The 57,671-nt window shown below is 33.9% G+C and carries 57 protein-coding genes (1 of these 57 running past the window's edge); 14 read left to right on the plus strand and 43 right to left on the minus strand.

What is annotated here, in order from left to right; genetic code table 11:
* The coding region (locus A3I1_RS07960) for a discoidin domain-containing protein (RefSeq protein WP_018370262.1) at nucleotides 1-5,372 on the minus strand (5,372 nt) is incomplete at its 3' end.
* A 311-nt stretch (nucleotides 5,373-5,683) separates the two neighbouring features.
* Between A3I1_RS07960 and A3I1_RS0105405 the strand changes: the two genes are divergently transcribed.
* Entirely contained in the window at nucleotides 5,684-6,175 is a 492-nt protein-coding gene (locus tag A3I1_RS0105405) for a hypothetical protein (protein ID WP_018370263.1), read from the plus strand.
* A gap of 91 nt (nucleotides 6,176-6,266) precedes the next feature.
* On the opposite strand, the gene dinB is transcribed toward A3I1_RS0105405, so the two are convergent.
* Nucleotides 6,267-7,361 carry a DNA polymerase IV gene (gene dinB / locus A3I1_RS0105410; RefSeq protein WP_018370264.1) on the minus strand — a complete coding sequence of 365 codons (1,095 nt, stop codon included), beginning with the start codon at nucleotides 7,359-7,361 and terminating at the stop codon, nucleotides 6,267-6,269.
* Nucleotides 7,362-7,565: 204 nt separating this feature from the next.
* Between dinB and pflB the strand changes: the two genes are divergently transcribed.
* Nucleotides 7,566-9,878, plus strand: a complete 2,313-nt coding sequence (gene pflB, locus A3I1_RS0105415) for a formate C-acetyltransferase (RefSeq protein WP_018370265.1) — start codon at nucleotides 7,566-7,568, stop codon at nucleotides 9,876-9,878.
* A 63-nt stretch (nucleotides 9,879-9,941) separates the two neighbouring features.
* Nucleotides 9,942-10,382, plus strand: coding sequence for a GNAT family N-acetyltransferase (locus tag A3I1_RS0105420; protein ID WP_018370266.1), 441 nt, complete (start codon nucleotides 9,942-9,944; stop codon nucleotides 10,380-10,382).
* Nucleotides 10,383-10,574: 192 nt separating this feature from the next.
* On the opposite strand, the gene A3I1_RS0105425 is transcribed toward A3I1_RS0105420, so the two are convergent.
* The 3 genes from A3I1_RS0105425 to gla form a co-directional block, all read right to left on the minus strand.
* Nucleotides 10,575-11,513 carry a serine hydrolase domain-containing protein gene (locus tag A3I1_RS0105425; protein ID WP_018370267.1) on the minus strand — a complete coding sequence of 313 codons (939 nt, stop codon included), beginning with the start codon at nucleotides 11,511-11,513 and terminating at the stop codon, nucleotides 10,575-10,577.
* The gene (locus A3I1_RS0105430) at nucleotides 11,510-12,265 is read right to left on the minus strand and encodes a CppA family protein (RefSeq protein WP_018370268.1); all 756 of its coding nucleotides are present in this window, start codon (nucleotides 12,263-12,265) and stop codon (nucleotides 11,510-11,512) included. Before A3I1_RS0105430 ends, A3I1_RS0105425 begins: the two co-directional genes overlap by 4 nt.
* Nucleotides 12,266-12,442: 177 nt before the next feature.
* The gene (gene gla, locus A3I1_RS0105435; RefSeq protein WP_018370269.1) at nucleotides 12,443-13,300 is read right to left on the minus strand and encodes an aquaglyceroporin Gla; all 858 of its coding nucleotides are present in this window, start codon (nucleotides 13,298-13,300) and stop codon (nucleotides 12,443-12,445) included.
* A 124-nt stretch (nucleotides 13,301-13,424) separates the two neighbouring features.
* On the opposite strand from gla, the gene A3I1_RS0105440 reads away from it, so the two are divergent.
* Entirely contained in the window at nucleotides 13,425-15,701 is a 2,277-nt protein-coding gene (locus A3I1_RS0105440) for a Xaa-Pro dipeptidyl-peptidase (RefSeq protein ID WP_018370270.1), read from the plus strand.
* Between the two features lie 82 nt (nucleotides 15,702-15,783).
* Here the strand turns inward: A3I1_RS0105440 and A3I1_RS0105445 are convergent, their stop codons facing one another.
* The 9 genes from A3I1_RS0105445 to A3I1_RS0105485 form a co-directional block, all read right to left on the minus strand.
* The gene (locus A3I1_RS0105445) at nucleotides 15,784-16,359 is read right to left on the minus strand and encodes a hypothetical protein (RefSeq protein WP_018370271.1); all 576 of its coding nucleotides are present in this window, start codon (nucleotides 16,357-16,359) and stop codon (nucleotides 15,784-15,786) included.
* A gap of 283 nt (nucleotides 16,360-16,642) precedes the next feature.
* Nucleotides 16,643-17,173, minus strand: coding sequence for a GNAT family N-acetyltransferase (locus A3I1_RS0105450; protein WP_018370272.1), 531 nt, complete (start codon nucleotides 17,171-17,173; stop codon nucleotides 16,643-16,645).
* Between the two features lie 256 nt (nucleotides 17,174-17,429).
* Entirely contained in the window at nucleotides 17,430-19,094 is a 1,665-nt protein-coding gene (locus A3I1_RS0105455; protein ID WP_018370273.1) for a sensor histidine kinase, read from the minus strand.
* On the minus strand, nucleotides 19,087-19,764 hold the full coding sequence (locus A3I1_RS0105460) for a winged helix-turn-helix domain-containing protein (protein ID WP_018370274.1): 678 nt from the start codon (nucleotides 19,762-19,764) through the stop codon (nucleotides 19,087-19,089). Before A3I1_RS0105460 ends, A3I1_RS0105455 begins: the two co-directional genes overlap by 8 nt.
* 11 nt (nucleotides 19,765-19,775) lie before the next feature.
* Nucleotides 19,776-20,411 carry a phosphate signaling complex protein PhoU gene (gene phoU / locus A3I1_RS0105465; RefSeq protein WP_018370275.1) on the minus strand — a complete coding sequence of 212 codons (636 nt, stop codon included), beginning with the start codon at nucleotides 20,409-20,411 and terminating at the stop codon, nucleotides 19,776-19,778.
* A complete protein-coding gene (pstB, locus tag A3I1_RS0105470; protein ID WP_018370276.1) occupies nucleotides 20,411-21,160 on the minus strand; it encodes a phosphate ABC transporter ATP-binding protein PstB in 750 nt (249 codons plus the stop codon). The genes phoU and pstB overlap by 1 nt, the downstream gene beginning before the upstream one ends.
* Nucleotides 21,157-22,032, minus strand: coding sequence for a phosphate ABC transporter permease PstA (pstA, locus tag A3I1_RS0105475; protein ID WP_018370277.1), 876 nt, complete (start codon nucleotides 22,030-22,032; stop codon nucleotides 21,157-21,159). Before pstA ends, pstB begins: the two co-directional genes overlap by 4 nt.
* Nucleotides 22,033-22,878 carry a phosphate ABC transporter permease subunit PstC gene (gene pstC, locus A3I1_RS0105480; protein ID WP_018370278.1) on the minus strand — a complete coding sequence of 282 codons (846 nt, stop codon included), beginning with the start codon at nucleotides 22,876-22,878 and terminating at the stop codon, nucleotides 22,033-22,035.
* Nucleotides 22,879-22,887: 9 nt separating this feature from the next.
* The gene (locus A3I1_RS0105485) at nucleotides 22,888-23,757 is read right to left on the minus strand and encodes a substrate-binding domain-containing protein (protein ID WP_018370279.1); all 870 of its coding nucleotides are present in this window, start codon (nucleotides 23,755-23,757) and stop codon (nucleotides 22,888-22,890) included.
* A gap of 613 nt (nucleotides 23,758-24,370) precedes the next feature.
* Here A3I1_RS0105485 and A3I1_RS0105490 point away from each other — a divergent pair.
* The 6 genes from A3I1_RS0105490 (at nucleotide 24,371) to A3I1_RS0105520 (ending at nucleotide 28,314) form a co-directional block, all read left to right on the plus strand.
* Nucleotides 24,371-25,072 (plus strand): S24 family peptidase, encoded by a 702-nt coding sequence (locus tag A3I1_RS0105490; RefSeq protein WP_018370280.1) that lies wholly within the window; start codon nucleotides 24,371-24,373, stop codon nucleotides 25,070-25,072.
* A gap of 66 nt (nucleotides 25,073-25,138) precedes the next feature.
* Nucleotides 25,139-26,554, plus strand: coding sequence for a Y-family DNA polymerase (locus A3I1_RS0105495; RefSeq protein WP_018370281.1), 1,416 nt, complete (start codon nucleotides 25,139-25,141; stop codon nucleotides 26,552-26,554).
* Complete coding sequence (locus tag A3I1_RS0105500; RefSeq protein WP_018370282.1) at nucleotides 26,551-26,919, plus strand: hypothetical protein; 369 nt, start codon at nucleotides 26,551-26,553, stop codon at nucleotides 26,917-26,919. Before A3I1_RS0105495 ends, A3I1_RS0105500 begins: the two co-directional genes overlap by 4 nt.
* The gene (locus A3I1_RS0105505; protein WP_018370283.1) at nucleotides 26,906-27,199 is read left to right on the plus strand and encodes a DUF5960 family protein; all 294 of its coding nucleotides are present in this window, start codon (nucleotides 26,906-26,908) and stop codon (nucleotides 27,197-27,199) included. The genes A3I1_RS0105500 and A3I1_RS0105505 overlap by 14 nt, the downstream gene beginning before the upstream one ends.
* Before the next feature lie 104 nt (nucleotides 27,200-27,303).
* Nucleotides 27,304-27,753 carry a hypothetical protein gene (locus tag A3I1_RS0105510; RefSeq protein WP_018370284.1) on the plus strand — a complete coding sequence of 150 codons (450 nt, stop codon included), beginning with the start codon at nucleotides 27,304-27,306 and terminating at the stop codon, nucleotides 27,751-27,753.
* A 300-nt stretch (nucleotides 27,754-28,053) separates the two neighbouring features.
* A complete protein-coding gene (locus tag A3I1_RS0105520; RefSeq protein ID WP_018370286.1) occupies nucleotides 28,054-28,314 on the plus strand; it encodes a hypothetical protein in 261 nt (86 codons plus the stop codon).
* A 115-nt stretch (nucleotides 28,315-28,429) separates the two neighbouring features.
* On the opposite strand, the gene A3I1_RS07965 is transcribed toward A3I1_RS0105520, so the two are convergent.
* The 7 genes from A3I1_RS07965 to A3I1_RS0105570 form a co-directional block, all read right to left on the minus strand.
* Nucleotides 28,430-29,044, minus strand: a complete 615-nt coding sequence (locus A3I1_RS07965; protein WP_083899799.1) for a serine hydrolase domain-containing protein — start codon at nucleotides 29,042-29,044, stop codon at nucleotides 28,430-28,432.
* A gap of 258 nt (nucleotides 29,045-29,302) precedes the next feature.
* Nucleotides 29,303-29,455 (minus strand): hypothetical protein, encoded by a 153-nt coding sequence (locus A3I1_RS08530; RefSeq protein WP_018370289.1) that lies wholly within the window; start codon nucleotides 29,453-29,455, stop codon nucleotides 29,303-29,305.
* Between the two features lie 30 nt (nucleotides 29,456-29,485).
* Nucleotides 29,486-29,671 (minus strand): hypothetical protein, encoded by a 186-nt coding sequence (locus A3I1_RS0105540; protein ID WP_018370290.1) that lies wholly within the window; start codon nucleotides 29,669-29,671, stop codon nucleotides 29,486-29,488.
* Between the two features lie 227 nt (nucleotides 29,672-29,898).
* The gene (locus A3I1_RS0105545) at nucleotides 29,899-31,170 is read right to left on the minus strand and encodes a 5-methylcytosine restriction system specificity protein McrC (protein ID WP_018370291.1); all 1,272 of its coding nucleotides are present in this window, start codon (nucleotides 31,168-31,170) and stop codon (nucleotides 29,899-29,901) included.
* Nucleotides 31,171-31,461: 291 nt separating this feature from the next.
* Nucleotides 31,462-31,701 carry a hypothetical protein gene (locus tag A3I1_RS08700; protein WP_233275098.1) on the minus strand — a complete coding sequence of 80 codons (240 nt, stop codon included), beginning with the start codon at nucleotides 31,699-31,701 and terminating at the stop codon, nucleotides 31,462-31,464.
* A gap of 555 nt (nucleotides 31,702-32,256) precedes the next feature.
* A complete protein-coding gene (locus A3I1_RS0105560) occupies nucleotides 32,257-32,946 on the minus strand; it encodes a L,D-transpeptidase (protein WP_018370294.1) in 690 nt (229 codons plus the stop codon).
* A 611-nt stretch (nucleotides 32,947-33,557) separates the two neighbouring features.
* On the minus strand, nucleotides 33,558-34,361 hold the full coding sequence (locus A3I1_RS0105570) for a hypothetical protein (RefSeq protein ID WP_169332636.1): 804 nt from the start codon (nucleotides 34,359-34,361) through the stop codon (nucleotides 33,558-33,560).
* A gap of 344 nt (nucleotides 34,362-34,705) precedes the next feature.
* Here A3I1_RS0105570 and A3I1_RS0105575 point away from each other — a divergent pair, with 344 nt between their 5' ends.
* Complete coding sequence (locus A3I1_RS0105575; protein WP_018370297.1) at nucleotides 34,706-35,005, plus strand: YbaB/EbfC family nucleoid-associated protein; 300 nt, start codon at nucleotides 34,706-34,708, stop codon at nucleotides 35,003-35,005.
* Between the two features lie 32 nt (nucleotides 35,006-35,037).
* Here the strand turns inward: A3I1_RS0105575 and A3I1_RS0105580 are convergent, their stop codons facing one another.
* Together A3I1_RS0105580 and A3I1_RS0105585 are read right to left on the minus strand one after the other, a co-directional pair.
* Entirely contained in the window at nucleotides 35,038-35,631 is a 594-nt protein-coding gene (locus A3I1_RS0105580) for a 3'-5' exonuclease (RefSeq protein WP_018370298.1), read from the minus strand.
* Between the two features lie 42 nt (nucleotides 35,632-35,673).
* Nucleotides 35,674-36,207, minus strand: a complete 534-nt coding sequence (locus A3I1_RS0105585; RefSeq protein ID WP_018370299.1) for a DUF536 domain-containing protein — start codon at nucleotides 36,205-36,207, stop codon at nucleotides 35,674-35,676.
* Between the two features lie 202 nt (nucleotides 36,208-36,409).
* Here A3I1_RS0105585 and aao point away from each other — a divergent pair, with 202 nt between their 5' ends.
* Nucleotides 36,410-37,585, plus strand: a complete 1,176-nt coding sequence (gene aao / locus A3I1_RS0105590) for an aminoacetone oxidase (protein ID WP_018370300.1) — start codon at nucleotides 36,410-36,412, stop codon at nucleotides 37,583-37,585.
* A 44-nt stretch (nucleotides 37,586-37,629) separates the two neighbouring features.
* Here aao and A3I1_RS0105595 read toward each other — a convergent pair whose 3' ends face one another.
* Genes A3I1_RS0105595 through tsaB form a run of 4 tightly spaced genes read right to left on the minus strand, consistent with a single transcriptional unit; the run spans nucleotide 37,630 to nucleotide 40,214 of the window.
* Entirely contained in the window at nucleotides 37,630-38,067 is a 438-nt protein-coding gene (locus tag A3I1_RS0105595; RefSeq protein ID WP_018370301.1) for a GNAT family N-acetyltransferase, read from the minus strand.
* A 30-nt stretch (nucleotides 38,068-38,097) separates the two neighbouring features.
* Nucleotides 38,098-39,108, minus strand: a complete 1,011-nt coding sequence (tsaD, locus tag A3I1_RS0105600) for a tRNA (adenosine(37)-N6)-threonylcarbamoyltransferase complex transferase subunit TsaD (RefSeq protein WP_018370302.1) — start codon at nucleotides 39,106-39,108, stop codon at nucleotides 38,098-38,100.
* A complete protein-coding gene (gene rimI, locus A3I1_RS0105605) occupies nucleotides 39,098-39,520 on the minus strand; it encodes a ribosomal protein S18-alanine N-acetyltransferase (RefSeq protein ID WP_419756769.1) in 423 nt (140 codons plus the stop codon). Before rimI ends, tsaD begins: the two co-directional genes overlap by 11 nt.
* A 4-nt stretch (nucleotides 39,521-39,524) precedes the next feature.
* A complete protein-coding gene (gene tsaB / locus A3I1_RS0105610; protein ID WP_018370304.1) occupies nucleotides 39,525-40,214 on the minus strand; it encodes a tRNA (adenosine(37)-N6)-threonylcarbamoyltransferase complex dimerization subunit type 1 TsaB in 690 nt (229 codons plus the stop codon).
* Nucleotides 40,215-40,400: 186 nt separating this feature from the next.
* On the opposite strand from tsaB, the gene A3I1_RS0105615 reads away from it, so the two are divergent.
* On the plus strand, nucleotides 40,401-40,631 hold the full coding sequence (locus tag A3I1_RS0105615) for a DNA-directed RNA polymerase subunit epsilon (protein ID WP_018370305.1): 231 nt from the start codon (nucleotides 40,401-40,403) through the stop codon (nucleotides 40,629-40,631).
* A gap of 3 nt (nucleotides 40,632-40,634) precedes the next feature.
* On the plus strand, nucleotides 40,635-42,314 hold the full coding sequence (gene rnjA, locus A3I1_RS0105620) for a ribonuclease J1 (protein ID WP_018370306.1): 1,680 nt from the start codon (nucleotides 40,635-40,637) through the stop codon (nucleotides 42,312-42,314).
* Between the two features lie 106 nt (nucleotides 42,315-42,420).
* Here rnjA and A3I1_RS0105625 read toward each other — a convergent pair whose 3' ends face one another.
* The 16 genes from A3I1_RS0105625 to rsmA form a co-directional block, all read right to left on the minus strand.
* A complete protein-coding gene (locus tag A3I1_RS0105625; RefSeq protein WP_018370307.1) occupies nucleotides 42,421-43,032 on the minus strand; it encodes a CHAP domain-containing protein in 612 nt (203 codons plus the stop codon).
* A 137-nt stretch (nucleotides 43,033-43,169) separates the two neighbouring features.
* On the minus strand, nucleotides 43,170-44,513 hold the full coding sequence (glnA, locus tag A3I1_RS0105630; protein WP_018370308.1) for a type I glutamate--ammonia ligase: 1,344 nt from the start codon (nucleotides 44,511-44,513) through the stop codon (nucleotides 43,170-43,172).
* A gap of 16 nt (nucleotides 44,514-44,529) precedes the next feature.
* The gene (locus A3I1_RS0105635) at nucleotides 44,530-44,904 is read right to left on the minus strand and encodes a MerR family transcriptional regulator (RefSeq protein ID WP_018370309.1); all 375 of its coding nucleotides are present in this window, start codon (nucleotides 44,902-44,904) and stop codon (nucleotides 44,530-44,532) included.
* Between the two features lie 92 nt (nucleotides 44,905-44,996).
* Nucleotides 44,997-45,506: an FUSC family protein gene (locus A3I1_RS0105640; RefSeq protein ID WP_018370310.1), complete on the minus strand. Its 510-nt coding sequence runs from the start codon at nucleotides 45,504-45,506 to the stop codon at nucleotides 44,997-44,999.
* A gap of 133 nt (nucleotides 45,507-45,639) precedes the next feature.
* Complete coding sequence (locus A3I1_RS0105645; RefSeq protein ID WP_018370311.1) at nucleotides 45,640-46,836, minus strand: phosphoglycerate kinase; 1,197 nt, start codon at nucleotides 46,834-46,836, stop codon at nucleotides 45,640-45,642.
* Between the two features lie 139 nt (nucleotides 46,837-46,975).
* A complete protein-coding gene (gene gap, locus A3I1_RS0105650; protein WP_018370312.1) occupies nucleotides 46,976-47,989 on the minus strand; it encodes a type I glyceraldehyde-3-phosphate dehydrogenase in 1,014 nt (337 codons plus the stop codon).
* Nucleotides 47,990-48,548: 559 nt separating this feature from the next.
* A complete protein-coding gene (gene fusA / locus A3I1_RS0105655; protein WP_018370313.1) occupies nucleotides 48,549-50,630 on the minus strand; it encodes an elongation factor G in 2,082 nt (693 codons plus the stop codon).
* Between the two features lie 121 nt (nucleotides 50,631-50,751).
* Nucleotides 50,752-51,222 carry a 30S ribosomal protein S7 gene (gene rpsG / locus A3I1_RS0105660; RefSeq protein ID WP_018370314.1) on the minus strand — a complete coding sequence of 157 codons (471 nt, stop codon included), beginning with the start codon at nucleotides 51,220-51,222 and terminating at the stop codon, nucleotides 50,752-50,754.
* A gap of 16 nt (nucleotides 51,223-51,238) precedes the next feature.
* Nucleotides 51,239-51,652, minus strand: coding sequence for a 30S ribosomal protein S12 (gene rpsL / locus A3I1_RS0105665; RefSeq protein ID WP_018370315.1), 414 nt, complete (start codon nucleotides 51,650-51,652; stop codon nucleotides 51,239-51,241).
* A 211-nt stretch (nucleotides 51,653-51,863) separates the two neighbouring features.
* Entirely contained in the window at nucleotides 51,864-52,679 is an 816-nt protein-coding gene (gene purR, locus A3I1_RS0105670) for a pur operon repressor (protein ID WP_018370316.1), read from the minus strand.
* 93 nt (nucleotides 52,680-52,772) lie between these two features.
* Nucleotides 52,773-53,717: a 3'-5' exoribonuclease YhaM family protein gene (locus A3I1_RS0105675; RefSeq protein WP_018370317.1), complete on the minus strand. Its 945-nt coding sequence runs from the start codon at nucleotides 53,715-53,717 to the stop codon at nucleotides 52,773-52,775.
* On the minus strand, nucleotides 53,707-54,981 hold the full coding sequence (locus tag A3I1_RS0105680; protein WP_018370318.1) for a DNA recombination protein RmuC: 1,275 nt from the start codon (nucleotides 54,979-54,981) through the stop codon (nucleotides 53,707-53,709). The genes A3I1_RS0105675 and A3I1_RS0105680 overlap by 11 nt, the downstream gene beginning before the upstream one ends.
* 1 nt (nucleotide 54,982) lies before the next feature.
* On the minus strand, nucleotides 54,983-55,615 hold the full coding sequence (locus A3I1_RS0105685) for a thiamine diphosphokinase (protein ID WP_018370319.1): 633 nt from the start codon (nucleotides 55,613-55,615) through the stop codon (nucleotides 54,983-54,985).
* Nucleotides 55,608-56,264 carry a ribulose-phosphate 3-epimerase gene (gene rpe / locus A3I1_RS0105690; protein WP_018370320.1) on the minus strand — a complete coding sequence of 219 codons (657 nt, stop codon included), beginning with the start codon at nucleotides 56,262-56,264 and terminating at the stop codon, nucleotides 55,608-55,610. The genes A3I1_RS0105685 and rpe overlap by 8 nt, the downstream gene beginning before the upstream one ends.
* 8 nt (nucleotides 56,265-56,272) lie before the next feature.
* Entirely contained in the window at nucleotides 56,273-57,145 is an 873-nt protein-coding gene (rsgA, locus tag A3I1_RS0105695) for a ribosome small subunit-dependent GTPase A (protein WP_018370321.1), read from the minus strand.
* A gap of 186 nt (nucleotides 57,146-57,331) precedes the next feature.
* Nucleotides 57,332-57,671 carry the end of a 16S rRNA (adenine(1518)-N(6)/adenine(1519)-N(6))-dimethyltransferase RsmA gene (rsmA, locus tag A3I1_RS0105700; RefSeq protein WP_018370322.1) on the minus strand. 533 nt of this gene lie beyond the right edge of the window, so 340 of the gene's 873 nt are visible here — the last part of the coding sequence; its start codon lies off the right edge, out of view; its stop codon occupies nucleotides 57,332-57,334.

Raw genomic sequence — 57,671 nt, forward strand, 5'->3', positions numbered from 1 at the left:
TCACCTTTAGCATCTACTAGTGAGATATCAAAGAGGTCATAATCTTGATCTTTAAGGACATTTGGTGTATTTGGATCTTGGGTTTCTTTGTGTCCAACACTNATATCAGAAATATCTGTTCTCTCACCAGCTTCTAGTTGAATCATAATGCCTGACACTTCATCTTTTAGTTCACGTTTTTGGCTTGAAAGAGAGAGTTCTGGTAGATCATTTACCACACCACTACCATTGCTAAACTCGATAGATGGTTTATCTTCATTAACAGCACCACTGCCATTTGTAAATACAATGGATGGTTTATCTTCATTAACAGCACCACTGCCATTTGTAAACACAATGGATGGTTTATCTTCAGCTGTTGGTGCAGTGTCTGGTACGGCTTTATGCCCATCATTACTTGAACCAGAAATGACATAAAGTTCTTGCCCTGAAATAAAGCCGCCAATACTTTCTTTGAAATTCAATCTAATAAATCGAGCTTTATGATTTTGAGGTAAGTAAGCTACCTTATCATCACTACTTCTTACCCAACCAATGACTTCTCCAGTACTAGACCAATTTTCGCCATCAAGACTAGTGTCAATAGTTAGATAAGTTAAGGTACCATTTCCAACATCTCTTCGTGGCACATAGATGATATGATCAACAATTCGTTTGCTACCTAAATCTAACACCATCGATGATGGTACAGCTTTATCATTAAACCATTGACTATGGTATTGGGTAGATTCATCCCCATCAAAGAGTAAAGTTAATGGTTGATTTGGCTGATCCGGTGCTTCAGCAATGGCTGAAATACCATCAATTTTATTAGAAACATCCTTTGTTACAGTTTGTATTGAAATAATTTCGGATGGATCAGAATCTCCAAGTGGATTATTTCCAATCACTCTAAAGCTATAATTTGTTTCTGGAGAAAGATTATACACATTAAAAAGATTATTTTCCGTTCTACCTACTTCGATAAAATAGCTTTGACCATCTTGTGAGATTTCTTGTTCGACAATATACCACATTGTTTGAGGATCTTTATGCCAAGATAATGTTACACTTCCATGAGTTGTACGGCTAGCCTCAATCTTTGTTGGAACAACAGCTTTTTCTTCATAATTTACCATTTGACGAACAGGCATATCGACTACTGGTTGAGCACTTAAATTATTTGCTACTAAAATAGTATCAACTGTACTTTCATCCAAAAGAACATCTCTCAAGGCCTCTAATGTAATAAAAGCAATTTCTCCAGAACCTGACATGGCTTCTTTTTGACCAAAATTCACAAAACTAAATATAACATCAGTTTTTTCATCACGAGCACGAACACGAGAAAAGTTTTCTGCTTGTTTAGTAAAATCAGTTGAAGTTACAGAATTAGTCACTAAACGATATTTTGTATTATCGAATTGGAAAACAGAAGTAAGAGCATTTGTATTTAGTAGATTATCAGCAATTAATCTCACCTTAACTTGTTCACCAGCTGACAACTCTAACTTATCTGCTGCTAAAAATACTCGTCCACTAGGTGTTTGAGGGGACGGTGTTTGAACACCATCTTCTAACTGAACCGCAATCACACTAATATCTTGTGCATCTATAAGACCATTACCATTTATGTCCACATGCTTAATATAATCAAAATCACTGTCTTGTTTTCTAAGACCAGTATAGTTCAAAAATGAAGTCTTATCATCTTCTGAAATTTTACCATCTCGGTTAATATCACCAACAATTTCCATTCTGGTACCAGGCTTTTTGAAAACTAAAATTTCTTCACCAGAGACAAAATTATTGTATCCCGCAGCAATATTAGCTCTTACAAAACGTGCTTTAGGAGTTGTAAAACGGTATGTCTTAACTTGTTTATCACTGCTCCAGTTAGTATAGAATTCATCTCTAGTCCAGTTCTTACCATCTTCACTTGTTTCAAAGAAAATTTTTGTGATGATTCCATTTAATCCACCATCAGCTCTTGGATGATATTCTAAATAATCAATATGATAGACACCACCTAAATCCATAGTAATAGTTGCAGGGAATGATACAGCCTCATTCCATCTACTATGAAATTGATCTCCGAGTTGTTTATTAAATAATTTTTCCAAGCCTTGTTCAGGTTGTGCTGTTATACTTGATGTTGCTTGGATGCCATCAATAGCATTCATTAATGGATCTTCACTCGTTTTTGCAACAATCACAGCTGACCAATCAGAAACACCTTTCGCATTAACCGCTCTCACTGCAAACTCGTGTGAGCTACCATAGGATAAATCATCAAACGAAAATGTATTCCCTTTAATACCTGTATAGAGAACATCATCTTTCATAATATCATATGAATCAGCATCCTCTACAGGTTGCCAAGCAACAGTTATTGAGGTAGCAGAAACAAGTTCTTCTGGTACTTCAACTTGAGTCGGAACCGTTGGTGTTGCTAAATTTTCTGGAATTTCTTTATCTGCTGGTTTATTGACAAAACCATTAAGTGTTACATCAATTTTTGAAGCTGTGACGTCAGTCATAGCCAATTTAATTTTAACAAGACTGTTTTCAGTCACACGTAACCCTTGGATATCTTCGCTCTTAGGATTATAGGTGGCCATGATTGGATTTTCATGGTAGAAGAAGACGTTGTTGCCATTTTGGTATTCTTCTAAACTCTTCACACGAGTTAGTCTAACAGTTTCACCGTTTATAGTTGCTAATACACTTTCAACATCTTCAGAAACATTGACATGAAGTTCAGTTGTTTTATTTTTATTAAATCCTTCAAAACTTCCTTCAGTAGCATTGATGGTTAAAACAGCTGTACCTTTGATATTAGAGTCTCCTGCATGACTCTCAATCAATGTTTTTGCAACTTTACCTGATTTGTAATCAACTGTTAAACCATCATCTTCAACTAAGGTGAAATGAGAATCCTTATGAGGATAGAAAGTGATGAGGCGGTTAGTACGGTCGATCTCGGTTGGATTATTATTAGGATTTGTCATCGGAATAATTGCACCATTTTTAACAAATACAGGAATTTTCCAAAGAGGTGCTTCAAAGCCATTTAAGACTTGTCCACCTTGATATTTTTCACCTGTATGAAAATCAATCCATTCAATTGAAGCATCTGGTAAAACGATATTATTACGAATATCATCACCATTTTCTTTCATATTAGTATCTTGATAGATTGGAGCTACTAATAAATTATCACCGTACATATATTGGTATTGAACAGATTTAGTATAATTGATGGTCTCGTTAGGAAAATCAATTAACATTGCTCTAACAATTGGCTTACCTTCAGTACTTGCTTGATGAGCAGTTGAATAGGCATAAGGTACTAAAGTTGATTTACGTTTTAATGATATTCTGTTTAAATCAGTTGTTTTATCATCAAATGAGAATGGTGTTTTAGGTTTTGCTCCCCAACCATCCATATTCATCAAAATTGAAGTAAAAGTCTTCCATTGATAATCTCTCGCATTAATAATTGGATTAGCTCCACCAAATATCCCATCCATATCTGAACCCATATTAGGATTTCCAGATAGTCCTAAACCTATATAAGTCGGAATATGGAAGCGAATGTATTCCCATTCTCCCCCTGTTTGATCTCCACTCCAGATAGCTGCACTGCGCTGAGTACCACCCCAACCATCAAGGGAAATAATAAATGGTCTTGCTTGTTCTTCACTCTTTTCAGTGATAAGCTCAGCTCCTTTATCAACACCATTTAAACCAAAGGAATAACCAGGACCAACCCAGGCCACATCAGTTTTAATAACACGAATACCGGCTTCTCCAACTTCTTTGTCAATATCTCTATGAAGAACAACTTCTTTATTAGGATCTGTATCATACAAGTCAGACTGTGTCCACAATCCCACCTTGACACCCTTATTTTTAGCATATTCAACAAATGATTTTAAGTTTTGAATATTGCCATCTAGACTGTCTGTTTGCCCATAACCTGCACCATAACCATCATTTGGTAAAAACCATGATAATGGCATATCCATTGCTTTATAGCGATCAATCACTGCTCGAGCTGAAAATCTATAACTGTCCCCTTCACCATTTAAAGTTTCTTTAATAGCATTAGGACGATCATTTTCTGGCAATTGGTTGGGTTGATATTCTTTATAATACTTACCATCTAATAAAATCGCTCCTCTAGTATCACTAGGTACTTCTACCCAATAATCTCTGTTATAGGCATTGAGATGGCCTAAATAAAGAGCATATTCAGGTAAAACAACTGGTGAGCCAGTTAATTCATAGTAATCTTTTAAAATATTAGCAGGTGTATTATTTACAAAGAAATAGGCATCAAAACGCCCTTCATCATGCGTTGTTGTCGTGGTTGATGGCTCTTCTGTCCCAAAATCATACTGCCCTCGTCTAAAAGTATTTCTAAGAACACCATATCCTTTAGTTGACCAGTAAAAAGGACTCGGAGAAGCTACACCACCGTCTACCCAGTTATTTTCATTAACAATATTAACCTTATTACCTTTATGAGTGAAACGTCCATTTTGCATTCCTCCACCAAAGAAGTACTCATTATCGGCTTGAGACAAGGTTTGAGTTGTCTTATTTGTAGTAATTTGAACTGGTAAAACCTCTTTTGTGATAAGGTTGTTGGAAACCTTATCAAAAACAGATAATCTTGCTGTTTGTTTGTCAAAAACTAATTGGACTTTATCCGTTGTAATTTTGTAGCTAGTCTCATCTTCAGACATACTACCTAATGCGCTGTTAGTATCACGGTAATCCTCTAATGTCTTGATAGCAATTTTAGCTGGTCTATCTTCTCTACTTGGTGCTGGGTCTTCTACGAATTCACCAGTCTTATCAATATAATATCTAAAGACATGGTCATTATATAAGCTAACTTTAGCTTTTTCACCAGTATTATAGACAATATTAGCAATACCATTTTCAAAAGTAAGTGAGTTAATTGCCCCTACAGCATTTCGAGGTTTTTCAAATGTTTCAGAAACCTCATTTGCAGCCTCAGCATTATCTTCAAGTGCTGTTTCAATCAAAGGAGCAATTTCCACTTGATCTGCCACAGTCTCTGCTGAGCTATCTGTCACCTCTTCTGGTATTTCAGTTGTTTTTTTAGAGATTTCAGAGAGTTTAACAGTTTCATTTGTAGTTTCTGTTAATTCACTACTATCATCTACAGTATTAGATTCATCTTGTTCTAATGATGAGACCTCATTAACAGTTGCTTCTGTGGGCACTGTTGTTTCTATTTGATCAGCCAACACAGGACTAACACCAAAAAGTGATGCTCCTATAGCAACAGAAGCAACACCTACAGACAAACGTCTGATTGAAAATTTTAATCTTTTATAATAAGAAAAATTTTTCATATCATATCTCCTTTTATTTTTGTAAACGATTACAAGGATTATTTTAGCATTTCATTTTCTATTTGTAAATGAGAAAAAAATGACCTACAGATTATTTGATTTCATATTTTAAAGTTTTATACAAGAATATCAATTCCGTCATTTGACCATTTCTTTCAGAAGGAATTTTTATTTGATAAAATGATAATCCTCTCATACTATAATTTTCATGACAAATCAGTTATATCAATGAAGTAAGAGGTGATAAACATTTTGTTTTTGAATAATTATGGTATAATAAAAATGTTTAATTTAATTTTAAGGAGAAACAAATGAAATCAATGACAAAAATCCGTCAGTCCATCAGAACTGGAACAATTACCATTATGGTAATTAATATCTTTTTAATTATTATTTCTATTTTTTCTATTTGGGGAACTTATTTCGCTTTAAGCAATATCGACCAGATTGCTACAAATGATCCTATTCTAGCTGATGCCATAAGAGAAAGTGCCACACCTCTATCTTTTGTTCAAATGATTATTGGGATTATTATCTTAATAGTTATTTCTTTTCTTTGTTTCCAAAATCTAAAACACCTGAAGAATGAAAAAATGGTGAAAAAGTTACCCTACTATATTGGAATTGCCTATACTCTTTTTAACATTATTTTAACCATCATCACTGCTATGGCGTCAGGTGCACCTTTATCTTTATATATCTTTATTGTCCCAATTATTATCACTACCATCTATGCTTTTATACTATATAAAGCTAGTGAATTAGAAGAAAATAGTTCACAAGATGATGCAATAAATATTTAATCATTCAAAAAACAGTCTAGTTTTTAACTAAACTGTTTTTTCATTTTTTAACAAAACTTGTAAAAGTGGCAATTACTATCTTAATATCCTTTCATAAATCAAGTAGAATATCCTGACTAGTGTCTTCAAAGCCACTAACTGTCACACCCAATAAACGAACACCCGTTTTATTTTCAGGTAAACTTTCAAATAATTGATAAACTTCTTGTTCAATAATAGCATTATCCTGCGTAGCTTTCTCTAGGCTGCGCCTTTTTGTTTTAGTTTCAAAATCAGAGTAACGAATTTTTAGAATGATCGTTTTCCCATTTCTGTTCATTTCTTCCAAAATTTTAACTACTTGCACAACCAATTTTGTTAATTCTGCTTGAATATCCTCTTCTGTGAATAATCGTTTGGCATAAGTTTTTTCCTTACCTATAGATTTTCTAACTCTGTCAGTTTGTACTGGGCTATTGCTAATACCTCTTGCCTTACGAAACAAGTCATAACCAAAACGACCAAAAGTATCAATAAGCTCTTGTTCTGAGTAGGCTAAGAGATCTGAACCTTTTTTGATGCCCATTTTTTGTAATTGTTCAACGGATTTTACACCAACACCATGGAATTTTCCAATTGGTAAATCTGCCAAAAAAGCTTGTGCATCCTTTGGTAAAATCACTGTTAATCCTTTAGGTTTTTGATAATCACTCGCTAGTTTGGCTAAAAACTTATTGTAAGAAACACCTGCCGAGCAGGTGAGTTGTAGTTCTTTCCAAATATCATATTGAATAAGCTTAGCAATTTTTATTGCAGAAGAGATGCCTATTTTATTTTTGGTCACATCAAGATAGGCTTCATCAATACTAACGGGTTCAAAAATGTCTGTGTAACGTTTGAAGATGCCTCTAATCTGTTTTGCAACAGCACGATATTTTTCATGATTTCCTGAAATAAAAATAGCCGTTGGACATAACTCATAAGCTTCTTTTGAGCTCATTGCTGAGTGGATACCATATTTTCTTGCTTCATAGTTTGCTGTTGCCACAACACCCCTACCACCTGTTTGTCTAGGATTACTACCTATCACAACTGGTTTTCCTTTTAATTTTGGATTGTCTCGTTCTTCGACAGATGCAAAAAAAGCATCCATATCAATATGGATAATTTTTCGTGATAAATCATTAATCAGTGGATAAATTAACATAGAAAACCTCCAATATCATTATACTCCTTATTTCGTTTTCTGAAAACAATCAAACTTATAATACAGTTTATCTGTTATAGTCTTCTGTATTATAAAAGAATTTCCTTTAAAAGCCTGTTTTATTATGGAAAACAATTATTCTATGATAAAATAAAGTTATAAATTGTAACAGTTTCGTTACTAGAATAAATGAGGAAAATACATATGGCAACTGTTAAAACAAATACTGATGTTTTTGAAAAGGCCTGGGATGGCTTTAAAGGTACAGATTGGAAAGAAAAAGCAAGTGTGTCTCGTTTCGTCCAAGCTAACTACACCCCTTATGATGGAGATGAAAGCTTTTTAGCTGGTCCGACAGAACGTTCTCTTCATATCAAAAAAATTGTTGAAGAAACAAAAGCACACTATGAAGCAACTCGTTTCCCATACGATAACCGTCCAACTTCTATTGCTGAAATCCCAGCTGGATTTATCGACAAAGAAAATGAACTCATTTTTGGTATTCAAAATGATGAATTATTCAAATTAAACTTCATGCCAAAAGGTGGAATTCGCATGGCTGAAACCACTCTTAAAGAAAATGGTTTTGAGCCTGATCCAGCGGTTCATGAAATTTTTACTAAACATGTAACAACCGTTAACGATGGTATTTTCCGTGCTTACACTTCAAATATTCGTCGTGCACGCCACGCGCATACGGTTACTGGTCTTCCTGATGCTTATTCTCGTGGACGCATTATTGGAGTTTACGCACGTCTTGCACTTTATGGTGCTGACTTCTTAATGCAAGAAAAAGTAAATGACTGGAATGCTATCACTGAAATCGACGAAGAAACTATCCGTCTTCGTGAAGAAATCAATTTACAATATCAAGCACTTGGTGATGTTGTAAAACTTGGTGATCTTTATGGTGTGGATGTGCGTCGTCCAGCAATGAACGTTAAAGAAGCAATCCAATGGGTAAATATTGCTTTTATGGCAGTTTGTCGTGTTATCAATGGTGCAGCAACTTCTCTTGGACGTGTGCCAATCGTTCTTGATGTCTTTGCAGAGCGTGACCTTGCTCGTGGTACTTTTACAGAATCTGAAATCCAAGAGTTTGTTGATGATTTCGTTATAAAACTTCGTACTGTTAAATTTGCTCGTACTAAAGCTTATGACCAATTATATTCTGGAGACCCAACTTTCATTACAACATCAATGGCTGGTATGGGCAACGATGGTCGTCACCGTGTTACTAAGATGGACTACCGTTTCTTAAACACTCTTGATAATATCGGAAATTCTCCAGAACCAAACTTAACCGTTCTTTGGACTGATAAATTACCATACTCATTCCGTCGCTATTGTATGAGCATGAGTCACAAACACTCTTCTATCCAATACGAAGGTGTAACAACAATGGCTAAAGATGGTTATGGTGAAATGTCATGTATCTCTTGTTGTGTGTCACCACTTGATCCTGAAAATGAAGAAAAACGTCACAATATCCAATACTTTGGTGCTCGTGTAAATGTGCTTAAAGCTCTTCTTACTGGTCTTAATGGTGGTTATGATGATGTTCATAAAGACTATAAAGTATTTGAAATCGATCCAGTCACATCAGACGTCCTTAACTTTGATGAAGTAAAAGCTAACTTTGAAAAATCACTTGACTGGTTGACAGATACTTACGTAGATGCTCTTAACATCATCCATTATATGACAGATAAATATAACTATGAAGCTGTTCAAATGGCCTTTTTACCATCACATCAACGTGCTAACATGGGATTTGGTATCTGTGGTTTTGCAAACACTGTTGATACTCTATCAGCAATTAAATATGCTACTGTTAAACCAATTCGTGATGAAGATGGCTACATTTACGACTATGAAACAATCGGTGAGTTTCCTCGTTGGGGTGAAGATGACCCTCGTTCAAATGAACTTGCTGAATGGTTGATTGAAGCTTATACAACTCGTTTAAGAAGCCATAAATTATACAAAGATGCTGAAGCAACGGTTTCACTTCTTACCATCACTTCAAATGTGGCTTACTCTAAACAAACTGGTAACTCTCCAGTTCACAAAGGAGTTTACTTAAACGAAGATGGTTCAGTAAACCTTTCTAAACTTGAATTCTTCTCACCAGGTGCTAACCCATCTAACAAAGCTAAAGGTGGTTGGTTACAAAACTTGAATTCACTTGCAAGCCTTGACTTTAGTTATGCTGCTGATGGTATTTCTCTAACAACTCAAGTATCGCCACGTGCTCTTGGTAAAACTTTTGATGAACAAGTTGAAAATCTTGTTACAGTACTTGATGGTTACTTTGAAAATGGTGGTCAACACGTTAACTTGAATGTTATGGACTTAAATGATGTTTATGAAAAAATTATGGCTGGTGAAGATGTTATTGTTCGTATCTCAGGATACTGTGTTAACACTAAATACCTTACACCAGAACAAAAAACAGAATTAACACAACGTGTCTTCCATGAAGTGCTTTCAATGGATGATGCCTTGCAAGGTTAATCTTTACTTTAAAAACAACTTTGTCAGTCTTGACAAAGTTGTTTTTTTCGTTACAATAACACCATGGAAATAAAATACACCTCTCAAATAAACAATACTATTTATCAAGATGCCCTAAGGATTAGAAGAGAAGTTTTTGTCAAAGAACAAGGTGTCTCAGAAAGCATTGAAATAGATGATAAAGAAGATAAATGTCTCCACTTTGTCCTTTATAATGATGAACATAAAGCGGTCGCAACCGCTCGGTTGTTTCCTGCCAATGAGCAACAAGTCGTTTTACAAAGAATGTCTGTTCTAAAAACAGTTAGAAAACAGCAATATGGACAAATTCTTCTTACAAAAATACTCGATGTTGCCAGTAAAGAACACTATCAAGAGGTGATTTTGCATGCCCAGTTAACTGCTAGAAAGTTTTATCAAAAATTAGATTTTATAGCTTTTGGTGGTATTTTTGAAGAAGCGGGTATTAAGCATATTTCAATGAAAAAGAGCCTAACTCTTTAAAAAACAACAAATGGCATTAAACATTAATGTTCATCTACATAATAACTTAATATCTTTAATTTCTTAAAACAAGTGCCTTGTAATCAACTGCCTTATTTTTAAAATCCTTTTTAATACCATCACTAAAAATACCAGTAGTTTTTCTACTGGTATTGATTATTTCTATAACTTTTAGTACTTAAGCATTTTATCTCATGACTCATTTTGACGTAATTGCGATATCATAACATCTCTTAATTCTCTTCGTTTAGCAATCCACAAAGGTCTATCGTCATAAAGATAGGTTCTATTAGTTAAAAAGATAACCGCTTGTTGCGTTTCACGGTTAAACATCATAAATGGCCCTGTATAGCCAGTGTGATCTAGCCAATTGCCATCCAAATTCCAAGCAAGTGAGCGCTGTTTGTTAGACAAAGCATAGTCTTTTGTTAATTGACTAGCAAAATCATTCGTGAGGTAATGCATTATAAAAATTTCCAAATCTTTAAGGGTTGAAAATAATCCAGCAGACCCTGAATGAACTCCTAAAACACGTGCTTTGGGGTCATGAACAAGTCCTTTTGGAGCAGTTTGTGACGTTGGCACACTTTCAGTTTTAGGAGAAAACCCCGTATTAGTCATTCCAAGGGGTTGAAACAATTTCTTAGAAAAGAGTTTATCTAAAGATTCTTGGTAATAATACTCAAGCAAAAAACCTAGAAGAAGAAAATTAATATCAGTGTATAAAAAATGGTTATCATTTGTTACTCTTATCTGATGAATCGCTTCTTTTAATCCTTCTGCTCCCAGCTTATCACGATTAGCGATAAAAGGATTAATGCCAGAGGTATGCGTTAATAATTGTCTGATGGTTACTTGATCATTGTTGAAAAAAGGGTAATAAGTTGTAAAAGGGTCATCAAGCTTAAAGGTGCCATCATTGATAAGATAAATCATTAATGTCCCGACACCAATAACCTTTGAAACACTTGCTAAATCATAGGAAAGATTCTCCTTGGTGGGAACATTAGGACTCGTTTCTCCTATGTAGTATTCCTTCCACCCCTTATCGTAGATGGCTAAACTAGCTCCTAGATAGAGATTATCACTTATTTGTTCCTTTATTTTTTCAATGATATTTTGATGACTCATTTTTTTACAAACCAGATTTCAATATTACTATAATCAGAAACTACTAAAAGATTTTGCTGTTTATCAATAAACGTTGATAAGCCATTTTGTCTCAAATGATTGTTTAAAAACAACAAATCATAATCTTTTGATACACTAAATTCCAAAATTTCTATATCCCAGGTGATATGAGGTTCAATTGCTAAATCTTTACCCTCATTTTCAACAAAGCTAATATTAATAGGCAATTGGTTTCCTAGAATTTCTTGATAAAAGGTTTTTGCTTTCTCAATATCAGACACATTTAAAATTATTTCTTCAATAGTATAATCAGTTAGCCCTTTAAAAGATAAATTTAAGTCTAATTCTGGTCGCTCCACTAATTTTAAACTAGAAACATCATCTTCAGCATGAATTAAAAAAAGATCATTTTCTGGTGATACAGTTTCAAATGCGTAACCATTATCTCCTTTAAATACTCGTTTGATATCAGCACCATTAGCAATGAGAGACTCGATATCGTCTTTCTTTTTAGCTTTGATGATTATTTTGTGTAATTTTTTGGGGCCATTAACAGCTCTTGTTCGAGTTGTTGGTGATTCTTCAATCATAAAAATGGCTTTTTTTCGTTCTAAACTTCCAAAATAAACAAGAGAGCCCTCTTCTGATAATAATTTTAATCCTAATTTTTTTTGATAAAATTGGATATTTTCATCACGGCTATTAATTCTTAAAACTGGGATTTTAAATTCAATATGATCAAATATTGGCATGTCTCTCTCTTTCTATTCAATTCTTTTATTCTATTCAATTCTTTTATTCTATTCAATTCTTTTATTCTTTGTTAATGATATACTCTTACATTATCGTTATTTCACTAAAATTGCAATCATTATGCCCTTTGGATTCTAAACACAATATAGAAAAAGAGGTAAATACCTCTTTTCTTGTTATTTCATGTACAAATATTTAAAAGCCATGACTGCTATAATTCCTGCTAATATTGGGATAATAACTGGTACCCACGCATACCACCATTTTGAATCAGGTTTTGCATCTCCTAAAACAGATTTAGGTAAAAAATGATGGAGAATTCTTGGACCAAGGTCCCTTGCAGGATTTAGTGCTGGACCAGTTGGCCCACCAAGACTAATCACAAGTACTAAAACAAGAAAACCAACACCAACATGGGCAACAGACAAACTACCACTTAGTACATGAGAAACAGAATCAAATACTTCTTTAGTAGAAACCGTACCACCAGATTGATTAATAATTTTGGAAATTATTTCTACTCCAAAATAGTTTTTAGTCAGAGCCAGAGCACCAAAGAATAAAACGAATGAACCGACAAATTCATTTACCACACCATTAAATAGGGAGGCTTTTTGACTTTCTTTAGTCCCATCATCCAAGGCTGATATGGTTGAAAATGACCCCAAAATATGATTAGGATTCTCTGTCTTTTTGAAATAAGGTTGATACACCCCAACAACAACCAACTGACCAAACATGGCACCTAATAATTGGGCAATGATATAAGGAAGAACGTGTCCCCATGGAAATAATCCTGAAACTGCTAAACCAATAGTAAAAGCAGGATTAATATGGTTACCAGAAACATTACCAAACATCAAAGCAGGCATCATAACCCCTAAACCATATCCAAAAGCAATAACAAGCCAACCACTATTATTTCCTTTTGTTCCTTTTAAATCAACGTTTGCAACAGCACCATTCCCCAATATTATTAAAAGAGCAGTTGCGATAAACTCCGTAAGGTATTTCACAGTCCATGTGACATCCATTATATTTTTATTCCTTTCGCCATTTAACTTTTTTTAGACAAGTAACATTCTATCAAGTATAATAGAGAATGTAAAGATATTATAATGATTTAAAACGCTTACATGAAAAGGAGTTTAAAAATTTATGAAATATAATCAATATAGTTATATTGACACGGAAAAAGAACAACAACTTGCTGAATTACAAGTATTAGGATTTGATTTTTCAACACAACAATCCAATAAAAAACAATTTGAAAATTTTATCAAAAAAACTTTTTTACATCATTCTGACAAGGATTTTGCCTTAAGTCGCCTTATTGCTAATAAAGAAACAGATTTATTAAATTTTTTTAAGTCAGATACCCCTATGACTGATGAAATTTTTTATACTATTTCTTTGCAATTGTTAGGTTTTATCCCAAATGTTGATTTTGATAATACGATGACTTTTATCAAAACAATCGACTTCCCTATCACCTATAATGAAGAAAATGTGGTCGACAACCTCTATCACCTCTTAAACACACGTGGTAAAAATGGGATGATACTTATTGATCACTTGATTAGTCAAGGATTAATCAAACCAACCAATGACTATCTCTTTTTCAATGGCAAAAGTTTGCCAACTTTTGATACCAATCAATTAATTCGTGAGATTGTTTATGTAGAAGCACCAGTTGATACCGACCAAGACGGGCAACTAGATTTGATTAAAACAACAATTATTCGCCCAAAAACCACCCATCTCATACCAACAATGATGATGCAAAGCCCTTATCATCAAGGCATTAACGATCCTGCATCTAATAAAAAGTTATACAAGATGGAAGGTGACTTAAGTGTTAAAGACCCTCATAGCATTTCAGTAACCAATGAAGAAATTACTCTCAAAGAAACAACTCCTTCTTCCCTTGAGGAGGGGAATGCAGAGGAAAGCTTTAGTTTTACAAAAACGTACAGCCTTAATGATTACTTGCTTGCAAGAGGTTTTGCGAATATCTATGTTTCTGGTGTGGGTACGCTAGACTCAACTGGACTAATGACAAGTGGTGATTATCAGCAAATTGCATCTTTTAAAGCTGTTGTTGACTGGCTTAATGGCCGTGCTAATGCCTATACTAGTCATAGACGTGATAAACAAGTAAAAGCCACTTGGGCAAATGGACTTGTCGCAACAACAGGAATTTCTTATCTAGGAACCCTCTCTACAGGTCTTGCCACAACAGGTGTTGAAGGCTTAAAAGTTATCATTGCTGAGGCTGGTATCTCATCATGGTATGATTATTACCGTGAAAATGGTTTGGTATGTAGCCCTGGTGGCTATCCTGGTGAAGACTTGGATGTCTTAACAGAGTTAACTTATTCACGTAATCTAGCTGCCGGTGACTACCTTAGAAATAATGAAGTCTATCAAAAATTCCTCAAGGAACAATCACAAGCACTAGATAGAGAAAGTGGCGATTACAATCAATTCTGGCATAATCGTAATTATGTCACCCATGCTGATAAAGTCACTGCTGAAGTCGTTTACACTCATGGACTCCAAGACTGGAATGTGAAACCACGCCACGTTTATAATATCCTAAACGCCTTACCTGAACAGGTCAAAAAACATGTCTTTCTTCATCACGGTGCCCATGTTTATATGAATAACTGGCAGTCCATTGACTTTAGAGAAAGCATGAATGCTCTTTTAAGCCAAAAATTATTAGGTCATGATAATGGCTATACGCTACCAAGTGTTATCTGGCAAAATAACCAAGAAGCACAAAGCTGGGAAACCCTTGCAACTTTTGGCTCAGAGAAAAAAGACAATATGCCATTAGGTGACAATGAAAAAACCATCCAAAACCACTATGATGAGGACACTTTTAATGGTTACAGTAAACAGTTTAAAAACTTTAAATCTGATTTGTTTGACAATAAAGCCAATGAAATTGTTGCTGACATCAAGTTAGAGAAAGATCTTCACATCAATGGAGAAATCATTCTTAATTTAAAAGTGAAATCAAGTGCTAACAAAGGGATCCTCTCTGCTCAAGTACTGGACTTTGGCAAAGCTAAAAGACTTGGTGATAACCCAAAAATTATTGAGGGTAAAAGTATTGATAATGGGATTGATTTTGCAAGAGAACACTTGATGGAACTACCTTTTACAGAGAGCCCATATCGTGTCATTACTAAAGGTGTCCTTAACCTGCAAAACCGTACTAACCTTCTAACCGTTGAAAACGTGACACCAAAGGAGTGGATGACCTTTAGCTTTAAGTTACAACCAACCATCTATCGCCTTAAAAAAGGAGATAGTATCCGTGTCATTCTCTATACGACAGATTTTGAACATACCATTAGAGATAATAGCGACTACAGCTTAACGGTAGATTTGTCAGAATCTACAATAACAGTACCGATTGTTTAAAAAATATTATCAAAAATAGTAACAATTACTTTGCCACATGCCAAAAAGAGACACCAAACGGTGTCTCTTTTTTACACTCCCCCTATAAATTTTTCTTTAGTATGCGACCTAACCAAAGATAAAAAACTATCATACCAATCACCAATAAAGCTAAAGGAATCCATCTTTGCCATAGTTCTCCTTGTAGTATTCCTAAAAGATAATATCTTTTAATCACACCACTACAAAATAAGGCTACGGCAAGCACAAAAACTGGTCTAAACAAAGATATTCTAAACGAAGAAAATAATAACACAGAAAGAAAACCTAACAGTAATAATAAATTGTAAGGCCAAGATATAGTGATAATATAGGAAAATTGATTTAAAGTTTTTAAAATAAGAGCTAATACTATGAAAATAATAAAAATACTACCGGAAACTAAGTAAACCAGATATTTTTGAAATTGACTATAAATACTTTTTTTCAATAAATAAAACAAGAAAAAGATATAAAGAAATCCCAATAACCCAAAGATAAAGAAAGATAAAATATTAATATCTAGCGAAGCGGAATTAGAAAATTGATATAAGGAAAAAGAACCAAAGCCATAGAATGCTATAATCACTATTAAACCTAAAATGTTCCATAATGATTCAGGCTTTGCTTGTTTTAACAAATCATCTGCTAACTCTTTAGGATTTCTTCCAAATCTCCAGATAAATCAATCCAAGCTAGGTCATTCTTTTTTTTATGATAGTAAAACACTTCATAGAAAGAATCTAAGGATGATTGGAACAAGTAGCAAGTAGATAAGAAATAAACCAGAACTTAAAAAAGTTAGTGTTTCAAATGGGGTCAATTCTTTATTCTTTTTCATTCTTCCTCGCTTTCTATCTTTATGATAATGTTGAGATAAATTTATTATAAATGAAACTATCACCTCTACCAATGAAACTAAGTTAGTTTCTCAAATCAATCCAATATCTTTTTATATTTTCATCATCACTAGCATCATATCTCGTATCCTCATAGACACCACCATTAGCTAGAATTGTTTTATCAGAACCAATATTATCTTCTGCACACGTGAGTAGGACTTTTTCAAGTCCCATTTTTTTAGCTTTCAACAAAGCTAAATGAAGTTGCTTTGTAGCATAACCTTTTAAGCGTTCGCTTGGTTTAATCGAATAACCAATATGTCCACCAATGTTAAGTAGAAACTCTGTTTTAATATGATGTCTAATATTACACATGCCAACAATGACATTATCCGATTGTCTGACACACAAAAAAGTCGTTGAGGGGACTCTATCTGGTGGACAAGTTGACTCATCAGACATCTTTTCAAGATAAGAAAGCCAATCAGAAATCTTTTCATACTTATCTAATTTACTACTTCCATAAATATGTTCCTCACCAAAAGATTTACGATAAGCGATTAATTCTGTTTCATAAGCAAGACTAGGTTGAATTAATGATAAGTTATCCATGAGACACCTCCAAACTTTTTCTATTATTATAACATAGCTAATTAATAAATAATAAAGACAATTGAAAATGGATTGAAACATCTATATAAGTAAAAATACTCACCATTTCTAAGGATAAGTATTTCTACAATTATTTTTAGTTATGAGTATTTTAAAAGTGTCATTAAACTGGTGTTTTTAGAAAACCAAAATTACACCATCCATAATGATAGCCTATCAGCCTATTTCTCTAATAACATCATACGATAGGGTAAGGTTAGATACAATTGCTCTTATTAAAAATAACACTGATTTCTGTCCCTTCATTGATATGGCTTAATACCTTTATCTTTGCTTTATGTAGTAAAGCAGCATGCTTAACAATTGATAACCCAAGACCTGTCCCACCATCTTTTTGTGTTCTACTTTTATCAATACGGTAAAAACGCTCAAAGATACGGTCTTGTTCTGATTGTGGTATACCAATACCTGTATCTTTTACTGTTAATACAATTTCTTTAGCTTTTTCACTGATATCAATTAAAACCGTTCCACCTTGACGGTTATACTTAATCGCATTTTCAGATAAATTATAAATAATAGAATGAAGTAGTAAGGAATTACCAAATAATTCAGTTTTTTCTCCTGTTAATTTGAGTTGCACTTCTTTTTCCATCGCAAGAGATAATAGACTGTCTAAAACATTTTGAGCTAATTGATATAAATTGACAGGTTGCATTGTAATCGAACTATCCTCATCGAGATGAGAAAGACGGATAATATCCTCAATCAAATGAATTAAACGCTGAGATTCCATAAAAATTTTTTCAGAGAATTGAGGAATATCTTCTGTAGCCACTAATTTATTTTTTAGTATTTCAGAATAACCAGAAATTGTTTGCAGTGGTGTTTTTAGCTCATGAGAAACATTGGCGGTAAACTCTCTTCTCATTTGTTCTATTTGTTCTTGTTCAGTAATATCAAACATTAAAATAACTAAGCCAGTTAGCTGACCATCTGAAAAAACTGGTCTAAACATTACTTGATAATGGAAATCTCCTTTTTCAATTTTAACCTCTTTTTTCTTGCCTAAAAGAGCCTCTTTAAGATTATCAATTAAAGAGATATTTCTAGCAAACTGAAGAAAATCCTTTCCTTGATAAGATGTACCAATGTCAAAAAATGTTTGAGCTGTCTGATTGATACTAATAATTCGTCCTGCTTTATCTAATAAAAGGAATCCTTCTTTTATTTTTGAAACAATTGTATTAAACTCTTCTTTTTGTTGCTCTAACAACTGCTTTTGTTTTCTCAATTCTTCTTGATGATAATTAATCCTTCTTAAAAAAGGGGTTATTTCTTCATAAGTAATATTTGTTAAGGGTTTATCAAGATCCATTGTATTTAAAGGAGCAATAATTTTTTTGGAGATATGTCTAGCGATAACCAATGATAACCCAATAGCAATTAAAAAAATAAAGGCAATAGGTTGTAACATTCCTAAGAAAATAAGAAAAATACTTCGTTGAGAGACTGATAATCTAACAATGGTACCATTATCTAAGCGCTTGGCTGAGTAAAGAGAGTTTTGCGTCAAAGTAGGAGAATAACGACTACTTTCACCATAACCAGACAATAATGCTTCTTTTATTTCTGCTCTTTGACTATGATTTTCCATTTCTAAAGCATTTGAGTGAGAATCATATAAAACATTTCCTAGATTATCTACCCAAGTAATGCGAACATTTGAAGTATTGAGATTTTCAAAATATTCTTTTCCTTCAAGAGAAATACCTTGAGCAGCCAAGGTTGTTTGTGTACGTAATTGTTCTAACTGTAGTGTTGAGAAGTAACGATATAAAACACCCATAATTAAAAATAGACAAGCAACAAAAACACCTATTGTAGCGATAAAAATCGCTTTAAATATTTTTTTAATCATTAACTTTCTCCATCAAATAACCCACTCCTCTAACCGTTTTGATATAGTAAGCATATTGACCAAGTTTAGTTCTAAGAGTTCCAATATGAACATCAACAGTTCTCGTTTCTCCCAAAAAACTCTCCCCCCAAATGTGGTTTAGCAATTCTTGACGAGTAAAAACACGATTAGGATTTTCCATAAATAAATGTAGCAATTCAAACTCTTTTAATGTCAAATCAAGTTTTTCTTGTGCTAATGTGACTGCATGGCTTTTTTTATCAATTTTCAACTCTCCCCAAATAAGCTCGTTCTTATCATTTGGAATGTGACTTCTTCTTAAAACTGCTCTAATCCTTGAAATCATTTCCATCATACCAAATGGTTTGACAAGATAATCGTCTGCTCCCATGTCTAAACCTTTTATCTTATCATATTCTGTTCCTTTAGCTGTTGCCATAATAACAGGAATTTGCTGCGTTGAATGATTTTGTCTTAATTGAGATAAAATAGAAATACCATCTTCCTCAGGTAACATAATATCTAAAATGATAAGAATTGGAGGATGTTCTTTGAGGGCTTGCCAAAATGATTGACTGCTTGAAAATCCCTCAGCGTCAAATCCTACTGATTTCAAAGTATAAAGCATTAACTCACGAATATTATCGTCATCCTCAACACAATAAATCATCTTTTCCCCCATTACAACTGACCAGTCATTGAAAACAATACCCACTTGGCAATATTTACAGCATGATCTCCAATACGTTCTATATATTTAGCGACCATTAATAAATCAATAGCATGCTCACCGTCAGATGCTTCTTTAGCAAAATAATCCATTAATTTTATTTTAATTGTATCAAATTCTTTGTCCACTTGACTATCTTTTTCTATAATATTATGTGCTAACTTTTGATCCTGATAAATAAAAGCATCTATACTTTGTGAGACCATTTCAATAACATCGGTTGACATTTTTTCAAGGGATAATAACTCTTCATCAGTATTGATATGTTTTTGGAGTACTATCTCAGCAATTTCTGAGGATTGTGCGCCTATTCGTTTCATGTCATAAACCATTTTAAGAGCTGCTGAAATGTCTCGTAAATCCTTAGCAACTGGTTGTTGTTGTAACAATAGCTTTAAACATTTTGATTCTATGTCTCTTTCTAAATGTTCCATCTTCTGGTAGATTTTTGTAATGTCAGTTGCTAAAACATAGTCTTGTTCTAATAAACAATGTAAAGATTTTGAGATAATATCCTCACAAAAAGTTCCCATAACAATTAAATCATTAGTTAGATTGTGTAATTGATTTTCAAATTTTGAACGCATTAACCAAATCTCCCTGTAATATATTCTTCAGTTCTTTTATCTTTTGGCATTGAAAATAAAGTGCTCGTTTTATCATATTCAACAACTTCACCCATCAAAAAAAATGCTGAATGATCTGATATTCTCACCGCTTGTTGCATGTTATGAGTGACGATCACAATGGTGTATTTTTGTTTCAAACTAATGATTAAATCTTCAATTTTTAGTGTCGAAACAGGATCTAGAGCACTTGTTGGTTCATCCATCAATAAGATTTCTGGCTCAATAGCAAGAGCTCTAGCAATACACAACCTTTGTTGTTGACCACCAGATAAGCCCAAAGCAGACTTTTGTAAGCGATCTTTTACCTCATCCCACAATGCTGCATTTTTTAAAGATTGCTCAACAATTTCATCTAACTGTACTTTAGATTTAACACCATGTGTTCTTGGACCAAAAGCAATATTATCATAAATACTCATCGGAAAAGGATTGGGTTTTTGAAAGACAATACCAATTTTTTTTCTTAACAGATTAATATCAATTTCTTTATAAATATCTTTATTGTCCAATAAAACAGTACCTGTAATGCGACAATTTTTAATAAGGTCATTCATTCGATTAAGACTTTTTAATAAGGTTGATTTACCACAACCTGATGGGCCAATAAATGCAGTAATGTTTTTTTCTTTTATAGTGAGATTAATATTCTTTAAAGCCTGAAAATCACCATAAAATAAATCTAATTGATTGATTGTTAATTGACTCATTGTTTTTTTCCTCTCCCTAGATAGTTAACAATTACTTCTGAACATAAATTAATGGTAATAACTAATAACAAAAGGATAACCGCAGTAGCATAGGTTTGATTCAAATACAAACCCTCACCTGATATTGCAAACATATGAACAGCCAAAGTTCTTGAAGAATCCCAAATACTTGATGCTATTTCTGCTACTGTACCAGCTGTAAAAATTAAGGCTGCCGATTCTCCTACAATTCTACCAATAGCTAAAATAATCCCTGAAAAGATACCTGATGTCGCACTAGGTAAAACAATTTTAAAAATAGTTCTGACTTTTCCAGCACCCAAAGCAAAACTTCCTTCTCGATAACTATCAGGGACTGATAACAAAGCTTCTTCTGTAGTGCGCATAATTAATGGTAATATAATAATACTCAACGTTAAAGCACCAGACAAAAGAGAAAGACCAAATTGTGCATACTTAACAAAAAACAAAGAACCAAATAAGCCGTAAATAATGGAAGGAATGCCTGAAAGAGTTTCTGTTGCAATCCTAATAATGAAAATAAAAGAATTGTTTCGATTAGCATACTCTGTCAAATAAATAGAAGAACCAATTCCAATAGGAATAGCAAACATTAAAGATAATACTGCCATATATAATGTATTAACAAAGGCAGGTAACAAAGAAACATTTTCGCTTGTATAAGAAAAAGAAAATAAATCTAGATTAATATGAGGAATTCCCTTTATTAGAATATAACTAATAATAAATAAGATGGCTGTCATTGTTAGAAAAGCACCGACATGAACCAAAGCGTTTAACACAAAAGAAAGAGGATCATTTTGTAAAGAATGTAACCGCTGTTTCCAGTGGACATGATTAATATTTTCCACTTAAACCTCCTTGTTGAGTAATGAAAATGAGATATTGATTAATAAAATAAAAACAAATAAAACAACTGCCGTAGCAATTAACGCCTCCCGATGAATACCTGTAGAGTATCCCATTTCCATAACAATATTCGTTGTTAAGGTTCTTACACCTGAAATAATAGAATCTGGAATAATGGCTTGATTTCCGGCAACCATGATCACAGCCATTGTTTCACCAATTGCTCGACCAACACCCAAAATAACACTAGCTAAAATACCTCTTTTAGCTGCCGGTAGTACAGTAAAAAAAACACTACGTTCATGAGAAGCTCCAAGAGCTATGCCCCCTTCATAATAACTTTCAGGGACAGCTCTAATAGCACTTTCTGAAATGTTGATAATTGTTGGTAAAATCATTAACCCCAGTAGAATAGCTGCTGTTAAGATACTCATTCCAAAACCACCAAAATAATTCCTAACAAATGGTACCAGAACCACTAATCCAAAAAAGCCATAAACAACCGAAGGTATCCCTGCCATCAGATTTATTGCTGGCTTTAATAATTTATATAAAGAAGGTGGACAAAATTTTGCCATAAAAATAGCTGTAGTCAATCCTATTGGAACACCAATTAGTAAAGCCAATCCCGTCACAAAAAGAGAGCCAATTATCATTGGAAAAACACCAAACAACTGATTGGCAGGCTTCCAAACGGTTCCAAAAAGAAATTCAGAAACACCGATTCTTAAAATAACTGGAATGCCACTAGAAAATAAGAACAAACAAATAAGACCGACAAATATAATAGAAAGGCAAGATGTGATAAAAAATATCACATGCATGCCCTTTTCTTTCAGTAATTTCATCATAACTCCTTATTCAGAAATGAGATTATCCCAATTGATTTCTTCTCCAGTAAATATCGCCTTAACTTGTTGACTCGTAAGTTTTGTTATCTGATTTTCTTTATTAACAACAATGGCAATCCCATCTCTTGCAATCACGTGAGAAGTAATTCCTTGTTTTAACTCAGAATCTTTCAATTCTCTTGATACCATCCCAATATCTGATATGCTATCAATTGTATCGATAACCCCTGTAGAAGAATCACTTTGCTGAATTTCAATAGTAACTGATGGATTGATCACTAAATAAGCTTCCTTTAATTTTTCCATAACTGGAGTAACAGAACTTGAACCAGAAATAACAAGTTTTCCAGAAGTTACACTTGATTGATAATCATAGCTACTATCAATAGCAATATAGCCAGATTTTTCAACAACCGTTTGACCATCGCGACTCATGATAAAAGCAATAAAATCTTCTGTGACATCACTAATCTTATCCTTCACAGCAATATTAAAAGGACGAGCGATTTTATAACTACCATCTTTGATGTTTTCAACAGTTGGGCTAGCACCATCAATTTTAAGAGTCTTAACACTATCATCTACCGATCCTGTAGAGACATAGCCGATTGCATTTTGATCGCCTGAAACTGTTGTTAACACAATAGCAGTTGAATTTGAAACAATAGCTTTGTCTGAAGTTTGGTCAACTTTTTCACCATCAACTTCTTCTAATACTGAAAATAATTCAATGAAAGCTCCTCGTGTTCCAGATCCCTCCTCGCGTGTGATAACATTAATCATATTAGACGATTTTGTTGTGGTCCCACACGCCGTTAAAATCAATAATAAACCACTAAAAACAGTTAAAAATGCTAAGAAATATCTTTTTTTCATGTCAAACTCCTATAAAATGTATTTATAACTGTTTCTATCTTATCCTTAAAATATAAAATTCATTACCTTGTTTTTGTAAAGAATATGTAAATTTTAAACTTTTACAATAATAAAACTTGATTTTCCATCGAATCTAGCAATTAAAAACACTAAATAAAAACCAATTCTTGCATACAACAAGAATTGGTTATTATTTTTACGTCTATTTTATTAGAGCTAGTTTTTGACTGAATTGGATAGGTTTTGGAACTATTAGAAACAACACAGCTCTAAAACGCATGGCAGTTAAACTCGTACAATCAATATGTTGTTGGAACTATTCGAAACAACACAGCGCGTTAAAATAAGTTTTAAACGTATACATTCTGGCACCGTCTCGGTGCTTTTTTATTATTATATCATTTTTTAAAAAATATAGAAGTAATATACAAAATATTATTGTAATAATAACATTTTCCACTAATAAAAAAATACTATTTTACATTCTAATAAGGTAAAATAGTATTTTTTTTAATTTAGGAATGGGGCTTTGGATTATGAAAAATTTCCAACTTGCAAATTCTCTTTAAAATGATATAATTTTGTTAAGTTATAAATTAACAAGAGGTGCATGATGTTTTCAAAAGAACGTTTAAAACAAAAAAGAATTGAAAAAGGGTATTCTCAAGCTAGTATGGCTAAAAAATTAGAGATTAGTCGGGTGGCTTATCATCATTGGGAGAGTGGTAAAACCATTCCCAATCAAAAACATTTGACAACACTGGCACTTGTTCTGGAAGTGGAGATAAGCTATTTTGAATCACAATATCAGATTATTAGAGACTATCTAAAACTCTCTTCAACCAACCAACAAAATGCTGAGGAGTATGTTTCTGATTTACTAAAAATACAGCAAAAACAAGAACAAAAAGTCAGACCACTGTTTGCTGTCACTGTCCTAGCAGATGTTGCACTCTCAGCTGGTGTTGGAGAATCACTCTTTGATGAATATGAAACAGAAATCGTCTATTCTGATGTCGAACAATATGGCTATGATATCGCCACTTGGATTAAAGGAAACTCGATGGAACCTATTTATCAAAATGGCGAAGTAGCACTCATCAAGGCCAACGGTTTTGATTATGATGGTGCTGTTTATGCCCTGACTTGGAATGATACCCTCTACATCAAAAAACTCTATCGTGGAAAAGAAGGTTTTCGCATGGTTTCTCTTAATAAAGAGTTTCCCGACCAATTTATCCCCTACGAAGATGAACCCAAAATTGTAGGACTGGTCGTCAGTCACTTTATGCCAGTTATTAAAGAAGCCTTATGACAAACAAAAACTCGGGAACACCCCTTCTCACCACTCATCCAAAATTTAATAACATGGAGAAGCACTATGGGTTACATTGATTATACAAGAGAACCTCAATCTGATATTGCTTTTGTCGATATGAAATCCTTTTACGCATCTGTTGAGTGTGTGGCGCGTGGGCTAAACCCACTGACAACATCTCTTTGTGTGATGAGCCGTACCGACAATGCTGATGGGCTCATCTTAGCGGCATCACCTACCTTTAAAAAAATATTTGGCCAACATAATGTTGGTCGCTCCTACGATTTACCCTTTCATCTTAAAACACGACGTTTCAACTATCATCGGGCAAAACAAAAAGGACTTAAGCCGACACCAAAAGAGATTTCTTTTATCGAAAACTGGGCAAAGCGAACACTCATTGTTCCTCCTAGGATGGATAGGTATATCAAGGTTAATAGCCAAATCCAGCAAATCTTTCAAAATTATGCTAGTCCAAAAGATATCTTTCCTTATTCGATTGATGAAGAATTGATTGATCTTACTTCTTCACTTGATTATTTCATCCCTGACAAAACACTCTCAAAAAAGAGAAAACTTGATTTGTTATCTGCTAAAATCCAGCATGATATCTGGCAGAAGACAGGTATCTTTTCAACTGTTGGCATGAGTAATGCCAATCCACTCCTTGCAAAATTAGCACTTGACAATGAAGCTAAAAAAACTAAAACTATGCGCGCCAATTGGTCCTATCAGGATGTCGAAACTAAGGTATGGGCTATCTCTCAGCTCACTGATTTTTGGGGCATTGGCCATCGCATTGCCAAAAGACTACAAAAATTGGGGATTACATCGATCAGAGAGCTTGCCAACACCAATCCCGATTTACTCAAAAAAGAATTTGGCGTTATCGGTGTTCAACTATGGTTTCATGCTAATGGCGTTGATGAAAGTAACGTCCATATTCCTTATCGTGTGAAAGCAAAAGGTTTAGGAAATTCACAAATTCTCCCCAAAGATTATACCAACCAACGAGATATCGAGCTTGTCCTTAGTGAGATGGCAGAACAAGTCGCCATTCGCCTTAGAAGGGCTCATAAAAAAGCAACCACTGTTGCAATTGATGTCTCCTATTCAAAAACAGAAATGAAAAAAGGAATCCACACTCATACCAAAATCGAACCAACCAATAACACACAGGTGCTACAAAGGACAGTTATTCGGATTTTTCGACAAAAGTATACTTCTGGGGCTGTTCGTCAAATTGGTGTTAGGTATACTGGATTAGTGGATGAGCGTTATGCCTTAATCTCTCTCTTTGATGATGTTGCAAGCCTTGAAAAAGAAGAAAAACTACAAAGCACTATCGATACTATCCGTGACCAATTTGGCTTTTTAGCACTACAAAAAGGCACTGTCCTCCTAGACAATTCCCGTAATATCGCACGTAGCCGATTGATAGGAGGCCATTCTGCTGGAGGTTTGGAGGGACTCAAATGATTGACCGCTCCTATCTGCCTTTTCAGTCGGCAAGAAACTATCAAGATAGAAAAATGGCAAAATGGATGGGATTTTTCCTTTCTGAGCACACCACTGCTCTATCAGACGCCTTCACTCCACACATCCTCTTTTCAGAAATGCCACTCAAAGAAAAAGTAAGTCTTCTGGGGCAAGCCTATGCTAACCAAACAAGCATTAAAATTAGTATCAAAAACAAGAAAAAAAGAGATGACTATTACGGTAGTATCTCAAACATTGATAAAAATCACCTTATCCTTAAAACCAACAAAACCTATCTCAGACTAAACTTAGACGACATCATAACAATAAAACAGGCTAAGGAGGACGATGATGAGTCTATTTGATTATGAAAAAAATGCTTTACAAATGGATTATTTCAGTGAAAATTACAGACAATTTGAAAAAGATTTCTACAAGTATTCTGCACTAGACATTCCACTTACCTTTCTCACGGATGATTTAATGCGAAGCATGGCAAATGCTCAAAAATCCTACTTTAAACTCAACAAAGAAAATGCCAAAGACGGACTTGACCACTACTTCTTCTTTAGCATAGAGACCCCACCAGATAATACACTTATTAGAAAATACACCTATCAAAAAACCATGACCAGTCTTAAATAGTAAAGACCGTCATGGTTTTAAAAATGATAAAAATAGGATTTTTTTCTAGCAATATGATATGATAGAAAAGAAAATTCAACCATAAAAATAATTAGGAGATAATAATGGCAGTTTTTGAAGATAAATTTATGGAAGTCCAAGCAGATATGGTTAGCTTGGCACTAGAATATGTTAATGGCAATGCTGAAAAAGTGTTTATCTACGGTGTTTGCACTAGTTTATACTCTTTTAAGGCTCTTTATAAGATTAATGGACAATATGTTGATATCAATTTTGTTAATGACGCTTTGAGTGATGACCAACAAATTAAAGATGATAATCATCGACTACTGTTACAAGTTTCAAAACTTGGCATAAGTGATCTACAGAGATTAAAAAAAGTTTGTGAAGAGTATGGGAAAGAAGCACCTAAAGAATTATGGTTAATCTACAACCATGAAACAAAATCTCTAGAATCCAAATATGAATATGATGATCGTTACCAAGATATTAATGTTAACCCTTATGATGAAGCAGAAAAATGGCTTCAAGAAATAAAAGAGAATCAGCTATAATCTGAGCTAGTGATTAATTCACAAGCAGATAGGGTAATAGTATTTTTAGCACTGATTTTATAAGGAGCGTTAATGTATACAACATAATTTGAATTGATGTCAGAAAACCACTGTATTGTTCAAATTATTAAAGATTTTGATTTTTCTGTCTATGTTCTCATTGAAGATACTTTTAGAAGAGCAGAATGACATAAAGACCATCCATTTTTATTTCCTGAAATCTACAAAACGGAACAAGAATTTCAAAAAGACAACCCCGACTATAATTTAATAAAACTTACTATTTTCCCACTTTTTGATATGAAAACTAGTAATGAAAAAAACCTTGAAGAATTTGAATGGCTTGCTTCAAATCTTATTGAACATAGACCTAAAACAGCTCATACAGTTGTTTGGCCTGATGATGAGATGCTAAAAAAATCATATCATACCATGGATTTAATAACTATTGAGAACAGAGATATTATTTATAATAGAATTCTATCTTTTGCAGATCATCCTATTAAGGTAAAATCAATTCCAGGGCATTTGAAAGCCAATATATTACCAAAAGAAAAATAAGTTTAAAAGCCATTCCAAAAAATAAATAATCCCTTAGAAAATGCCTAAGGGATTACTTTTGCAGGAAACTATTTTAATATAAGAGCTAAATATCTTTTCTTGATAAAATGTGACATTACTTTGAAGCAAACATAGCAAGTTGCATCACGTACTTAATCGGTAAGGCAGGATGCTTCATTTGGTTAAAATCGCCCGCAAAAAATAAATCCTTTTGAGGATAGTAAAATGCAAACGAACCAGTAGAGCCACTATGCCCAATTAACTCACCCTGTCCTTGAAAAAGTGTTGCTAATCCTCCCATCTTTATTCTCATGAAGCCGCCACCATATTGAATAGGAAACATGGACAATTGAAGAGGTTTATACTTTTCAAACGTCTCAAACAAGCTATCATCAAACAGTTTTCCTTGGAAAAAAGCTCTGATAAATAGCATCAAATCTTTTATCGTTGAGACGCAACCACCGCTTGCCTTACTTGAAATGATAAATTGAGGCCTATCAAGAAGTGTCTTGCCATAATAAACCTGAGGGATATGTTCTTTTTTTGAGACAGGTAGATAGGTATCATTCATCCCAAGTTTTGAAAAAATATCGTCTAAAAAGACTTGTTCCAATGGTCGTTTTGTCACTTGCTCAATAATATCACCAAGAATATCATAATTAATATCAGCATAATAAGCTTTGACATCATTTCCAGGTGCAAAATGAGCATCAACCGCTTTGACTTCAATCTGAGCAGATTTTTCTTTGGATGTTTAAAATTTAAAAACATTACTAAAATATATCTGTAAGAAATTGCCAAATTGTATAAATTGAGCTAAGGAGTAGCCAAACTTTAAGCAAAAATATTCTAATTTTAATATTTTTAGTTTGTTTTTTTTGTTTGAAAGATTGCAAAATCCTATAAAAAGCATATATCATAATCAGCATAGGAAGTTGCATCCAAAAAGCTGATAATATTGTTTTAATCATCTAAATACCCCCTACTCTTATTTAAGTTGTGGCAGTGTTTGATTAATTAATCTCAAACCGTTGTCGAGATATTGTCCTATTGCTTCAAAACCGCTACGGATAAACATACCTATTATTATTGATGAAATAATAATGCTTAAACAAATGAGATAAACATCATTTTTTTTCATAATTTCACCTCCTATAAATACTTATTAATATTACAACTTATTTTTTCTTTCATAATACCATAAAGTTAAAAATGCAAAAAAACCTGCAAAGAAAGCTGATGCTCCACTTCTTAAATCCTCATTAAACATTCTGAATATAAGCAGATATAATAGTGTTGCATAAGCAATATAAGTAAATATATAACTAATCATCCAAGTAATAAATTTCTTAGACATAAATTCCACCTCATTCCCAAAATTGCAACCATTTGTTTGATTTTAATTTTAGTAAAAGTTGATTATCCTTTTGAGTTACTAAAACAATAGTGTGTGCCACTCAATTTGTTGCTTATAATCATCAATCTGAACCTTATTACTCTCTAATAAGGTTATTTTATCTTGTTTATATCAAAAGTAATATGTTTAAAATAATCTCTCAAAATAGAATAAGTAAGAGCATATTTTTAAAAAGTTAGTGTTTTCAATTCATCTTCAGAGTTTTGTATTTGTGAAACAAACTCTTGATAATTACTATATTCTTGAGGGATAAAGAACTTGTAAGAAAAGAGTTCTCCTCCCCCATAAAGCTCTCCTAAAGTAGTATACCCTTTATCCTTTTCAATATCAGTCGGTTGAAGAAAACCTCCTTTTTGAGATGTCAAAAGATGAATATAAGTGATCAACTGATTATAGTCATTACGTTTATCAATCTTTCTTTTATATTTTGTATCGATTGGAGCACCCTTAAAGACAAAATCAGGATAACGATGCTGTTGTTTGTCTTTTATCGGATGACTAAATACATTTAAAGTATCTAATTCAACTTTTCGACCATAATGATGCCATTGTGTTATTTTCCAAATATACTCTTCCCATAACCATGCCACATCAATGATAATCCCGTAGATTTGATTTTCATCATTACCAAATCCCGTTTTTTCTTCCGTGAGAATTTTTAAACACAAACGTTGTAACAGTGCATATTCTTCAAAGTAACCTGATTTGACTGGGTTAGAAATATTTTTTTGGATGATATTTTCTCTATCCAAACGATTATAAGAAGTCGTCACCCTCTTAATAGTTCTAACATTTTCTTTAGTCGTTTCATTTTCAACAAGTAGAAACTCTTTTTCCTGTTGAATCTTTTCAACCGTATGACGAATCAACTCTGTCATTTGATTATCATAACTAAATTCCCTGGTATTATAAGCTACTTTACCAACAAATGGCATATTTTTCTTAATATGAGTTGCTATATCTATGGGTCCCTTAACATTAGCATCATTATAGGATTGCTTAACATACTCTTTATAAATACCTTTCATCAATGCTTCGTTTAGATAGTAAGGAAATAAAAATAGTAACAAATCATAATAGGACATTTCGTGAGAAGAAGAGTTATTACTTTCCACAATATTATAATGAAGTACTTGTTGCATCATGTACCTTAAAAAATAATCTTCTTGACCCTCTTTAGTGAATCTAGAATTAATACGAATATCGTTTGTCCCATCTCCGATAATACCGACAACATTCCCCGTCCAGATAGTATCATTTTTTTGATAAAAAATAACATTATCGTTATCTAAATCACAGGATTCTGATAATTGCTGTGGAAAAATAATAAAATTGTCTTTGGAGAGAAGAGATAAATCCTTATTAACTAGTTTCTTAATTATCTCATTATCACCTAATTGACCTATATTTGAATTATCTTTCAAAATATGAGAACCCATAGACTAGTCCTCCTCAACAGAAAAGTATTCCTTTTTGAGTTCTTCAAGTTTATCACTAGCTTTGTGTTCTCCTCTAAAATAATCTTTCAATAGTGGCTGAATCTTGGTTTGCCACAATGGAGCATCATTTTCATCTACCTCAGGAGAAACAGAATCCTTAAAATAACTTGCTCCAATATGATAATCTTCTGTAAGACCTCCAATAACAACACCTCTTTCAACTAGTATTATTAAAATATATTATATCATAATGTATTTTTATTTTTTTATACAACACAACATAATATCATGTCATTCAACAGTTCTTCTAGCCAATTTATCTGAACGCCACAGATAACTAATAGCTAAAATAATCATGATGCCATAGATGACACTAATATCTCTAGATGATAGGTAAATCACTAAGGCTGAAAAAAAGAGTTTAGAAATAATTTCCCCCATTTGAAAATAGGTGACCATGCCACCAAATAGAGTTGCTAACTTCGTTTCTTCAATATGATTGAAAATAATGGCTCCTATTTTCGGATTCAAAAAACTCACAAAGACATTAGAGAAAAAGTGAAACAGAATGACTAAATAGATATTTTGAAAATAAAAAGCTAGGAATATAGGTATAAGAGAACTCTTATCCATAATGTCTTTACAATCGAATCCACCTTATTAATCATTCTGTCAGCCAGAAACCCAAACAAGATGGTAAATAAAATAGGCAATGTTTCTGAAATATTAATGATTGGGCTAGATTACTATTTTTTAATACCACAAGATAGGTCATTAAAGCAAGGTAATACAACGTATCTCCAAAATTAGAAATTAAATCGGAGACCAAATGCGTCAAATAGATCTTATGACTAAAAAATTTTTCATTCTGATGTCTCATTTTTAAGTAGTTAACAATGGATACTACTAGCCATTTCTTTCATCATTATCATAATAACTAATCAAAAAGTTAGACGACTCAGTGTCATTTGATTAATTCTATTATAGCATTCCCACAATCATTTTTATAAGCGTTTATGACTAACTTTTTATAAAGTTCGTTTAACCTAAAAAAGAAGACCAAACTGGTCTTCTTTAATTTCTAACCTAATTAATTTGCACAGAAATAGCACTTGGAATATTTTCATAAAACCATTTAGCTGTTTCTCTTGGCATCCTTACACACCCATGAGAACTTGGCATGCCAAGTCTGGCTGCTTCTTCAGGAATTTCATTACCATAACGATCAGTAGGTAAACTATGAAACAGATAAAGGCCGTGATCCTTAAAAGAGACCCAGTAATAAGCACCTTCACCAGAAGCTTCATTAAAGAAGAAATCGCCTCTTTCAGGCTCAATGATAAATTGACCAGTCGGTGTTGGACTATCTGGGGCGCCTGTTGAAACCGTCGTTGAAAAAATCACCTGATTGCCCGATAAAATGGACATCTTTTGTTCAGCAATAGAAACCTTAATCGATAAATCATTGTACTGAGCAAGGTCAGGGTAAAAAGACTCTTCCTGCCTAGGTACTTCAGTAGCTACTGAAGCCGTGTCCGCTACCTGTTCTGTCAGCGGTGTCTCTTCCTGAGTGGCTTCTACACTAGTCGTTGACGCCACAGAACTAGACACTTCTTTGTCCTCAGTCGACGTCTTTTTGGCAACAGTCACAGTAGGTTTACCCGTCTCTTTACCAGCACTTGCTTTCCCCAAGACCTGATAAGTAGCATACCCTCCAACCAAAAGAAACACTACTACAATGATGATTAATGTTATAGGAAACCGCTTTTGACGCATCCTTCTCACCCTCTCTATCATCCATTAACAATTGATTTGCTAACCTTTTCACATGTTCAACCATAGTATAAAACAAAAGAGAAATAATCGCAACGAAAAATGAAAGATTGACAGTAAGTCCTTTGTTTTAAGTATTAACAAGAAGTAATTTAACCTTTTAATTTTCAATATTAAACTCTAAAATTTCTTCTCAAAAAAATTATTTGGAATTTATCTCAATATTTAATAAATAAAATAAATTCACTACTATCTTTAAAATCCAATAGAAACCTTCAATTATAATAGCTAAATAAAGCTGTTGATAAAGTTCTTCTGATAATCTATCTATCCTAATAATCAAGAATAAAACCAAAAATAAAAAATAGAAAATCGCAAATCTATAATAAGATACTATTTTAAACCAATAGTTAGGATAATCCTTATCTTTACACTTATACAAAACAACTCTGATATTAGAAGAATATAACAGGGTAATAGAACTAATTAAAAAACCAATTATTATTGAAAAAAATTCAACAATATAGTCGATATTCAAAATTAGAAAAGGATTAATTAGATAAGATGTTAGAATACTCAAAACTATTGAGCAACAAGTAAATTTTATATCTTTTTTACTTAACCAACTCATCAGACAACCTTTCTATCTCACTACGTATACTTTCAAGTATGTTATTAAAAGCAAATTTCCCATTATTCTCTTTTTTAATATCCGTTAACTTAATTTTTTTAATAAACTCATCCTGATTTAACAATCGTTCAAAACCTTGCGAATCATTTCCTCTTATTAATAATCCTTTAATTTGAAATGCATTCTTTTCATTTATAAGATTTTTAACATATCTTATAAATCTTTTTATTGACTCTTGTTTATATTCAATACTTATAACAACATCGTCTTCTGGTTTACCACCTATCATTTCTTCTAAATGGTAAGAACTTTTAGAATCACTTGAAAATAAATCATTGGTTATTATAAAACGGATTTCAGATAATGTTTTTAGTTTATTAATAAATTCTTTCTCATCCACATAAATCCCTTTAATATCAACATCTAATTTATTATCTAAATTTTTTAATATGTTTTTAAATATTTTTCTTTTTCTCAAGTCAGATATAAAAAATAACTGCCTATTATAATCATAAAAAGCAAAAAATTGTTCCATAAATTCTAACTCTTCTTCAGTTCTGGGATTTATTCTAACAGTTTTATTTCCAGGGTTATATACAGTTTCATCTCTAGGTTCTGTGCTACCATGCTCAATCATCCAAAAGATATAATTTTCAGTATTATCAATACTAATAGAAAACGCTTCTTTGTCCTTTGGATGTATTCTTATAGGCTCTTGTGTTGTCTTTAATTCATTGAAAAATTTTTTACTAGCTTTAATATTAAGTAATCCTGATTGTGGATTCATAATAGTCAATCTCCATATTGAAAAAGTCATCAATGACATACACACCACTCTCCTTATATTTTAATCATAGTTTTAAAAGAATTAACTAAAATCTTTTTTTCTAGAAACAGAATTTCTTTACTCACATAATATCAAGATATATTATAACATATAATATTTTCTAATGTTTTTTTATGCAAAAATTACTTTATTTTTTCTTTACATTCTCTCATTTTTATGTCAGTTCAGTTTCCCATTTTGTCTTCTCTCTTAAACATGGTATAATAGGCATTAGCTAAAAAGACCGTTCCTAAAGAACAGTCGAAAATTGATTTTAAGGATAAACAAAGGAGACACTAAACATCATGATGAATATGCAAAATGTGATGAGACAGGCACAAAAATTACAAAAACAAATGGAAAAGAAACAAGCTGAGTTAGCAGCTGCTACTTTTACCGGTAAATCAGCACAGGATCTAGTGGTTGCAACCTTTACTGGTGATAAACAACTGGTCTCAATTGATTTCAAGAGCGAGATTGTTGACCCAGAGGATATTGAAACGCTTCAAGACATGACCATCCAAGCAGTCAATGATGCCTTGAAACAAATCGAAGACGAAACACAAAAAACCATGGGTGCCTTTGCTGGCAAGTTACCCTTCTAAAACGAAAAAAGCTGAACTGAGTTCAGCTTTTTTTATTCGGATAGGATATCGGATAAATTTAAGTTTGCAAAAGGATTGTTAGTCACTTCCTCTTGTTTGTCTAAAAGTGCCGTATTATCATCAAATTCGCAAAACTTTTCATAGACAAGGGCTGTCATGCGTGCATCTTCAAGGCTATTATGGCTTTTCCCACTAATCTCTAAAAACTTGGCAACAGTATGGAGCTGAAGATTACTAATCCCATTTAAGTCCTTACTGCGTCTTTTTTTAGCTTCCTCATAAACGTCAACCATGTAGTTTTCTCTCAGGTCCAACTCATGTGCCAACAAGAGCGGCAAATCACTTTTTTTAGCATTGTAGCCAATTAAAGGTGTTGACGCAACAAAGGTTTTAAAATCAGCCATTACCTTTTCAATAACGGGAGCTTTTTTAATCTTGTCAGCAGTTATCCCCGTTAAACCATTAATAAAACTTTGTAAGGGGACATCTGTATAAACATAGGTATCAAACGTCGCAATCTCTTGGTGTTTATAATATTTCACCGCTGATACTTGGATAATATGACTGACATGATCAACCGTATTAAATTCCAAGTCAAAAGCGATATAAGTTTCTAAGTGTTCCATAACATTTTCCTTATCTAAATAAAAAGCCTCCCATCAGAGACTTTATTTTCCAAATAAACGGGCAAAAAATCCTTTTTTTCTTGCATCTTGTTGTGCCTGCGTACGCTCAGCCTTATGTTTTGTTTCTTCCACCTTGTTTTTAGCTTCTTCAAGCTCTAAGAGTAGAGTTTCTTTTTCTTTCATAGCAGTCAGTGTTAATTGTTGTTGTTGGTCTAGTTGCTTGTCTTTCTCAGCAATTTGGACATCCTTAACACTCAATTGTTTATCTTTTTCAGCAATTTGAATGTCTTTTGCTTTAATCTGTTCATAGAGACGAGTGATTTCTGTATTTTTTTCATCCACTAAAATTTCAAGGAGTTCGCGTTGTTTTTCTTCTTCACTGATCGGCTCATCTTCAAAAATTGTTTTTTTATAAATTTCTTCAAGCTTAATAAGACCACTGCGGGTGACGACAGTAACTCCTTTATCATTTTTATCAACATCTTCCTCGGAAAGTGTCTTGACACGGTTATTGACTGCCTGACGGCTGACTCCTAAAATTTCAGCTAGTTCGCTGACTGTCTTTTCAATTGCCATAATTTCCTCTTTATCCTGACATTATACTTATAAAAATAGTATCATAACCTTAGAATAATGTCAATTTTAGATAGGCCTTAAAAGACTTTCTTTTTATCTCAAAAAACGAGGCATAACAAGCTTTTTGAAACAAAATATTTTCTCTCAGAAAAAATATTTTCCATTATTAAAGCTTTTAACCAAGCTATGTTATAATGGCAGTATGAAATATTATAATACAATCATTATTGGAGGTGGCCCTGCAGGAATGATGGCTGCCATTTCCTCAAGCTTTTATGGACAAACAACACTTCTCTTAGAAAAAAATCGACGATTGGGTAAAAAACTAGCTGGAACAGGTGGTGGCAGATGCAATGTCACCAATAATGGCACCCTAGAAGACTTGCTAGAAGGTATTCCAGGTAATGGTCGCTTCCTCTATAGTGTGTTTTCCCAATTTGACAACCATGATATTATCCAATTTTTCACAGATAATGGTGTTACCTTAAAAGTTGAAGACCATGGTCGTGTTTTTCCAACAACTGATAAGTCTAAAACCATCATCTCCTGTCTTGAAAATAAGATTACCGAACTGGGTGGGCAGATTATAACAGGTTTTGAAGTGGTTTCTGTTAAAAAAATCAACCACCTCTTTCACGTTAAATCACACGATAAAGAATTTACTTGTGATAAACTCGTGGTGACTACAGGTGGTAAAACTTATCCCTCAACCGGATCAACTGGATTTGGTTACGAGATTGCTAGACACTTTAAACTTGCTGTGACAGATCTTGAAGCTGCAGAAAGTCCACTTTTGACTGATTTCCCTCATAAAACCCTTCAAGGTATTTCCTTAGATGATATTACGATAACCTATCAAAAACACATCATCACTCACGATTTGCTCTTTACTCACTTTGGCTTATCTGGTCCGGCAGCCCTTAGAATTTCTAGCTTTGTTCGCGGAGGAGAAACTATCTTTATCGACTTTCTCCCACAGGAAACAAAAGAAAACTTAAGGACCTATTTGAAAGAAAACCGTGAAAAATCTTTAAAAAATGCCTTAAAACAATTTTTCCCAGAACGTCTTGCTGACTTTTTAGCAATCTCTTATCCAGCAAAAGTCAAACATTTGACAGTAAAAGAAGAAGAAAAACTCTTAGAAACCCTTAAAAACTATCCTATTGCTGTCATAGGAAAAATGTCTCTGCCTAAATCCTTTGTGACAAAAGGTGGTGTTGACTTAAAAGAAATCAATCCGAAAACCTTGGAGAGTAAAAAAGTGTCTGGTCTACATTTTGCCGGTGAAGTGTTAGACATCAATGCCCACACAGGTGGCTTTAATATTACTTCAGCTCTTTGTACCGGTTGGGTGGCAGGCATACCACACTATGATTAATGAAAAATTAAACAAAAAAGGACAGGTATGACTATCTGTCCTTTTTAATCTTCAAGTTGTTTTAAAAAGCGTTTTTGCGTCTTATCAGACACATAGCCACATCGCTCATAAAAGGCATGCGCCGCTCTTCTGTGCTCTGCTGAGTTAAAGCGAATATAGGAATAATGCCTTTTCTTTGCTTCATCCTCTAGAGCTAGTAAGAGTTGTTTTCCTATCCCCTGATGTTGGTAGTCAGGATGAACAGCAAGCCCCATAATATTAAAACCTGCATCACTATAAATACTTTCATAACGACTCGCATGAAGAAAACCTGTCACCGATTGACTAGTCTTTTCCTCAAAAACCACCAAATACTGATTGGGATTTTTAGTTAAGCGAGCGATTTGTTCTTTCACTAGATCTGTTGAAACATTGTAACCAAGACTAATCTCACAAATATCTCTGAGGGCCTGTGCATCTGACGTTTGTGCTGTTCTAATCATTCAGTTATCCTCATAATCTTTTTTAAAAAATTAATATAAGGTATCAAAAGCAAGGCTTGGTTTGGCATTAAGATCAAGCCTTGCAAAATGACCATGTTCATACTCAACCGCAGCCGCAAAAGCAATCATACCAGCATTATCACCACAAAGACGTAGTTTAGGGATAACAACAGGTACTTCTGTGATTTCTTTAGCCAGACGTTCTCTTAGACCCTTATTAGCAGCAACACCTCCAGCGACAACTAGTGTTTTGACGGGGTATTGCTTGAGAGCTTTCTTGGTTTTAGCGAGTAAAACATCTAAAACAGCTGCCTGAAAAGAGGCACACAAGTCTTCTAAAACTAACTCTTCCCCTTTTTGTTTAGCATTATGGTGAAGGTTGATAAAAGCTGATTTCAAGCCTGAAAAAGAGAATTCTAGGTGGTCTTCTTTAATCATGGCACGAGGAAAATCATATCTGTCTTGACCTTTATGAGCCAACTCATCAATTTCACGACCAGCAGGGTAGCAAAGACCCATCACGCGCCCTACCTTGTCATAGGCTTCACCGACAGCATCGTCACGTGTCTCACCAACAATGTGATATTCTCCTGCTTTAGGAACATAAACCAATTCTGTATGCCCACCAGAGACTAGTAAAGCTAGTAAAGGATACGTCAACTCCCCTTCGTCTCTAGCCGCCATCAAATGCCCTGCCATATGATTAACTGGAATCAAAGGAAGGTTATTAGCCCAAGCAAAAGCCTTGGCAGCCGCCATCCCTACTAAAAGGGCACCAACGAGACCAGGACCATAAGTAACTGCAACCGCATCTAAATCGCTTGTCTCAACACCTGCTTCTTTAAGAGCTTCATCTATACAAACCGTAATGACTTCTACATGATGACGACTTGCCACCTCAGGAACCACGCCACCAAAACGTTTATGACTTTCAATTTGACTAGCTATAATATTTGATAAAAGTTCTGCTTCATTTCTTAATACAGCCACACTTGTTTCGTCACAAGAGGACTCAATCGCTAAAATATATCTATCTTTCATTATTTTCTTCTCGCTTCATGATAACAGCATCCTCAATCGGATTTTGATAATAGTTTTTTCTCTTACCAACGACCTGAAATCCATTTTTTTGGTAAAAAGCTTGTGCCTTATGATTAGAGGTTCTTACTTCTAAAAAAATGGCTTCTGGTTTGTTAACCAATTGTTGTAATAATGCCGCCCCAAAACCTTTATTTTGAAAGGCATTTTTGACGGCAATATTTGTAATTTCTAATTCGCCATAAAGGTATTCAATCGCTAAAAAACCAACTACTTCTTTTTGATGATAGACGAAAAAATAGTCAGTATTTTCTTTTTCAAGATCTGCTTGAATCTGACGTTTACTCCATGGTGATTCGGTATAAATTTCCTCTAAAATAGCATAAATCATATCTACTTTTTCCATCTTTGACAACATCTTAAACTCTCTTGATAAAATCATCTTTATTTACTGGTTCATGCGTTTTTAACCAATTTTCTTCAGCTTCAACTCGTTTTAAATACTCAGGAACAAATAGGTCAATATTCTCTGGTGGAAGTGTCAAACCTATCTTACCAATCTCATAAGCACTTGGTAAAACCTCTAAAATATTGGCTTTTGGTAAGTTTTCTTGAATGGTATCATAAAAAGAACCAATCTCTCCAACGACACTAACTTCATTTTCCATACTTAGACTAGCCAAAACATCACTAAAACTCATATGCTGATCTGGTTTAACAGACTGACCTTGACGATAGAAACCAGCATAAACATTTTGACGCCTAGCATCAATAATCGGTACCACAAGACCAGCAGTATTAGCATTTAAAGCAATAGCAGCTAAACTAGAGACGCCAACGATATCGATTTTTAATGTATAGGCTAGTGTTTTTGCTGTTGCAACAGCAACTCTAAGTCCGGTGTAGGAACCAGGACCCTTAGCAACAACAATTCTATCCAAATCTTTAGGTTTTAAGCCTACCTGAGACATCAAAAAATCAATTGATGGCATGAGACTAATACTATGATTTTTCTTAATATTTAAAGTGATGTCAGCTAATAAAACATCATCTTCCAATAAAGCAATTGACAAAGCTTTGTTTGATGTGTCAAATGATAAAACTTTCATTATTTGGATTCCCTTACTTGATTATATCTAATATTGTATGATATAATGACTTCAAATGCAACGAATCAGGATAAAATATACTACACAATTGAAATGAATAGTTTTTTGTCAAATTTGATCATTAAATTTGACCCGTTTTTTTGTAGTTTAAAAAACCATCGTTACTTAGAAAAGGAAATATAACATATGATTTTTAAAGTTTTTTATCAAAACAATAAAGACAACAGCCCTCGCCGTGAACAAACTAAGGCTCTTTACTTAGATATTTCAGCTGATGATGAATTAAAAGGACGGATTATTGCTCGTCAATTAATAGAAGAAAAAACCAAATATAATGTAGAATATATCGAAGCCATATCAGAAGAGCATCTTGCTTATGAAAAAGATTCAGGTGCTTTTGAATTAACGGAGTTATAAAATATGTCAAAAATTAATTTAAAACCTAATGAAGTTGGAGTTTATGCTATTGGTGGTCTTGGAGAAATTGGGAAAAATACTTATGGTATTGAGTACCAAGACGAAATCATCATTGTTGATGCCGGAATTAAATTTCCAGAAGATGATCTACTAGGTATCGATTACGTCATTCCAGATTATTCTTATATCGTTGAAAATATTGATCGTGTCAAAGCTCTTGTCATTACGCACGGACACGAAGACCATATTGGTGGTATTCCTTTTTTATTCAAACAAGTCAACATTCCAATCTATGCCTCACCACTTGCCCTTGCACTCATTCGTGGCAAATTAGAAGAACATGGTCTTCTTCGTGATGCTAAATTATTTGAAATTAATGGCAATACTAAATTAACCTTTAAAAATTTAAGTGTGACCTTCTTTGATACAACTCATTCAATTCCAGAACCTCTTGGTATTGTTATCCATACACCAGAAGGAAAGATTGTAGCAACAGGTGACTTTAAGTTTGACTTTACACCAGTTGGAAAGCCTGCCGACCTTCACAAAATGGCTGCCCTTGGAGAAGAAGGCGTTTTACTTCTTTTATCAGATTCAACTAATGCAGAAATTCCTACCTTTACCAATTCTGAGAAGGTGGTGGGGCAATCTATCACCAAAATTATTGAAGGTATTCATGGACGAATTATCTTTGCCTCTTTTGCATCAAACATTTTCCGTTTACAACAAGCAGCTCAAGCAGCAGTTAAAACGGGAAGAAAAATAGTGGTCTTTGGTCGTTCAATGGAAAAAGCCATGGTTAATGGGACAGAACTTGGTTATATCAAAGTACCAAAAGGTACTTTTATTGAGCCAAATGAGATTAAAAATTACAATGCTAGTGATATCATGATTCTTTGTACAGGAAGCCAAGGAGAATCAATGGCTGCTCTATCTCGAATCGCCAATGGTACTCATAGACAAGTTTCTCTTCAACCTGGTGATACTGTTATTTTCTCATCCAGTCCAATTCCTGGCAATACAATCAGTGTTAATAAGCTAATTAATACCATTCAAGAAGCTGGTGTTGAAGTGATTCATAGTAAAGTCAATACCGTTCACACATCTGGACACGGTGGCCAACAAGAGCAAAAACTCATGCTTAGCCTTATCAAACCTAAATTCTTTATGCCTGTCCACGGTGAGTATCGTATGCAAAAAGTACATGCAGGTCTTGCTAATGATACTGGTATCCCAAAAGAAAACATCTTTATCATGGAAAATGGTGATGTTTTAGCAGTTACAAGAGATTCAGCTCGAATAGCTGGAAAATTCAATGCTCAAGATATCTATGTTGATGGTAAGGGGATTGGTGATATCGGTGCTGCTGTCTTAAAAGATCGTCGTGATTTATCAGAAGATGGTGTAGTATTAGCTGTTGCAACTGTTGATTTTGATTCTCAAATGATTCTAGCTGGTCCAGATATTTTGAGTCGTGGTTTTATCTATATGAGAGAATCTGGTGACTTAATTAGAGAAACACAACGTCTACTCTTTAATACTATTCGTATAGCACTTAAAAATAAAGATGCTAGCATTCAATCCTTGAATGGTTCTATCGTAAACGCTCTTCGTCCTTTTTTATATGAAAAAACTGAGCGTGAACCAATCATCATCCCGATGATTCTAACCCCAGATAAATAAAATGATAACAAAAAGAGGCTAAGTATTTTACTAGTCTCTTTTACTATCATTTTATTCTAAAAACATCATAAAACGCTCATTCAAAAATGAACGTTTATAAGGCTATTTAATAAGGATAAATATAGGTCACTTCACCTGGTGTGACCCCATCATAAGGATTGAACCACCCTCTATAATTGTCAATCCATTGTTGATCATTAAAATTTGCTTCTAATATTTGGATACTTGTTTCATTTTGAACATCAATCACATAGCCTACATGACCATAACCACCATCTGTCCAACAAATGATAGAGCCAACCATTGGAGTTGTACCAATCTGGTAACCTAGCCAAGAGGCTGTGCCAGCCCAATCACCACCATTTCCCCACCATTCCCCAACCCAAGGTGCTAGTTGTTTAACACCCCAAGTACATTGCCCAATAGGATAACTACCTGTATATTCTTTAGAAACTTCAACAGGTACTGGTGTTGAATTGGTCACTGTTAATATTTGACCAGGGAGAATGAGGCTTGAAATATCAAGATTATTCATTGCTGCTAATTCATACATATCCATATCATATTGCTGAGCAATACTATAAAAAGAATCACCAGATTGAATCACGTGCTCATCAGCAAAAGCCATCTCATTGGCTAAAAAAGATGTTGTGGATACTGCCCCAACTAGTATTAATTGGTACAACCACAATTTTGAAGTCTGCTTTGTTTTTTTCATATTATTCCCCTTATAACGTTTTATTATCTTCATCATAAACTACCAACATGACAAATGGTTTAAAGTCAGGTAACAGATATAAAGAAAATTATTAACAAAAAAAGACAGGTTCAACAAACCTGTCTTTCAACTAATTATTAATATAACTCAAGGTAGTTATCAATTTCCCACTGAGAAACATAGGAAGCATAACTAGCCCACTCAATGCGTTTAGCATTATAGAAATTGGTATAGATATGATCTCCGAGAGCCTCTCTAACAAGTGTTGATTTTTTCAAGGCTTTTAAAGCATTATGAAGAGTTGAGGGAAGATCAATGATTCCAGCTTTCTTACGTTCTTCTGCCGTCATGGCATAAATATTGGTCTCAATTGGTTTTGGTGGCTCTATTTTATTTATGATCCCATCTAAACCAGAAGCTAATAAAACAGCCATTGCTAAGTAAGGATTTGCTGTTGGGTCAACTGAACGTAATTCCAAACGTGTACTAGCACCTCTTGAAGCTGGAACACGGATTAAAGGAGAACGATTACGACCAGCCCAAGCAATATAAACAGGAGCTTCATATCCTGGTACTAAACGTTTATAAGAATTAACTGTTGGGTTAGTGATTGCCGTATAACTATATGCATGAGTCATTAAACCTCCAAGAAAATGGTAAGCTGTTTTAGATAGTTGCATGCCTCTTTTATCATTTTTATCGTAAAAGGCATTTCCATCATCATTAAATAGTGACATGTTACAATGCATACCAGAACCTGCTATACTAAATTTGGGTTTTGCCATAAATGTTGCATACATTCCATGTTTTCTAGCGATTGTCTTAACAACCAATTTAAATAACTGGATATTGTCGCAAGCTGCTAAAACATCCGTATATTTGAAATCGATTTCATGTTGACCAACCGCACACTCATGGTGACTAGCTTCAACTTCAAAGCCCATTTCTGTAAGAACACGTACAATTTCACGACGTGTGTTATCAGCTAGATCTGTAGGAGCAAGATCGAAATACCCTCCACGATCATTAACCTCTAAAGTGGGTTTGCCGTTCTCATCCATTTTGAAAAGGAAAAATTCTGGTTCTGGACCAAGATTAAAGGACTTAAAACCTAATTCTTCCATTCGTTTAATATTACGTTTTAAATTACCTCTTGGATCACCTGCAAAAGGTTGACCTTCAGCAATATAGACATCACAAATAAGTCCACCAACTGCTCCATTTTCATCTCCCCAAGGAAAGACAGTCCATGTTGATAAATCAGGATAAAGGTACATATCTGATTCATTAATACGAACAAAACCTTCAATAGAAGAACCATCAAACATAACCTTGTTAGATAATACTTTATCTATCTGTTCTTTTGTTGCAGGTATTTCTACATTTTTCATTGTCCCCAAAATATCAGTAAACATGAGACGTAAAAATGTTACATTTTTCTCTTCAATTTCACGACGAATCGTTTTTTCAGTAATTGTCATTAGTTCTCCTTTTCAATTATAAGAGGTTGAGATCATTAATAGTAGTTGTAGGGTTTAAAAAACCACTTTGTTTAGTAAATTCATCATGTAGAATACGTCTAACCTCTGCATCAGAGAGTGATTTATCTTCTGTAAATTGATCAACTTCACGATTTTGATATTGTTTTTTTATGTCAGCAATCACTAGACCATCATTAATAAAATCTTTGATTTCTAACAGTAAATCCATATCATTAAGTGAGTACAATCTTCTATTTCCTGTTGATCTCTCCGGTTTAATCAAGCCTTGATCTTCATAATAACGAATCTGCCTTGCTGTCAAATCTGTTAACCTCATAACAGTTCCCATAGGAAAAACAGCTAAGGAACGCCTTAATTCTTTTTCTCTCATGCTAAACCTCTCCTTTTTTCTCATTCATTATATAAAGAAAATAAAAAAAAGTCAACCATCCATGTTATATTTTGTAACATGAATGATTCTTTTTATTTTTTAATCAGAAATTGACGTAATCTATCGATATCACTATTAATTATAATAGCAATAAAAACTCCAACAAAAGTTTCAAAAATTCTAGTGAACACATAAATAATCGTATCTCCTGAAGGGACTGATAATGTAATAATCAAAAGAGCTGCTGTAGCTCCAATAATACCCGATTTATTATTAATAGCCACATTTAAAACAATGGTTAACATGGTTAATATTGGTACTAAAAATAAAGTAATTAAAAAAGAATGATTAAAAAAAGCTTCGACAAGGTAAAAAAGTAATGCTAATACACCGCCTATGCTATTTCCCAGAATACGAGACCAACCAAATGATAAACTTTTATCAAAATCTTCTCTAAGACTAAAAACAGTAGTTAATGCAGCAATCTGTGTCCCTTCCCATCCTAGAAGATGAAAGAGTAATAAAACTGTAAAGACTGACAAACCAGTTTTTGCTGTTCGCATGCCAATTTTCATTTTTTGTCGATTAAATCTATACTTCATTATCCTCACCTTATTTTTGGTTTCAAGCACTTAAATTCTAAGATAATCTGATTTATTTGTCAAGATTTTGAATTTTTCAGAATAAACAAAACAAAAACAGTAGGTAAACCTACTGTTTTAAAAAGATAATTTCTTATTTTTCAGATAAGGCTGAAAGACCTGGTAACTCTTTTCCTTCAAGAAGTTCCATTGACGCACCACCACCAGTTGAAATCCATGAAAATTTATCAGCACGACCAAGATTGATAGCTGCCGCTGCAGAATCTCCGCCACCAATAATTGATTTAACACCAGGCTGTTTTACGATAGCATCCATGACACCAATTGTCCCAGCTTGGAAATCAGGGTTTTCAAAGACACCCATAGGACCATTCCAGACTACTGTTTTAGCACCCGTTAATGCTTCTTCAAATTGAGCAATAGATTTTGGTCCAATGTCTAATCCAAGGAATCCTTCAGAAACAGCTTCACCATCAGTATCACGAACTACTGTATAATCAGCAAAAGCATTTGCTTCTTTTGAGTCAACTGGCAAAATTAATTTACCATTAGCTTTTTCAAGGAGGTCTTTAGCAATAGTTAGTTTGTCTTCTTCTACCAATGAATTACCTATCTCAATACCTTGTGCTTTATAGAAGGTATAAGTCATTCCACCACCGATAAGCACCTTATCAGCTTTATTAAGAAGATTTTCAATAACACCAATTTTATCAGATACTTTTGAACCACCTAAAATAGCTACAAATGGACGCTCAGGTGTTTCTACTGCTTCTTTAATATAGGCAATTTCATTTTCTAATAAGAATCCTGCAACCGCCTTGTCAACATTAGCAGAAATACCAACGTTTGAAGCATGAGCACGGTGAGCTGTACCAAAAGCATCATTAACAAAGATACCATCACCAAGACTTGCCCAATATTTACCAAGTTCAGAGTCATTTTTTGACTCTTTTTTACCATCAATGTCTTCAAAACGAGTGTTTTCTACAAGAAGTACATCACCATCTTTTAAGTCAGCGATAGCAGCTTCTAATTTTTCACCACGAGTTACCCCAGGAAAAACAACTTCTTGACCTAATTTCTTACCAAGATCAAGAGCTACAGGAGCAAGCGATTTTCCTTCTTTATCTGCTTCTTCTTTTACACGTCCTAAGTGAGAAAATAAAATTGCTCGACCGCCATTTTCAATAATATATTTGATAGTAGGAAGTGCAGCAGAAATACGATTATCATTAGTAATAACACCGTCTTTTAAAGGAACATTAAAGTCAACACGAACGAGAACTTTTTTTCCTTTTAAATCAACGTCTTTAACAGTTAGTTTAGCCATTTATTTAAGACTCCTTATTTTTTAATAAAATAATTATATCACAAATTCATTAAAAGAGATATAAAAAGTAATAATAGCAAGGATTTTCTGATTTTTTTCAGCAAAAAAGAGATGCCTTTTGCATCTCTCTTATTTAAACTTATTTAGACAAATTTGCAAAGTACTCAAGCGTACGAACAAGTTGTGCAGTGTATGACATTTCATTATCATACCATGAAACTGTTTTAACTAATTGTTGTCCATCAGCAGACTCAGTTACTTCAGTCTGAGTAGCATCAAATAATGAACCATAAGTCATACCAACGATATCAGATGAAACAATTTCATCTTCAGTATAGCCGTAACTTTCATTTGCTACAGCCTTCATAGCTTTGTTAACTTCTTCAGCAGTTACTTTTTTATCTAAGATTGTAACAAGTTCAGTTAATGAACCAACTGGTACAGGAACACGTTGTGCATGACCTTGAAGTTTACCGTTTAATTCAGGAATAACTAGACCGATAGCTTTAGCAGCACCTGTTGAGTTAGGAACAATATTTTCTGCAGCTGCACGTGCACGACGGAAATCACCTTTACGGTGTGGTCCATCAAGAGTCATTTGGTCACTAGTATAACCATGAATTGTTGTCATAGTTCCAACTTTAAGACCAAAAGCATCATTTAAAGCTGCTGCCATTGGTGCCAAGCAGTTAGTAGTACATGATGCACCAGAAATAACTGTTTCACTTCCATCTAAAACATCATGATTTGTGTTAAATACGACTGTTTTAACATCATTTCCACCAGGAGCTGTGATAACAACTTTTTTAGCTCCATTTTCATGTAAATGTTTTTCAGCCCCAGCTTTGCTTGCAAAAAATCCTGTTGCTTCTAAAACGATTTCTACGCCATCATTAGCCCAATCAATTTTTTCAGGATCTTTTTCAGCAGACACTTTTACAAATTTTCCGTTAACTGTAAAACCATCTTCTTTAACTTCAACGTCACCATCAAAACGTCCTTGAGTTGTGTCATATTTCAATAAATGAGCAAGCATTTTAGGGTCAGTAAGATCGTTAATACGAGCTACTTCAATACCTTCTACATTTTGAATACGACGAAATGCAAGACGTCCAATACGTCCAAATCCGTTAATACCAACTTTAACTACCATTAAAGATTTCCTCCTTATGAAAATCAGATTATTATTTTAGAGAATAGTTTCTCCAATTTGTGAAAAGAATAACTTGTATACTTACACAAGTACCTTTCTTCTAAATATTATATAACTAATTGAAAGAAAATGCAACTAATTAAAATCCAAAGCATTCGACTCGCTTATCCAAAACATTGATATAAATACATTATCACCAAGTATTAAAAATTTTTAATTGAGATAAATATTAGTCCTTTGTAACTGGATAATTTTAAAAATTGTTAATTAAATGTAATTTTGTCAATTTGAATATGTCAGCACCCAAAGATAACACATTGTCCTCAAACTAATACAGAAACAAGCCAATAATATTCATATGTTAGTTGATTATTAAGATATAGTGTTATTTTTCAATAGAAAGATTCAAATACTTTTTTGTAATGAATAAATCCTAGTTTTTATGTTTAATTTTGTATAACTTTTTTCACTCTGCATTTTACAGTGAGTAATATTTCGTTATTCAATTTTTGACATATCAAAAAAAGGTTTACCTAAGTAAACCTTTCAAGGCATGCTATTATGCATTACCACCATTTTTCTTAATAATTTCTTCTTGAACTGATTTTGGTACATCTTCATAATGATCAAAGACCATCATGAATGTTCCACGTCCTTGAGTTGCAGAACGAAGAATAGTTGCATATCCAAACATTTCAGCAAGTGGGACATAAGCTCGAACAATTTGTCTTGTTCCATGTGCTTCCATACCATCAACACGTCCACGACGAGCTGTTACATGCCCCATAACATCCCCAAGATTTTCCTCAGGTGCTGTAATAGTCACTAACATCATTGGCTCAAGAATAACTGGTTGAGCTGATTTGGCTGCTTCTCTTAAAGCAAGCGAAGCCGCAATCTTAAAGGCTGTCTCAGATGAGTCGACATCATGGTAAGAACCGTCATAAAGTTTTGCTTTAACGTCAACTATTGGATAACCAGCAAGGACACCGTTAGCCATAGATTCAACCAATCCTTTTTCAACGGCTGGAACAAATTCACGAGGAACCACACCACCGACGATTGCATTTTCAAATTCGAAACCTTTACCTTCTTCGTTTGGTGTAAATTCAATCCAAACATCACCGAACTGCCCTTTACCACCTGATTGGCGTTTAAAGAATCCACGTGCTTGTGTTGAAGCACGGAATGTTTCTCGATATGATACTTGAGGAGCACCAACATTAGCTTCTACTTTGAACTCACGACGCATGCGGTCAACAAGAACATCTAAGTGAAGTTCTCCCATACCAGAGATGACAGTTTCACCTGTTTCAGGATTTGTTTCAACACGGAAAGTAGGGTCTTCTTCTGCTAATTTTTGAAGAGCAACTCCCATCTTATCTTGATCAGCCTTAGATTTTGGCTCAACCATCAATTGGATAACTGGTTCTGGAACTTCAATAGATTCAAGAATAACTTTTGATTTTTCATCTGTTAATGAATCGCCAGTTGTTGTATCTTTAAGACCAACTGCAGCAGCAATATCCCCAGCATAAACTGTATCAATTTCTTGACGACTATTTGCATGCATTTGAAGAATACGACCGATACGTTCGCGTTTACCTTTTGTAGTATTCATAACATATGAACCACTATTAAGAACCCCAGAATATACACGGAAAAATGATAAGCGACCAACGAATGGGTCTGTCATAATTTTGAAAGCAAGCGCAGCAAATGGTGCATCATCAGAAGCTGGGCGAGTTATTTCTTCTTCAGTATCAGGATCAATCCCTTTAATAGCAGAAATATCAACTGGACTTGGAAGATAATCAATAACTGCATCAAGCATCAATTGAACACCTTTGTTTTTAAAGGCAGAACCACAGAGTACTGGATAAAACTCGACATTAATTGTTGCCTTACGGATACCAGCTTTTAATTCTGCTTCAGTGATTTCTTCGCCTTCAAGGTATTTCATGGTTAAATCTTCATCAGTTTCAGCAACTGCTTCAACTAATTTTTCACGCCATTCCTGTGCTAATTCAAGATATTCTTCTGGAATTTCTTCTTCACGGATATCAGTTCCTAAATCATTAGTGTAGATTTCAGCTTTCATCGTAACAAGGTCGATAATACCAACGAAATCGTCTTCTGAACCAATAGGTAATTGAATTGGATGAGCATTAGCTTGTAAACGATCATGAAGAGTGCTTACCGAATAAAGGAAGTCAGCTCCTACTTTATCCATTTTGTTAGCAAATACAATACGAGGAACTTTATATTCAGTAGCTTGACGCCAAACTGTTTCTGTCTGAGGTTCCACACCTGATTGCGAGTCAAGAACGGTTACTGCTCCATCAAGAACACGAAGAGAACGTTGTACCTCAATCGTGAAGTCCACGTGACCTGGTGTGTCGATAATGTTGACACGGTGGTTTTTCCATTGAGCAGTTGTTGCCGCAGAAGTGATTGTAATTCCACGCTCTTGCTCTTGTTCCATCCAGTCCATTTGTGAGGCACCCTCATGAGTTTCACCGATTTTATGAATTTTACCAGTGTAGTAAAGGATACGCTCTGTTGTTGTTGTTTTACCGGCATCAACGTGAGCCATGATACCGATATTACGTGTTTTTTCTAATGAAAATTCGCGAGCCATTAATTTAGTCTCCTATTTTATTTTTTTCTATTCTTATTATATCATTATTTAGAAAAGACGGATAGGCAGGACCTACCCGTTTTTTAGTCTTAATTGATATATGGTGATATGCCAGCTAAGATTACCAACGGAAGTGAGCGAATGCACGGTTTGCTTCAGCCATTTTGTGAGTGTCTTCACGTTTTTTAACTGATGCACCAGTGTTATTTGCAGCATCCATAATTTCTTTAGCAAGACGGTCTTGCATAGTGTGTTCACCACGTAAGCGTGATGCATTAACTAACCAACGTAAACCTAGTGTTGTACGACGTTCTGGACGTACTTCCACTGGTACTTGGTAGTTAGAACCACCAACACGACGTGCACGTACTTCAAGTACAGGCATAATATTTTCCATAGCTGTTTCAAATACTTCATTAGCATCTGTTCCAGTTGCTTCTTTAATTTGATCAAATGCACCGTAAACAATACTTGAAGCTGTTCCACGTTTCCCATCAAGCATTACGCGGTTGATAAGACGTGTTACAAGTTTTGAGTGGTACAAAGGATCTGGTAATACTTCGCGCTTAGGCGCTTGGTTTTTACGACTCATTTCTTATTCTCCCTTCTTAGCCTTTTGGACGTTTAGTACCGTATTTAGAACGGCCTTGTTTACGATCAGTAACACCTGCAGTATCAAGAGCACCACGAACAATATGGTAACGTACCCCTGGAAGGTCTTTTACACGTCCACCACGAATAAGCACAACACTATGTTCTTGTAAGTTGTGACCAATTCCTGGAATATATGCTGTTACTTCAATAAGATTACTTAAACGAACACGAGCAAATTTACGAAGAGCAGAGTTTGGTTTCTTAGGTGTCATTGTTCCAACACGAGTCGCAACACCACGTTTTTGAGGTGAAGATAATTTAGTTTGAACTTTTTTATGACTATTGTAACCAATATTCAAAGCTGGCGAGTCAGATTTTTCTACTTTAGATTTACGTGGTTTACGTACCAACTGATTAATTGTAGGCATCTACATTCTCCTGTATTTTTTTATTTTTGGTTGACTAAGCGATTGGTGACATCCTTAATCTTGGTGTACTTTTGCAACATTTGTCAGCACGTCTCTGTACACTTTTGAGAGACCAAAAGTAAAAAGTACCGTCTTATATGGTAACACAAGAATAGCCATTTTGTCAATGATTTTATAAATAAATAAATAGAATTTCCAAAGGGAAATCCTACTACTTATCAAATAGATTACCTAGTTCTACATCTATTATCTCATTATCAATATCAATTTTAGAAATATGTAAGAGTGATTTGTAATCAAATTGATAATGTTTTTGTTGATTATTATCTGCAAAGACAGCAACCCCAACCAAAGTACTTTCAAATTCTTTTAATAAACTAATCATACCAGAAATGGTACCACCACCCTTTAAGAAATCATCAACGATTAAAACTTTACTATTTGGTTTTAAACTCCGTTTTGAAAGAAACATTTTTTCAATACGATCACTAGAACCACTCGCATAGTTGACACTTACTGTAGAGCCTTCGGTGATTTTTAAATCACGTCTGACAATGACAAATGGTACATTCAAAACATTAGCAACAGCGTTTGCTAAAGGAACACCCTTAGTTGCTACTGTCATCACCACATCTATTTTTTCTTCTCTAAACGCATCAGCCATAATACGACCAATATTTCTTAGAATTGTAGGTGTGCTTAGTAAATCTGATAAATAAATATAGCCTCCTGGAAGAATACGATCACTATTTGACAAACTTGTAGATAGTTCTTCAGTAATGAAGCGTGCTTCTTTTTCCGAAATAGTAGGTGTAAAAATAACACCACCATTAGCACCTGTAATGGTATCAATTTTACCAATAACACTTTCTTCAAAAGCCTTTTTTATTATAGCTATATCTTCAGAGATAGAAGACTTTGCCGAGTCATATTTCTCAGAAAATGTGCTTAAACTGGTTATTTTATAAGGATTATTAATTAAATAATTAGAAATAACAACCATTCTCTCACTACGACGTAACTTCATCTTTTTAACCTCAAGTGTTTATTTATTATATTATACCACAGAATCAATAAAAAACGAACCTTTCCTCAGAAAAAAGGTTCTATTTTTCGTGATTTATGATTTAAAATGAGGTTTATAGAAAGAACGATTGTCCATAGCAAAAATTTTATTAGTCATTTCACCTGGTCCAACACTATTTAAAGCAGTTGTCATCATCATCATTTCTGCATCAATATTATCAATAAAATGAAGAATTTCTGCTTCCATAATTTTTGGTCTTACGGGACTACCATATTCTAATTGGCCATGGTGACTTAATATGAGGTGTCTTAAAACAGTCACATCTTCCTTACTATCATCAATTCCTAATTCACCAATTACTTTGGTAATTTCTTCATCAATAAGAGCAATATGTCCAATAAGATTTCCTCTTATCGTATATTGAGTATTTTCTGATCCGGTTAACTCAATCACTTTTGCTAAATCGTGTAGCATAATACCTGCAAATAATAAGCTCTTATTAAGTGCTGGATAAATATCCCCAATTGCATCTGCTAAGCGAACCATTGTTGCCGTGTGGTAAGAAAGACCAGATTCAAATGCATGGTGATTAGTTTTTGCTGCTGGAAAAGTGAAAAAATCCTTATCAAATTTTCGATAAAGCGATCTGACAATCCTTTGCCAAGTCGCATTCTCAATTTTAAACATCATTTGTTCTAAATAATCTTTAACATCTTCTATATTAATATCTGATTTTGGTTTAAAGTCGTTTGGGTTATTAGGTTCTCCGTGGCGTACATTTCGAAGGGTTATTTGATTAACTTGGGGTGTGCCATTATACACTTCACGACGTCCAGTCATGTGAACAATTTTTCCTGCAACAAATTCATCAACATTATAAGGTTGTGCATCCCAAAGATTACCATTAATTTCACCAGTATCGTCTTGGAAGGTCATGGCGATAAAGTCTTTTCCAGCTCTTGTTTTCCTAAGTTCTGCTGACTTAATTAAGTAAAAGCCCTCAAACGACTCGTCTTTTTTCATTTGATTAATTTTCATTATCTTCCTCGTTTTCTAAGAACGGTGTTTGGAGAAGAGATTTTGTATAATCATCTTCATAAAGTTCAATATTTCTAAGCGCACGATCAATGGCGTTACTTCTTGTCGTTAATAATTTATCAATATTGCTACTAGCTTGATTCAATTGTTTTTGGGCAGTCTGTAAAAGACCACCAAATTTTCCAAATTCAGATTTAACATTACCCAAAACTTTACTGATGTCATCAGCATTTTTTTGAATGTTGAGTGTTTTAAAACCAACAGATAATGAATTTAAAATAGCAGATAAGGTAGATGGTCCTGCAACAACAATATTTTCATCTCTTCTTAAACTATCAAAAAAGCTAGCATGACGTACCACCTCTGAGTAGAGGCCTTCTGTTGGTAAAAACATGATGGCAAAATTAGTTGTTTGTGGTGGATTAAGGTATTTTTGTTTGATATCCTTAGCAAAACGTTTGATACTCATCAAAAGTGATTTTCTATAACGTTCAATCAGTTCTTTATCACCTGATTCATAGGCATCTTCAAGACGATAGTAATCTTCTAAAGGAAATTTTGAGTCAACAGGAAGATAGATATATTCTCCTTGTTGATTTCCTGGTAGTTTAATTGCATATTCAACACGGTCACTTGAGCCTTTTACAGTTGAAAATTCTCTTTCAAACTGATTTTCGGTCATTATATCTTCAATAATTTGACCTAGTTGTAGTTCTCCTAAAATACCTCTTGTTTTAGTGTTTGATAAAACTTTATTGAGGGTTCCGACATCTCGCGCTACTGACTTCATCTCTCCTAAACCTTTATTAACACTTTCAAGTTGTCTAGAAACAGACTCAAAGGAAGTTTTAAGGCGGCTATGTATGGTTTTTTCTAATTTTTCTTCAACTGTTTGCCGCATCTCTTCTAAACGTTTTTCGTTGGATATTTGCATGTCTTTTACGGATTGACCAAGTGATAAAGTGATTTGTTCTAAACGTTTATCTGAGCTATCTCGATTGGCTGTAAGATTCTGATGAAGAACATCTCGCATCTCATTTAATTTCTGGTATAAATCCATCTGTAAATGATTGAGTTGTGCTTGATAATCAATTAATTGATTTTTATCAGTCATTTTAATCTGATAAGTCAACTGCTCAAAAAAGTGTTCTAGTTGCTGATTGACTATTTTTTTCAATTGTTTTTCCAACTGGTTAATTTTGAGATAGTTTAAAATAATTACAATTAAACATAGAAAAATCAGAACGATACTAACAATTAGCATACTAACTCCTATCTTTAGATTGAATCACAATAGCATATCCGGATGAGACATCAATTGTAATCGGTTGGTTGATAAATTCATTGCTAGTGTATATTTGTTTTTTAAAAAATAATTGCTTCGTTAATTCGTATTTTGCTCCTATAATAGCAAGATGATTGTTATCATTTGTCATAAATGAGACATAAGTCATATTAGGAACTTTTTCAACAAGATGCTTACCCTTTGGATAAAAACAGATGTGATTTTGGGCATTACATAGAGTGATTTGTTCCATCATAGGATAAAGCTCAGGATCACTGGGTAAAAAAAGGTTGCTCAACTCATGGTCAATGCGGCCACCAAGAGCACCAAAAATCGTTACCTTTGCTTTAGGATATTGGCTAAAAATTAACTTTAAAGCCATTTCTGTATCCGTATCATTTTTTTCTGGTTTAGCAAGATAAAAATTTTGAGCTTCTTTTTTAATACAATCAAGCTCTGTCTCACTAACAGAATCAAAATCTCCAATTGCCATGTTCAAAGGAAGATTTTGTTCAAGTAGAAACAAACTACCACGATCAACGCCAACATAAAAATCAAAATCCCCTTGCCAAGTATCAATAATACCCCCTGTAAATAGAGCAATATTAGTCATTTAAAGCCTCACGTAAAGCTACAACACGGGCTTTAAAATCATCCTTAAAAAGATAAGAACCTGCCACAAAAACGTTAGCCCCAGCTGCTTTGGCTAATCTAATAGTTTCATGGTCAATCCCTCCGTCCACTTCAATATCAAAGCTTAAACCTTTAGCCTTTCTTAGTGCTGCCACTTTTTCTACCTTACTCATCATCTCAGGAATAAAGGCTTGTCCTCCAAAACCAGGATTAACTGTCATGATAAGAACTTGATCAACTAGTTCTAAAACAGATTCAATCATTTCAACAGGTGTGCCTGGATTTACCACAACCCCTGCTTTCATTCCAGCTGCTTTAATTTTTTGGAGAGCTCCGTGGATATGAGGTGTGCTTTCTACATGAATAGTCATCATGTCTGCTCCTGCTTGGGCAAACTCTTCAATATAACGTTCAGGATTAACAATCATCAAATGACAATCAAAAAACAGCTTGCTATGTTGGCGCATACTTGCAACAACACCTGCTCCAAAGGTAATATTAGGAACAAATTGACCATCCATGATATCAATATGAACATATTCCACATCGGTTTCTTCAATGCGTCTTAATTCTGAAGCAAAATTAGCGTAATCTGCAGACAATATTGATGGGGCAATTTTATATTTCACTTTGATTCCTACTTTCTTTTAATAGCTTTTTTATATGTTTCACGACGATTTTGAATTTCACTTAGCAATTGTAAGTAGCTATTATAGCGTTTTTGCCATAACTCTTCGCTTACTAAAGCATCTTTTACTGAACAACTTGGTTCATGAGTATGTGTACAACTTCTAAATTTACAGGTTAAACTGAGTTGATATATTTCTGGGAAGGCTTTATTCAAGTCTTCACTAGTTGTTATTTCGTAATCAAGTGAACTGAATCCTGGTGTATCAGCAATTTTACCATCATTAATATTATATAAACTAACTGATCTTGTAGTGTGTTTTCCTCTTCCAAGACTATCAGAAATTTTACCTGTTTCAAGTGCCAAATCAGGTGCCATTTTATTAAGTAGTGTTGACTTACCTACCCCTGTTTGCCCCATGAAAACAGTAATTTTATCTTTTAATAGCGGTAGCAATTCCTCTAACGTATATAAAAAAGGATAGCCGATTTTTTGATACTCAGTTCGCACAATATCCATTTCAGACATGTCTGATAGTAAATCGAGTTTGGTGATATAAATTATCGGTTTAATCTGTTTATATTCTAATAAAACCAAAAAACGATCCAAGAGATTGTGATTGAAATCTGGTTCTTTGCCACTCATGATCACAACAGCTTGATCAATATTAACAATAGGGGGTCTAATTAGAGCATTTTTACGCTCTAAAATCTCTAAAATATAGCCTTCTGAATTTTCTTCTGCTGAAAAAACAACTCTGTCCCCAACATATGGCGTTTGTCCTTTCTTACGAAAATTTCCTCGTGCTCTTGTTTGATACACTTGAGCGTCCGATTCAATATAGTAAAAACCTGCTAGAGATTTTATAATTTTTCCTTCCAAGTGAACTCCTTTAAAAGTGATACTTTCATTATATCAAAAAACTCAATTTGTAGCCATTATCAATAAGGAATATCTCTTTAAAAAATCAAAAAGCATAGCCTATTAAATAAACATCCAATAGACAAATGCTTTACTTCTCTTATTATTCGTAATCATCTTGAAGAAGCAATTTTAACTTCCTTGAATTTAAAGACCTTGATGTTTTAAGTGATCAGCTAATTTAGCAAATTCACTGATACTCAAGGCCTCTCCTCTAATCTTAGGAGAAATATCAGCTTCAGTTAGTGCCTTTTCTAGTGCGTCTTTAACAGCTTCACTTTTACCAAAATAATTTGTCAAATTATTCCAAAGGGTTTTCCTGCGATGTACAAAACTGGCTTTGGTCACCTTGAAAAAGAAGTCTTCATCCAAAACCGACACCAAAGGAGTTTTTCTTCGCACCATTTTCAAAATAGCAGAATCAACATTTGGAGCAGGTACAAAGACTGTCCTAGGAACAACAAAGGCAACTTTTGCTGTCATATAA

It is taken from the genome of Streptococcus marimammalium DSM 18627 (assembly GCF_000380045.1).
In the GTDB taxonomy this organism is placed as follows: Bacteria; Bacillota; Bacilli; order Lactobacillales; family Streptococcaceae; genus Streptococcus; species Streptococcus marimammalium.

What these genes read in the sequence shown, in the direction of transcription:
- pstB (WP_018370276.1), bottom strand. Translation starts at nt 21,160, where the DNA reads ATGAGTCAATTAACAATCAATCAATTAGATTTATTTTATGGTGATTTT.
- rnjA (WP_018370306.1), top strand. Translation starts at nt 40,635, where the DNA reads ATGTCAAAAATTAATTTAAAACCTAATGAAGTTGGAGTTTATGCTATT.
- A3I1_RS0105585 (WP_018370299.1), bottom strand. Translation starts at nt 36,207, where the DNA reads ATGGCAATTGAAAAGACAGTCAGCGAACTAGCTGAAATTTTAGGAGTC.
- tsaB (WP_018370304.1), bottom strand. Translation starts at nt 40,214, where the DNA reads ATGAAAGTTTTATCATTTGACACATCAAACAAAGCTTTGTCAATTGCT.
- A3I1_RS0105675 (WP_018370317.1), bottom strand. Translation starts at nt 53,717, where the DNA reads ATGAAAATTAATCAAATGAAAAAAGACGAGTCGTTTGAGGGCTTTTAC.
- A3I1_RS0105680 (WP_018370318.1), bottom strand. Translation starts at nt 54,981, where the DNA reads ATGCTAATTGTTAGTATCGTTCTGATTTTTCTATGTTTAATTGTAATT.
- pflB (WP_018370265.1), top strand. Translation starts at nt 7,566, where the DNA reads ATGGCAACTGTTAAAACAAATACTGATGTTTTTGAAAAGGCCTGGGAT.
- A3I1_RS0105615 (WP_018370305.1), top strand. Translation starts at nt 40,401, where the DNA reads ATGATTTTTAAAGTTTTTTATCAAAACAATAAAGACAACAGCCCTCGC.
- A3I1_RS0105440 (WP_018370270.1), top strand. Translation starts at nt 13,425, where the DNA reads ATGAAATATAATCAATATAGTTATATTGACACGGAAAAAGAACAACAA.
- A3I1_RS08530 (WP_018370289.1), bottom strand. Translation starts at nt 29,455, where the DNA reads ATGAAAAAAAATGATGTTTATCTCATTTGTTTAAGCATTATTATTTCA.
- A3I1_RS0105450 (WP_018370272.1), bottom strand. Translation starts at nt 17,173, where the DNA reads ATGGATAACTTATCATTAATTCAACCTAGTCTTGCTTATGAAACAGAA.
- dinB (WP_018370264.1), bottom strand. Translation starts at nt 7,361, where the DNA reads ATGTTAATTTATCCACTGATTAATGATTTATCACGAAAAATTATCCAT.
- A3I1_RS0105455 (WP_018370273.1), bottom strand. Translation starts at nt 19,094, where the DNA reads ATGATTAAAAAAATATTTAAAGCGATTTTTATCGCTACAATAGGTGTT.
- A3I1_RS0105570 (WP_169332636.1), bottom strand. Translation starts at nt 34,361, where the DNA reads ATGAATCCACAATCAGGATTACTTAATATTAAAGCTAGTAAAAAATTT.
- A3I1_RS0105685 (WP_018370319.1), bottom strand. Translation starts at nt 55,615, where the DNA reads ATGACTAATATTGCTCTATTTACAGGGGGTATTATTGATACTTGGCAA.
- A3I1_RS0105495 (WP_018370281.1), top strand. Translation starts at nt 25,139, where the DNA reads ATGGGTTACATTGATTATACAAGAGAACCTCAATCTGATATTGCTTTT.
- rpsG (WP_018370314.1), bottom strand. Translation starts at nt 51,222, where the DNA reads ATGAGTCGTAAAAACCAAGCGCCTAAGCGCGAAGTATTACCAGATCCT.
- A3I1_RS0105645 (WP_018370311.1), bottom strand. Translation starts at nt 46,836, where the DNA reads ATGGCTAAACTAACTGTTAAAGACGTTGATTTAAAAGGAAAAAAAGTT.
- gap (WP_018370312.1), bottom strand. Translation starts at nt 47,989, where the DNA reads ATGGTAGTTAAAGTTGGTATTAACGGATTTGGACGTATTGGACGTCTT.
- phoU (WP_018370275.1), bottom strand. Translation starts at nt 20,411, where the DNA reads ATGCGTTCAAAATTTGAAAATCAATTACACAATCTAACTAATGATTTA.
- glnA (WP_018370308.1), bottom strand. Translation starts at nt 44,513, where the DNA reads ATGACAATTACTGAAAAAACGATTCGTCGTGAAATTGAAGAGAAAAAT.
- A3I1_RS0105540 (WP_018370290.1), bottom strand. Translation starts at nt 29,671, where the DNA reads ATGTCTAAGAAATTTATTACTTGGATGATTAGTTATATATTTACTTAT.
- A3I1_RS0105425 (WP_018370267.1), bottom strand. Translation starts at nt 11,513, where the DNA reads ATGAGTCATCAAAATATCATTGAAAAAATAAAGGAACAAATAAGTGAT.
- A3I1_RS0105580 (WP_018370298.1), bottom strand. Translation starts at nt 35,631, where the DNA reads ATGGAACACTTAGAAACTTATATCGCTTTTGACTTGGAATTTAATACG.
- tsaD (WP_018370302.1), bottom strand. Translation starts at nt 39,108, where the DNA reads ATGAAAGATAGATATATTTTAGCGATTGAGTCCTCTTGTGACGAAACA.
- A3I1_RS0105625 (WP_018370307.1), bottom strand. Translation starts at nt 43,032, where the DNA reads ATGAAAAAAACAAAGCAGACTTCAAAATTGTGGTTGTACCAATTAATA.
- aao (WP_018370300.1), top strand. Translation starts at nt 36,410, where the DNA reads ATGAAATATTATAATACAATCATTATTGGAGGTGGCCCTGCAGGAATG.
- A3I1_RS0105560 (WP_018370294.1), bottom strand. Translation starts at nt 32,946, where the DNA reads ATGCGTCAAAAGCGGTTTCCTATAACATTAATCATCATTGTAGTAGTG.
- A3I1_RS0105520 (WP_018370286.1), top strand. Translation starts at nt 28,054, where the DNA reads ATGAAAACTAGTAATGAAAAAAACCTTGAAGAATTTGAATGGCTTGCT.
- A3I1_RS0105500 (WP_018370282.1), top strand. Translation starts at nt 26,551, where the DNA reads ATGATTGACCGCTCCTATCTGCCTTTTCAGTCGGCAAGAAACTATCAA.
- A3I1_RS0105485 (WP_018370279.1), bottom strand. Translation starts at nt 23,757, where the DNA reads ATGAAAAAAAGATATTTCTTAGCATTTTTAACTGTTTTTAGTGGTTTA.
- A3I1_RS0105505 (WP_018370283.1), top strand. Translation starts at nt 26,906, where the DNA reads ATGAGTCTATTTGATTATGAAAAAAATGCTTTACAAATGGATTATTTC.
- A3I1_RS0105635 (WP_018370309.1), bottom strand. Translation starts at nt 44,904, where the DNA reads ATGAGAGAAAAAGAATTAAGGCGTTCCTTAGCTGTTTTTCCTATGGGA.
- purR (WP_018370316.1), bottom strand. Translation starts at nt 52,679, where the DNA reads ATGAAGTTACGTCGTAGTGAGAGAATGGTTGTTATTTCTAATTATTTA.
- A3I1_RS0105510 (WP_018370284.1), top strand. Translation starts at nt 27,304, where the DNA reads ATGGCAGTTTTTGAAGATAAATTTATGGAAGTCCAAGCAGATATGGTT.
- A3I1_RS0105420 (WP_018370266.1), top strand. Translation starts at nt 9,942, where the DNA reads ATGGAAATAAAATACACCTCTCAAATAAACAATACTATTTATCAAGAT.
- A3I1_RS0105430 (WP_018370268.1), bottom strand. Translation starts at nt 12,265, where the DNA reads ATGCCAATATTTGATCATATTGAATTTAAAATCCCAGTTTTAAGAATT.
- rpsL (WP_018370315.1), bottom strand. Translation starts at nt 51,652, where the DNA reads ATGCCTACAATTAATCAGTTGGTACGTAAACCACGTAAATCTAAAGTA.
- fusA (WP_018370313.1), bottom strand. Translation starts at nt 50,630, where the DNA reads ATGGCTCGCGAATTTTCATTAGAAAAAACACGTAATATCGGTATCATG.
- A3I1_RS0105640 (WP_018370310.1), bottom strand. Translation starts at nt 45,506, where the DNA reads ATGAAGTATAGATTTAATCGACAAAAAATGAAAATTGGCATGCGAACA.
- A3I1_RS0105575 (WP_018370297.1), top strand. Translation starts at nt 34,706, where the DNA reads ATGATGAATATGCAAAATGTGATGAGACAGGCACAAAAATTACAAAAA.
- A3I1_RS0105405 (WP_018370263.1), top strand. Translation starts at nt 5,684, where the DNA reads ATGAAATCAATGACAAAAATCCGTCAGTCCATCAGAACTGGAACAATT.
- A3I1_RS0105595 (WP_018370301.1), bottom strand. Translation starts at nt 38,067, where the DNA reads ATGATTAGAACAGCACAAACGTCAGATGCACAGGCCCTCAGAGATATT.
- A3I1_RS0105545 (WP_018370291.1), bottom strand. Translation starts at nt 31,170, where the DNA reads ATGGGTTCTCATATTTTGAAAGATAATTCAAATATAGGTCAATTAGGT.
- A3I1_RS0105490 (WP_018370280.1), top strand. Translation starts at nt 24,371, where the DNA reads ATGTTTTCAAAAGAACGTTTAAAACAAAAAAGAATTGAAAAAGGGTAT.
- A3I1_RS0105460 (WP_018370274.1), bottom strand. Translation starts at nt 19,764, where the DNA reads ATGATTTATTGTGTTGAGGATGACGATAATATTCGTGAGTTAATGCTT.
- gla (WP_018370269.1), bottom strand. Translation starts at nt 13,300, where the DNA reads ATGGATGTCACATGGACTGTGAAATACCTTACGGAGTTTATCGCAACT.
- pstC (WP_018370278.1), bottom strand. Translation starts at nt 22,878, where the DNA reads ATGAAATTACTGAAAGAAAAGGGCATGCATGTGATATTTTTTATCACA.